Source organism: Streptosporangium sp. NPDC006930 (genome assembly GCF_040635605.1).
Classification (GTDB): Bacteria; Actinomycetota; Actinomycetes; order Streptosporangiales; family Streptosporangiaceae; genus Streptosporangium.
This window is the reverse complement of the sequence record NZ_JBEYID010000008.1, coordinates 57672-114852: the sequence shown is the minus strand read 5'-3', so window position 1 is coordinate 114852 and position 57181 is coordinate 57672. Positions and strand designations below refer to the sequence as shown.

53 protein-coding genes and 1 tRNA gene (2 of these 54 only partly in view) are annotated in these 57181 nt (G+C 69.4%); 19 read left to right on the top strand and 35 right to left on the bottom strand.

Annotated elements, in window-relative coordinates; genetic code table 11:
- Positions 1–51, top strand: partial view of a tannase/feruloyl esterase family alpha/beta hydrolase gene (locus ABZ664_RS16415; protein WP_362509533.1) — the end only. Its footprint begins 1341 nt before the window's first position; the window shows 51 of its 1392 coding nt (coding positions 1342–1392); the start codon falls outside the window, past its left edge; the stop codon is at positions 49–51.
- Between the two features lie 124 nt (positions 52–175).
- On the opposite strand, the gene ABZ664_RS16410 is transcribed toward ABZ664_RS16415, so the two are convergent.
- Positions 176–2152: a glycosyltransferase family 2 protein gene (locus ABZ664_RS16410; RefSeq protein ID WP_362509530.1), complete on the bottom strand. Its 1977-nt coding sequence runs from the start codon at positions 2150–2152 to the stop codon at positions 176–178.
- Positions 2153–2212: 60 nt separating this feature from the next.
- A complete protein-coding gene (locus tag ABZ664_RS16405) occupies positions 2213–2968 on the bottom strand; it encodes a lytic transglycosylase domain-containing protein (RefSeq protein WP_362509527.1) in 756 nt (251 codons plus the stop codon).
- A gap of 303 nt (positions 2969–3271) precedes the next feature.
- Between ABZ664_RS16405 and ABZ664_RS16400 the strand changes: the two genes are divergently transcribed.
- The 3 genes from ABZ664_RS16400 to ABZ664_RS16390 are packed head-to-tail and all read left to right on the top strand — an operon-like array spanning position 3272 to position 6104.
- Positions 3272–3946, top strand: a complete 675-nt coding sequence (locus ABZ664_RS16400; protein WP_350950292.1) for a response regulator transcription factor — start codon at positions 3272–3274, stop codon at positions 3944–3946.
- Between the two features lie 29 nt (positions 3947–3975).
- Entirely contained in the window at positions 3976–5373 is a 1398-nt protein-coding gene (locus tag ABZ664_RS16395; protein ID WP_362509523.1) for a HAMP domain-containing sensor histidine kinase, read from the top strand.
- Positions 5370–6104 carry a hypothetical protein gene (locus ABZ664_RS16390; protein WP_362509520.1) on the top strand — a complete coding sequence of 245 codons (735 nt, stop codon included), beginning with the start codon at positions 5370–5372 and terminating at the stop codon, positions 6102–6104. Before ABZ664_RS16395 ends, ABZ664_RS16390 begins: the two co-directional genes overlap by 4 nt.
- A 195-nt stretch (positions 6105–6299) precedes the next feature.
- On the opposite strand, the gene ABZ664_RS16385 is transcribed toward ABZ664_RS16390, so the two are convergent.
- From ABZ664_RS16385 to ABZ664_RS16330, 12 genes are all read right to left on the bottom strand, one after another.
- Complete coding sequence (locus ABZ664_RS16385; protein ID WP_362509517.1) at positions 6300–7643, bottom strand: PhoH family protein; 1344 nt, start codon at positions 7641–7643, stop codon at positions 6300–6302.
- A gap of 221 nt (positions 7644–7864) precedes the next feature.
- Positions 7865–8632 (bottom strand): isoprenyl transferase, encoded by a 768-nt coding sequence (locus tag ABZ664_RS16380; protein ID WP_362510049.1) that lies wholly within the window; start codon positions 8630–8632, stop codon positions 7865–7867.
- A gap of 78 nt (positions 8633–8710) precedes the next feature.
- Positions 8711–9187 (bottom strand): hypothetical protein, encoded by a 477-nt coding sequence (locus ABZ664_RS16375; RefSeq protein WP_362509515.1) that lies wholly within the window; start codon positions 9185–9187, stop codon positions 8711–8713.
- 254 nt (positions 9188–9441) lie between these two features.
- On the bottom strand, positions 9442–10230 hold the full coding sequence (locus ABZ664_RS16370; protein ID WP_362509512.1) for a TIGR04222 domain-containing membrane protein: 789 nt from the start codon (positions 10228–10230) through the stop codon (positions 9442–9444).
- A 265-nt stretch (positions 10231–10495) separates the two neighbouring features.
- Positions 10496–10870, bottom strand: coding sequence for a hypothetical protein (locus tag ABZ664_RS16365; protein ID WP_362509509.1), 375 nt, complete (start codon positions 10868–10870; stop codon positions 10496–10498).
- The gene (locus ABZ664_RS16360; RefSeq protein ID WP_362509506.1) at positions 10863–11675 is read right to left on the bottom strand and encodes a DUF692 domain-containing protein; all 813 of its coding nucleotides are present in this window, start codon (positions 11673–11675) and stop codon (positions 10863–10865) included. The genes ABZ664_RS16365 and ABZ664_RS16360 overlap by 8 nt, the downstream gene beginning before the upstream one ends.
- Positions 11668–12645, bottom strand: coding sequence for a TIGR04222 domain-containing membrane protein (locus ABZ664_RS16355; RefSeq protein WP_362509503.1), 978 nt, complete (start codon positions 12643–12645; stop codon positions 11668–11670). Before ABZ664_RS16355 ends, ABZ664_RS16360 begins: the two co-directional genes overlap by 8 nt.
- A 211-nt stretch (positions 12646–12856) precedes the next feature.
- Positions 12857–14656 (bottom strand): phosphoenolpyruvate carboxykinase (GTP), encoded by a 1800-nt coding sequence (locus ABZ664_RS16350; RefSeq protein WP_362509500.1) that lies wholly within the window; start codon positions 14654–14656, stop codon positions 12857–12859.
- Between the two features lie 289 nt (positions 14657–14945).
- Positions 14946–15473 carry a hypothetical protein gene (locus ABZ664_RS16345; protein ID WP_362509497.1) on the bottom strand — a complete coding sequence of 176 codons (528 nt, stop codon included), beginning with the start codon at positions 15471–15473 and terminating at the stop codon, positions 14946–14948.
- A 186-nt stretch (positions 15474–15659) separates the two neighbouring features.
- Positions 15660–16937, bottom strand: coding sequence for a C40 family peptidase (locus ABZ664_RS16340; RefSeq protein ID WP_362509494.1), 1278 nt, complete (start codon positions 16935–16937; stop codon positions 15660–15662).
- Between the two features lie 199 nt (positions 16938–17136).
- A complete protein-coding gene (greA, locus tag ABZ664_RS16335; RefSeq protein WP_350950305.1) occupies positions 17137–17637 on the bottom strand; it encodes a transcription elongation factor GreA in 501 nt (166 codons plus the stop codon).
- Positions 17638–17747: 110 nt separating this feature from the next.
- On the bottom strand, positions 17748–18176 hold the full coding sequence (locus tag ABZ664_RS16330) for a DUF4307 domain-containing protein (protein ID WP_362509492.1): 429 nt from the start codon (positions 18174–18176) through the stop codon (positions 17748–17750).
- 227 nt (positions 18177–18403) lie between these two features.
- Here ABZ664_RS16330 and mca point away from each other — a divergent pair, with 227 nt between their 5' ends.
- The 3 genes from mca to ABZ664_RS16315 all read left to right on the top strand — a co-directional run bounded on the left by mca (position 18404) and on the right by ABZ664_RS16315 (position 19989).
- On the top strand, positions 18404–19300 hold the full coding sequence (mca, locus tag ABZ664_RS16325) for a mycothiol conjugate amidase Mca (protein ID WP_362509489.1): 897 nt from the start codon (positions 18404–18406) through the stop codon (positions 19298–19300).
- Positions 19301–19334: 34 nt separating this feature from the next.
- Complete coding sequence (locus tag ABZ664_RS16320; RefSeq protein WP_350950386.1) at positions 19335–19535, top strand: hypothetical protein; 201 nt, start codon at positions 19335–19337, stop codon at positions 19533–19535.
- 136 nt (positions 19536–19671) lie between these two features.
- A complete protein-coding gene (locus tag ABZ664_RS16315; RefSeq protein WP_350950387.1) occupies positions 19672–19989 on the top strand; it encodes a GNAT family N-acetyltransferase in 318 nt (105 codons plus the stop codon).
- A 202-nt stretch (positions 19990–20191) separates the two neighbouring features.
- Here the strand turns inward: ABZ664_RS16315 and ABZ664_RS16310 are convergent, their stop codons facing one another.
- The 4 genes from ABZ664_RS16310 to ABZ664_RS16295 all read right to left on the bottom strand — a co-directional run bounded on the left by ABZ664_RS16310 (position 20192) and on the right by ABZ664_RS16295 (position 24576).
- Positions 20192–21352 carry a hypothetical protein gene (locus tag ABZ664_RS16310; RefSeq protein ID WP_362509485.1) on the bottom strand — a complete coding sequence of 387 codons (1161 nt, stop codon included), beginning with the start codon at positions 21350–21352 and terminating at the stop codon, positions 20192–20194.
- Between the two features lie 51 nt (positions 21353–21403).
- Positions 21404–22225 (bottom strand): cytochrome c oxidase assembly protein, encoded by an 822-nt coding sequence (locus ABZ664_RS16305; protein WP_362509482.1) that lies wholly within the window; start codon positions 22223–22225, stop codon positions 21404–21406.
- A gap of 56 nt (positions 22226–22281) precedes the next feature.
- Complete coding sequence (locus ABZ664_RS16300) at positions 22282–22863, bottom strand: DUF2243 domain-containing protein (protein WP_362509479.1); 582 nt, start codon at positions 22861–22863, stop codon at positions 22282–22284.
- Positions 22864–23469: 606 nt separating this feature from the next.
- Positions 23470–24576 carry an RNA-guided endonuclease TnpB family protein gene (locus ABZ664_RS16295; protein WP_362509476.1) on the bottom strand — a complete coding sequence of 369 codons (1107 nt, stop codon included), beginning with the start codon at positions 24574–24576 and terminating at the stop codon, positions 23470–23472.
- 146 nt (positions 24577–24722) lie between these two features.
- On the opposite strand from ABZ664_RS16295, the gene ABZ664_RS16290 reads away from it, so the two are divergent.
- Positions 24723–26840 carry a thioredoxin domain-containing protein gene (locus tag ABZ664_RS16290; protein WP_362509473.1) on the top strand — a complete coding sequence of 706 codons (2118 nt, stop codon included), beginning with the start codon at positions 24723–24725 and terminating at the stop codon, positions 26838–26840.
- Positions 26841–26966: 126 nt separating this feature from the next.
- On the opposite strand, the gene ABZ664_RS16285 is transcribed toward ABZ664_RS16290, so the two are convergent.
- The gene (locus ABZ664_RS16285; protein ID WP_362509470.1) at positions 26967–29147 is read right to left on the bottom strand and encodes a transglycosylase domain-containing protein; all 2181 of its coding nucleotides are present in this window, start codon (positions 29145–29147) and stop codon (positions 26967–26969) included.
- A 102-nt stretch (positions 29148–29249) separates the two neighbouring features.
- A complete protein-coding gene (locus tag ABZ664_RS16280; protein WP_362510046.1) occupies positions 29250–29729 on the bottom strand; it encodes an Lrp/AsnC family transcriptional regulator in 480 nt (159 codons plus the stop codon).
- 102 nt (positions 29730–29831) lie between these two features.
- Between ABZ664_RS16280 and hppD the strand changes: the two genes are divergently transcribed.
- The 3 genes from hppD to ABZ664_RS16265 all read left to right on the top strand — a co-directional run bounded on the left by hppD (position 29832) and on the right by ABZ664_RS16265 (position 33279).
- The gene (gene hppD, locus ABZ664_RS16275; protein ID WP_362509467.1) at positions 29832–30941 is read left to right on the top strand and encodes a 4-hydroxyphenylpyruvate dioxygenase; all 1110 of its coding nucleotides are present in this window, start codon (positions 29832–29834) and stop codon (positions 30939–30941) included.
- A gap of 357 nt (positions 30942–31298) precedes the next feature.
- Positions 31299–31724, top strand: a complete 426-nt coding sequence (locus ABZ664_RS16270) for an RDD family protein (RefSeq protein ID WP_362509464.1) — start codon at positions 31299–31301, stop codon at positions 31722–31724.
- Between the two features lie 73 nt (positions 31725–31797).
- Entirely contained in the window at positions 31798–33279 is a 1482-nt protein-coding gene (locus ABZ664_RS16265) for a M1 family metallopeptidase (protein WP_362509461.1), read from the top strand.
- Positions 33280–33361: 82 nt separating this feature from the next.
- On the opposite strand, the gene ilvA is transcribed toward ABZ664_RS16265, so the two are convergent.
- Together ilvA and ABZ664_RS16255 are read right to left on the bottom strand one after the other, a co-directional pair.
- Positions 33362–34570, bottom strand: coding sequence for a threonine ammonia-lyase (ilvA, locus tag ABZ664_RS16260; RefSeq protein ID WP_362509458.1), 1209 nt, complete (start codon positions 34568–34570; stop codon positions 33362–33364).
- Positions 34571–34626: 56 nt separating this feature from the next.
- Positions 34627–35808, bottom strand: a complete 1182-nt coding sequence (locus ABZ664_RS16255; protein ID WP_362510042.1) for an FIST N-terminal domain-containing protein — start codon at positions 35806–35808, stop codon at positions 34627–34629.
- 360 nt (positions 35809–36168) lie between these two features.
- Between ABZ664_RS16255 and ABZ664_RS16250 the strand changes: the two genes are divergently transcribed.
- Together ABZ664_RS16250 and ABZ664_RS16245 are read left to right on the top strand one after the other, a co-directional pair.
- On the top strand, positions 36169–37566 hold the full coding sequence (locus ABZ664_RS16250) for a sigma 54-interacting transcriptional regulator (RefSeq protein ID WP_362509455.1): 1398 nt from the start codon (positions 36169–36171) through the stop codon (positions 37564–37566).
- Positions 37567–37575: 9 nt separating this feature from the next.
- Entirely contained in the window at positions 37576–39519 is a 1944-nt protein-coding gene (locus ABZ664_RS16245; RefSeq protein ID WP_362509453.1) for a hypothetical protein, read from the top strand.
- Between the two features lie 115 nt (positions 39520–39634).
- Here the strand turns inward: ABZ664_RS16245 and ABZ664_RS16240 are convergent, their stop codons facing one another.
- Positions 39635–40057: a DUF6292 family protein gene (locus ABZ664_RS16240; RefSeq protein WP_362509450.1), complete on the bottom strand. Its 423-nt coding sequence runs from the start codon at positions 40055–40057 to the stop codon at positions 39635–39637.
- Between the two features lie 272 nt (positions 40058–40329).
- Between ABZ664_RS16240 and ABZ664_RS16235 the strand changes: the two genes are divergently transcribed.
- Both ABZ664_RS16235 and ABZ664_RS16230 read left to right on the top strand, forming a co-directional pair.
- Positions 40330–40518, top strand: a complete 189-nt coding sequence (locus tag ABZ664_RS16235; RefSeq protein WP_362509447.1) for a hypothetical protein — start codon at positions 40330–40332, stop codon at positions 40516–40518.
- 170 nt (positions 40519–40688) lie between these two features.
- Positions 40689–41117 carry a hypothetical protein gene (locus ABZ664_RS16230; protein ID WP_362509444.1) on the top strand — a complete coding sequence of 143 codons (429 nt, stop codon included), beginning with the start codon at positions 40689–40691 and terminating at the stop codon, positions 41115–41117.
- Positions 41118–41328: 211 nt separating this feature from the next.
- On the opposite strand, the gene ABZ664_RS16225 is transcribed toward ABZ664_RS16230, so the two are convergent.
- On the bottom strand, positions 41329–42468 hold the full coding sequence (locus ABZ664_RS16225) for a cystathionine gamma-synthase (RefSeq protein ID WP_362509440.1): 1140 nt from the start codon (positions 42466–42468) through the stop codon (positions 41329–41331).
- A gap of 319 nt (positions 42469–42787) precedes the next feature.
- On the opposite strand from ABZ664_RS16225, the gene ABZ664_RS16220 reads away from it, so the two are divergent.
- Positions 42788–44083 carry a histidine kinase gene (locus tag ABZ664_RS16220; protein WP_362509437.1) on the top strand — a complete coding sequence of 432 codons (1296 nt, stop codon included), beginning with the start codon at positions 42788–42790 and terminating at the stop codon, positions 44081–44083.
- A gap of 24 nt (positions 44084–44107) precedes the next feature.
- On the opposite strand, the gene ABZ664_RS16215 is transcribed toward ABZ664_RS16220, so the two are convergent.
- Positions 44108–45478 carry a cystathionine beta-synthase gene (locus ABZ664_RS16215; protein WP_362509434.1) on the bottom strand — a complete coding sequence of 457 codons (1371 nt, stop codon included), beginning with the start codon at positions 45476–45478 and terminating at the stop codon, positions 44108–44110.
- A 134-nt stretch (positions 45479–45612) separates the two neighbouring features.
- Between ABZ664_RS16215 and ABZ664_RS16210 the strand changes: the two genes are divergently transcribed.
- The 3 genes from ABZ664_RS16210 to ABZ664_RS16200 all read left to right on the top strand — a co-directional run bounded on the left by ABZ664_RS16210 (position 45613) and on the right by ABZ664_RS16200 (position 49425).
- Entirely contained in the window at positions 45613–46587 is a 975-nt protein-coding gene (locus tag ABZ664_RS16210; RefSeq protein WP_362509431.1) for an SGNH/GDSL hydrolase family protein, read from the top strand.
- Positions 46588–46646: 59 nt separating this feature from the next.
- Positions 46647–47990 carry a PQQ-binding-like beta-propeller repeat protein gene (locus tag ABZ664_RS16205; protein WP_362509428.1) on the top strand — a complete coding sequence of 448 codons (1344 nt, stop codon included), beginning with the start codon at positions 46647–46649 and terminating at the stop codon, positions 47988–47990.
- Between the two features lie 214 nt (positions 47991–48204).
- Positions 48205–49425, top strand: coding sequence for an acetyl-CoA C-acetyltransferase (locus ABZ664_RS16200; protein WP_362509425.1), 1221 nt, complete (start codon positions 48205–48207; stop codon positions 49423–49425).
- 105 nt (positions 49426–49530) lie between these two features.
- On the opposite strand, the gene ABZ664_RS16195 is transcribed toward ABZ664_RS16200, so the two are convergent.
- The 10 genes from ABZ664_RS16195 to ABZ664_RS16150 all read right to left on the bottom strand — a co-directional run.
- On the bottom strand, positions 49531–49941 hold the full coding sequence (locus tag ABZ664_RS16195) for a PPOX class F420-dependent oxidoreductase (protein ID WP_362509422.1): 411 nt from the start codon (positions 49939–49941) through the stop codon (positions 49531–49533).
- A gap of 68 nt (positions 49942–50009) precedes the next feature.
- Positions 50010–50237 carry a DUF4287 domain-containing protein gene (locus ABZ664_RS16190; protein WP_350950018.1) on the bottom strand — a complete coding sequence of 76 codons (228 nt, stop codon included), beginning with the start codon at positions 50235–50237 and terminating at the stop codon, positions 50010–50012.
- A 187-nt stretch (positions 50238–50424) separates the two neighbouring features.
- Entirely contained in the window at positions 50425–51210 is a 786-nt protein-coding gene (locus ABZ664_RS16185; RefSeq protein WP_362509419.1) for a Bax inhibitor-1/YccA family protein, read from the bottom strand.
- A gap of 147 nt (positions 51211–51357) precedes the next feature.
- Positions 51358–51741 (bottom strand): helix-turn-helix domain-containing protein, encoded by a 384-nt coding sequence (locus ABZ664_RS16180; RefSeq protein ID WP_362509416.1) that lies wholly within the window; start codon positions 51739–51741, stop codon positions 51358–51360.
- Positions 51742–51953: 212 nt separating this feature from the next.
- A tRNA-Leu gene (locus tag ABZ664_RS16175) sits at positions 51954–52026 on the bottom strand.
- A gap of 222 nt (positions 52027–52248) precedes the next feature.
- Positions 52249–53565 (bottom strand): FAD-dependent oxidoreductase, encoded by a 1317-nt coding sequence (locus ABZ664_RS16170; protein ID WP_362509413.1) that lies wholly within the window; start codon positions 53563–53565, stop codon positions 52249–52251.
- Positions 53566–53734: 169 nt separating this feature from the next.
- Positions 53735–54535 (bottom strand): uracil-DNA glycosylase, encoded by an 801-nt coding sequence (locus ABZ664_RS16165; protein WP_362509410.1) that lies wholly within the window; start codon positions 54533–54535, stop codon positions 53735–53737.
- A gap of 286 nt (positions 54536–54821) precedes the next feature.
- Positions 54822–55979 carry a hypothetical protein gene (locus ABZ664_RS16160; protein ID WP_362509409.1) on the bottom strand — a complete coding sequence of 386 codons (1158 nt, stop codon included), beginning with the start codon at positions 55977–55979 and terminating at the stop codon, positions 54822–54824.
- Between the two features lie 168 nt (positions 55980–56147).
- On the bottom strand, positions 56148–57107 hold the full coding sequence (locus tag ABZ664_RS16155; protein WP_362509407.1) for a Ppx/GppA phosphatase family protein: 960 nt from the start codon (positions 57105–57107) through the stop codon (positions 56148–56150).
- Positions 57104–57181, bottom strand: the final stretch of a protein-coding gene (locus ABZ664_RS16150; protein WP_362509405.1) for a DUF501 domain-containing protein. It continues 471 nt past the right edge of the window; only the last 78 of its 549 coding nucleotides appear in the window; its start codon lies off the right edge, out of view; it ends in the stop codon at positions 57104–57106. Before ABZ664_RS16150 ends, ABZ664_RS16155 begins: the two co-directional genes overlap by 4 nt.

The following is a 57181-nucleotide window of genomic DNA, read 5'->3' as shown; positions in this document are numbered from 1 at the left end:
CCGAGGCCCTCGACCGGCGACCTGCCCAACGAGTGCCGGCTGAGAGTGTGACCGGGCCCCCCTGACACCCCACCACCTCGACCGGCCGGTTCCGGAACCGTATGACACACACCGACCGGCCGTATGACGGCCCGGCGCCGCACAGCCCCAGCGGGCCGTGTGGCGCCGGGCCGGATCAGTTGAGCATGTAGCGCCGCTGGACGCTTTTGGTCACCCGGACCGCGTTCCTGACCAGCGGTATCCGCAGCGCGACCCGCTTCAGCAGCGGGTACCAGGGCTCGGAGGGCTTGGCGGCGGCGGATTTGTGGATCTCCACCCGGCCGCCGCGGTTCATCTCCACCTTGAAGCGGAGCCCGGTCTCCTCGCCGTCGACCCGCAGGAACGGTGCCCAGATCCCCGGCGCGAGGAACCCCTCCCGGTACGCGAGCCTGGTCGGGATCTTGGCGATCAGCCGCCCCGCCAGCTCCCCCGGGACACCGGGCTCGACCAGCGCGGGCGCGGTCACCTCGCGTTCCCTGCCCTCGGCCTGGCGGAACACCAGCTCCGCGGGCGGCCCCCCGCTCGGCGGTACGTAGGGTACGGGCACGACGACGAAGACGTGCTTGTGCTGCCTGATCACCGTCGTACCCGGTGAGACCAGGACGATCGACTCGGGGAACGAGCGCGGTTCCACGCAGATCCCCAGCTCCCCCCTGTCGGACCACCAGGGGACGACGAGCCGCCTGGAGCAGTCGGCGACCATTCCCGTGCAGTTCAGCGGCGACCCCGTCACCCGGGTGCTCGCCTGTTGCACCCCGCCGTACATGCGCACGTGTATCTCCCACAGTCCCGGCGGCAGCGGTCCGTCCATGGCCGCCGAGTCGATGTCCAGCCGGGCGGTGCCCGTGACCTGGAGCCTGACCCCGTTGCGGTGACGGCAGCGGGTCATCGAACAGTCCGAGGGCAGGAAGTGGATCGTCCCGGTGTCCTCGTGCCTGACGTAGACCTCGAACCGCGCCTTGGCCGCGGCCTGGCTGACGTCTGCCATCTCGGGCGGCAGGCGGAGCCCGTCGAGGGGAACGGGAGGCTCCCAGAGCAGGCCGCCCTCTCCGTAGGGGACGAAGCGCATCGGGGTGCCGTCGGCCTGTGTCATCTCCACGGTGAGCCGCAGGGTGAGCGCGCCGTCGTCCCAGGCGAGGTCGTCGAGGTCGGCCTGGAGGTGGACACCGCGCATGGCTCCGGCCAGCACGACGAGCTGGTCGAGCCTGCCGGCGCGGAGCAGTGCGGCGCGGACCCTCAGCGGTACGGGCAGCAGGAGGTCGAGGCGCGGAGGGAAGCGCTGGACGACCAGCTCGCGCAGGGTCGTGAAGGTGACCGCCCGATCCGCGGAGGAGGTGACGAATCTGCTTCCGCCGAGCCGTCGCAGCACCGCGCCGCGGAACCACTGGGCGTACATCCGGTCGCGCCGACGGCCTTCGGGGACCTCGTCGTCGATGACGTCGAGCAGTTCGCGCAGCTCCGCGGCCCAGACGTAGGGGTCCTGCGGCGGTTCCGGACGCTCGGTGACGTGGCAGCAGACCCCGTCGGCCATGACGACGATGTTCTCGGCCCGCAGGTAGGCGCGGAGCACGAAGGTCTGCTCGGCCAGGAGGCCGCCGGGGTCGGAGAAGTTCAGCGCCTCCGCGTCGAGGAAGGCCCTGCGGAAGAGCTTGTGCGGGGTGAGCAGCGTGAGCAGCCGGTCCTTCACGATGTCGGCGTTCTCGCGGTCGGCGTCGAAGACCGCGGAGGGTGGCCTCCGGTCGTTGACGAGCCGTCCGAGGAGGATGTCGGCCCCGGTCTCCACGGCCCGCGCGTACATCCGCTCCAGAGCGTCTCTCTCCAGGCGGTCGGCCTGGTCCAGCAGGTAGACGTACTCGCCCCTGGCGACCATGAGGGCAAGGTTGCGGCCGCGCATCGGCGAGCCGGTCCGCTCGATGTGGAGCACCCTGACGTTCGACCGCACCGCGGCCAGGGTGTCGAGGCGCTGCTGGATCCCGTCGTCGGAGCCGTCGTCGGCGAAGATGACCTCGTAGTCCTCGGAGGCCATCGACTGTTCCAGCACCGACCGGATACAGGCGTCGGCGCCATCACCGGGGTTGTGCACCGGCACCACCACGCTGACCTTCACGTCCATGCGGCCAAGGGTGCGGCGCGGGGCGCCGGGAGGCGATCAGACTTGCCGACTCCTGGTCTCTCAGTACCAGCCTTTGGCCTGGGAATGGGCCCAGGCGCCACAGGGCGAGCCGTAACGGCCCTTGATGTAGCCCAGCCCCCACTCGATCTGGGTGGCCGCGTTGGTCTGCCAGTCGCCTCCCGCGCTCGCCATCTTGTGGCCGGGGAGGGACTGGGGGATGCCGTACGCGCCGCTGGAGGTGTTCATGGCGCGCTCGTTCCAGCCGCTCTCCTTCATCCAGAGCTTCTCCAGGCAGCCCCACTCGCCGGACCAGCCCCTGGCGTCCAGCATCTGCTTGCCCAGTGCCCTGTTGCCGGTCGGGTTGGAGGTGCCCGGGGGGAGCTGCTGCGGGTTGAAGCCGCCACCGCCGGGCGCCTCGTCAACGATCTTGACCTGGTTGAGCGCCCTGCGGTTGTCGCGCTCGGCGGCGATCTTGTCGGCCTTGAGCGCCTGCGCGGCCTGGGCCTTCAGCATGTCGGACTCCAGGTCCGAGCCGAACGGGTCGGAGCCGAGCATCTGCGCCATCTCGTCCAGGGTGAGCGGCGTCGTCTTCGGTGCCGAGGCGTTCTGAACGGCGGTGTAGGCGGTGAAGGCGCCTCCACCCACCAGGACCACGAGCGCGGCGCCCAGGATGAGGGCGCGCTTGGAGGTCATGCCGCGCTTCGAACTGGGCGCGTCGGCCTTACCCGCGTCGGCCTTCCCTCTGCCGGCCCTGCGGCTCGCGCGGCGGGTACCGGGCGCCGAGCGCTCCTTAAGTTCCTGTGATCCTGGACTCACGACCTATGAGCTTGCCGTGGGGAGGGGGGTGGTCCGCAACCGGAACGGGAGAGTTGGTCGGCGCTCGCTCGTACCCGTAGGGGTTTCTCATGACATAACCGCCAGGCCACGGCTACTTTCCCGGCAATGAAAGCATGGGAGTGATTTTGCTCACATTTTGCCTTATGGGATCACTTCGACCATATCGATGATCATGAAAGTGCCCGAATCGTGGTCTGACCACCTAATTCAGGTACTGTTTGCGTTATGTCTGGGTTTTGTGACCCAGCGGAACCAACCAAGCCTTGGGAGAATGATTACCCGGTGGCAGGCATCCTTCTCGTCGAAGACGACCCCTCGGTCCGGATCGGGCTGGAGCTCGCGCTCACCCGGCAGGGACACTCCGTCACCGCGTACACCAGCGGTGAGGAGGCCCTTGAGCACATCAGAACGCGCCGACCCGAGATCGCCATCCTGGACGTCATGCTGCCCGGCATCGACGGCGTCGAGGTGTGCCGCCGTATCCGCAGGCTCGACCAGCTGCCGGTGATCCTCCTCACCGCCAGGGGCGACGACCTCGACGTCGTCGTGGGACTGGAGGCGGGGGCCGACGACTACGTGGTCAAGCCTGTCGAACCCCGCGTGCTGGACGCCCGCATCCGCGCCGTCCTGCGCCGGATGGAGTCGGTTGCCTCCGACCGCATCACCTTCGGCGACCTGGTCATCGACCGGGGGGCGCTCAAGGTGGCGCTGGGGGGCCGCGAGGTCCACCTCACCCCCACGGAACTGCGGCTCCTGCTCGAACTCGTCCGCCACCCCGGCCAGGTGCTCAACCGCAGATACCTGCTGCGGGCCGTCTGGGACCACACCCACGTCGCCGACTCCCGGCTCGTCGACGCCTGCGTCCAGCGGGTCCGCGCCAAGATCGAGGCGGTCCCCGCCGAGCCCGAGTTCATCCACACGGTACGGGGATTCGGCTACCGGTTCAGCCCGCCGTGAGACGGGCGCTCCCTCCCTCGCTCCGGTGGATGTACACCGGTCTGCGCGGGCGCCTGGTGATCACTTTTACCCTGATCGCCGTCACCGCCTCCGCGGTCGTCGCGGGAATCGGCTACGAGTTCGTCAAGAGCCGCATGATCGGACGTGCCGAGCATGTGGCCGTGAGCGACGTACGCGACACCCTGGAGGGCATCAGGGTGCCCGTCGGCGGACTCTGGCCGGGAGACGGCCCACCGACCGACGAGGAGATCAGCACGCTGCAGAGGAGCCTGCGTCCCCAGGGCGGCAGGGTGGTGGTCCGCTACGAGGAGTACGTCTACCCCGACGGCGACTTCGGCACCAAGGACGTCCCCGGTGACCTCTCCGCCAGGGCCACCCAGCGGATGGTCGCCAAGCGCATGACCATCCGCGGCGACATGTGGCTGCTCATCGGCACCCCCGTCTGGCGGATCGAACCCATACACACCGCGCAGCCCACCGGGATGATCGTCTACGTGTTCGCCCCTCTCATCGAGGAGGATCGGCTCCTGAGCGGCCTGCGGCAGCCGCTCGCCGTCGCCGGCGTCGCCATGCTGATCATCGCCCTCTCCCTGGGCCTGGTGTCGGCCAGGCAGCTCCTGCTGCCGGTGAGGCGGCTCGGCTCGGCGGCCCGAGCGCTCGGAGCGGGCCACCTGGACACCCGCCTGCCCGTACACGGCCAGGACGAGCTCGCCGAGCTCACCGCCACGTTCAACGACACCGCCGCCGCCCTGGAGCGGAGCGTCACCGAGCTGCGCTCGCTGGAGGCGATGTCCCGCCGTTTCGTCGCCGACGTCTCCCACGAGCTCAGGACCCCGCTCACCGCGATGACCGCGGTGACCGACATGCTCTCCGAGGAGGCGGAGCGCCTGCCACCCGAGCCCGCGACGGCCGTGCGGCTCGTGCTGCGCGAGATCGAGCGGCTGCGGACCCTGATCGAGCAGCTCATCGAGGCGAGCCGGTTCGACTCGGGCACGGCCACACTGAACGTGGACACCGTGAACATCGTGGATGTGGTCTGCGACTGCCTGGACATGCGCGGCTGGTCGGACCGGGTACGGGTGAACGTGCCGGAGGGACTCACTTTCTCCGTCGACCCCAGGCGTTTCGACGTCATCGTCGCCAACCTGGTGGGCAACGCCCTGCGCCACGGTGAGCCCCCGGTGATGGTGACCGCCCGCAGTACCCCGAACGGCCTGGAGGTGAAGGTGCGCGACCACGGCAAGGGCATCCCTGCGAAGGATCTGCCCTTCGTGTTCAACCGTTTCTACAAGGCCGGCGCCCGGGGTGACGGCAGCGGGCTCGGCCTGTCCATCGCGCGGGCCAACGCCCAGCTGCACGGCGGCACGATCTCGGTCCGCGCGCAGCGGCCGGGAACCCTCTTCACGGTCTGGCTTCCCCCGGCATGAGACGGCTCACCCGCCCGTACGCCCCGACGGCCCCGGACAGGAGGCGGCCGGCCCTCCCGACCGTCCCCCACGGGAGACGACGGCCCACCCTCCTGATCGCCCTCGGCGGAAGACGGCTCACCCCCATGACGTCCCTCGGCAGGAGGTGGCTCGCCCGGCCGGCCGTCCCCGGTGCGAGGTGGCTCGCCTGCCTGCTCTCCGCCTCCCTGCTGCTCGGCGGATGCGGCATCTCCCCCACCGAGGTCCAGGACTACGGCCGTCCGCCGGTGATCAGCTACAGCCCCACCTGGGTGACGGTCTATCTGCTCCGCGACGGCCGGCTGGAGCCCGTCAAGATCCCGGTGGTCTCCGACTCGGCCAAGAACATCATCGACACGCTCTTCCGGGCCGGCAAGCAGCCGCCGAAGGCGGGGCTGACCAGCGCGCTCAACGACTTCAGCCACTACGACACCAAGACGACCCGCTACTCCGACAACACCGACAACACCGATCAGCGCAACGAGCCGAACGACAACCTGGGTTACCGGCTGAACGTGATCATCACGGGCCAGGGCAAGGTCACCAAGGAGGCCCTCGCCCAGATCACCTGCACCATCCGGCAGAACAAGCAGGAGAGCATCTGGAGCGTCGAGGTCACCCGGCTCTTCCCCGGTACCCCGGAGACGATGGGCGACCGGGGCTGCTTCGAGTTCCGCAATCTCGCGGCCCCCGGCGTGCGGCTGCCGCCCTGACAGACCCCGTACCTCCACCCGGGCCAGGCGCGTACCGGGCACCGGAATCCCACGAACGCCAGGGGTACGGACACCGGAATCCGCGGGCGCCCCGACGCGCCGGCCGCCACCGGAGGCGCGGAGCCACAACGCGCGGAGCGCGGTCGCGGGCCCGTACGGCCCCGCGACCGCGCTCCGGCGGCGTCCGACGCCCCGTCACATCGTGATGTCCTCCAGCATCTCGGTGACCAGCGCCGCGATCGGCGAGCGCTCGGAGCGGGTCAGGGTGACGTGCGCGAACAGCGGGTGTCCCTTGAGCTTCTCCACCACCGCCACGACGCCGTCATGGCGCCCCACCCGCAGGTTGTCGCGCTGGGCGATGTCGTGGGTGAGGACGACCCGGGAGTTGGCGCCGATCCGGCTCAGCACGGTGAGCAGCACCCCGCGCTCCAGCGACTGCGCCTCGTCCACGATGACGAAGGCGTCGTGGAGCGACCGGCCACGGATGTGGGTGAGCGGAAGCACCTCCAGCATGCCCCGGTCCATGACCTCCTCGATCACCTCGGGCGTGGTGACCGCGCCCAGGGTGTCGTAGACCGCCTGCCCCCACGGGCCCATCTTCTCGTTCTCGGAACCGGGCAGGTAGCCCAGCTCCTGGCCGCCGACGGCGTACAGGGGGCGGAAGACGATGACCTTGCGGTGCTGACGGCGCTCCAGGACCGCCTCCAGGCCCGCGCAGAGGGCGAGCGCGGACTTGCCCGTACCCGCCCGGCCGCCCAGCGAGACGATGCCGACCTCGGGGTCCATGAGGAGGTCGAGCGCGATCCGCTGCTCGGCGGAGCGGCCGTGCAGGCCGAAGACCTCGCGGTCGCCGCGTACCAGCCGTACCGACTTGTCGGGCAGCACCCGGCCCAGCGCGGAACCCCTGCTGGACAGCAGGCGCAGGCCCGTGTGGGTGGGCAGGTCGCGGGCGTCGACCACGTCTGCCGTGCCGTGCTCGAAGAGGGTCTCGACGTCATCCTCGGTCACCTGGAGCTCGTCCATGCCGGTCCAGCCGGACTCCACCACGAGTTCGGCGCGGTATTCGTCCGCGGCGAGCCCGATGGAGGCGGCCTTCACCCGCATCGGCAGGTCCTTGGAGACCAGCACCACGTCGTTGCCCTCGGCGGCGAGGGTCTTCGCCACGGTCAGGATGCGGGTGTCGTTGTCGCCGAGCCGGAACCCGACGGGCAGGATGGACGGGTCACTGTGGTTGAGCTCCACCCGGATGGTGCCCTCGCCGATCGGCATGGGCTCGTCCAGACGTCCGTGTGTCACCCGGAGTTCGTCGAGGTATCTCAGCGCCTTGCGCGCGAAATATCCGAGCTCTGGATGATGGCGTTTGCCCTCCAACTCGGTGATGACGACGATCGGGAGGACGACCTCATGCTCGGCGAAACGGCTCATCGCCGTTGGATCCGCCAGGAGCACCGAGGTGTCCAGGACGTACGTGCGCCGCTGCACTGCCGGCGACGTGGGTGAGGACGAAGGGTTTGCCACGCGTTCTCCCCCGGGCACCATGCACGGCGCCCTGCCATGAGCTGGGATGCGGACCGGCCAGGGGCCCGCTCACGAGAACGTCGAGCAGGGACCGTTGACCGGCCCTCCTCAGCAGGTCGTGACGCAAAGGCGGGCCCTCTCCGGCGTAGGTGAGCTGTGCTCCCCTACTTCTTACGGTACGTCCTGAATGCCCGACTTCCAACTGCTTAAGACTGACCGAAAGGGGTCGTTCATGTGGAATTTCAGGAACCGTACCTGCGGTGTCGCGCGGCGTAGGAGCGGAGAGCCCGCAAGAAGTCGACCCTGCGGAAGTCAGGCCAGTAGGCCTCGCAGAAGTAGAATTCGGAGTGAGCGCTCTGCCAGAGCAGGAAGCCCGAGAGCCGCTGCTCCCCCGATGTCCGGATGACAAGATCCGGATCGGGCTGACCGCGCGTGTAGAGATGCTCCGCGATGTGCTCGACATCGAGGACCTCGACGAGGTCCTCGATACTTGCGCCCTTGCTCGCGTGCTCCTGGAGAAGGGAGCGCACCGCATCAGCGATCTCACGCCTTCCTCCATACCCAACAGCAACGTTCACAATCAAACCGGGACGATGTGATGTCGCTTCTTTTGCGTTTTTGAGCACCCGGGCCGTGTGATCAGGTAAAAGATCAAGCGCGCCCATGGGCTTGATGTGCCATCCGTCGGCCACGAGTTCCTGGACCACGTCCTCGATGATCTTCACCAGGAGGTCCAGCTCGTCCTTGGAGCGGTTGATGTTCTCGCTCGACAGCAGCCACACGGTGACGACCTCGACACCGGCCTCGCGGCACCAGCCGAGCAGCTCCGAGATCTTGTCCGCGCCCTTGCGATGCCCGCGGCTCACGTCGTCGATGCCCATCGAGCGCGCCCAGCGCCGGTTGCCGTCGACGATCACGCCGACGTGCCGGGGAACCATCTCCTTGTGACGGGACAGCTTCGACTCAAGCCGGCGTTCGTACAGCCGGTAGACGAGATCTCGCACGCCCATTGAAGCCCCTCCCTCAGCACTGCCACGAATGGGCACTGACAGGCAATTATCACCGCCCCGCGGACCTCTCGGCCCCCTCTACAGGGATCTGGCGGCCTTGCCCAGGTTGGGAGATCTCAGGCACTCCTCGGCCTCCGCGACGAGCGCCTCCACGAAAACGCCCAGTTCGGAGGAGGTCAGAACGGCGCGCATCCCCATCCCGTCGCTGCCCCACGCCTCCAGGAACGCCCTTCTGGTGACCCGCCACTCTCCACCGGGCCCCCGCCGCCCCGGCACCCAGATCGGGATGGTCCGCAGCTGGCAGCGGAGTTCGCCCCCGCCGACGACACCGTTCCTGGCCCGGTAACGAAAGGCGAACAGTTCCTCGTCGCCGGGAAAGCGGTCGTCGGGGTCGGGCCACCGGGCCTCGTGACCCGCACGCGCCTCGGCGACCCCTCGCGCCAGCCTGGTGAGGAACCAGCCGCACCGCTCGCCCACCGTGCCGTACAGCGCGCCGTCGCGGTGGAGCCGCAGGGTGATCTCGTACGGCGTACCGGCACTGTCACGGCACGCCACTGGCGTAACGGTCAGATAAGAACCATCAAGACAACGCAGTCCCCCCACCTCAGAGAGGGTATCCCGCCCCAGTCCGCCAAAACATGATCAACGCCATCCATGTCCCCGCCATCCGGGCGACGGCCCCGGCGCACATCCCCAAAACCGCGTCACCCGGGCGTCCCCACCCACGCACCTCCCCAAGACCACACCACCCCGGCGGCGCCGCCTCGCACACGTCCCCGAGGCGGCGTCACCCGGCCTGTCGGGGGTCCTCAGGAGCCGCCCCCGCCGCAACCTCCTCCGCCGCCGCAGCCGGAACCCGAACCGGAGTCGCCGTAGCCCCCGCCGCAGCCCCCGCCGCCACCGTCGTGGGAGGAACCCCCCGAGGCACCGGAGGCGTCGCCACGGCGGGAGGAGCCGCGCCGCGGCGCGCGAGGCGGCGGCGGGCCTTCCATGGACAGGATCCCCGCCAGCCGCCCGTCCTCCCACTGCTTCAGACCGTGCAGGGCGACGCCCAGGATGTTCAGCTCGTCATGGTCGACGTGGTCTCCGGCGCGGGGTGGCAGGGACCTGTCCTCGCGGTGGCGCAGGCGGTAGTGGGCCAGCGCGGTCTTCCCCGCACGGTTGGGGTGGGTGGGGTCGGCCCGTCCCGAACCGGGCGCGTCGATCAGCCCCAGGTCCCTCAGCCGCGCGACCAGCATGGTCACCGCGGCCCCCTGGGCGACCCCGTTCCTGATCGCCCAGACCGGCACGCCGCCCGCCTGCCCCCTGAGGTGGTCGAGGACCTCGGTCTGCACCGGCTGGGTGAGCACGCCGACCTGGCCTGACACCTGCGTCAGCCACCCGTCGCGCCGTACCCTCACCGCCCCTACGGCGGTCAGCGAGGCGAGCGCGGTGTCGGCCACCCTGGACCGGCCGCCCGCGAGCAGCGCCAGCTCGTACGGCGTCAGCTCGGGCCCCTCGTAGACGCGCGAGGGGCGCATGGCGAGGCGCAGCGCGATCAGCCCCGCCACTCCCAGAAGCGCGAGACCCACCACGACGACGATCTGTACGGTCTGCATGACGGCCTCCGGGATGGTCCCTGCCTGAGGTTCACTACCCGGTGGACGAACGGGGAGGACCAGAAGTTTCTGCCGCGCCCCGTCCGGCACGACCGATATCGGTCACCCGGCTCGGCACCTCCGGTTCGGCGACTCCCGGCTGAACACATCCGGCTCGAAGGCACCCGGTAAGGCGCCGTTAAGACACCCTGTTACGACAGGCGCCCGGCCCAGCGCAACCAGCTCGGCGCACCCGGCCCAACACACGCGGCCCGGCGCACCCGGCTCAGCGGCGTCCTCCGAAGAGCCACCATCGGCGGGGCGGGGGGCCGGGTTCCGGGGCCACGGGTTCCTCCGGCAGCCGCCCCGCCGCGCGGAGGTGGTCGGCGAAGTCACGGGCATCGGCGTGGGAACCGCCCTGCGGCTTGGGACGGCCCCTCGCGTAGGCGTCGAACTCGCCGGCGAGGCCGTCGCCGAGCAGCGCGGCCAGATCTGGCCGCAGTCTGGCCACGGTCCTGCGCCGCTTGGAGATCAGGCCGGCCTCCTGGATCCGCAGCCGCTCCCGGTCGAAACCCCGGGGCGCCTCCTCTCCGGCCACCAGGGCCGCCACCAGGGCCGCCTGCGCCTTGGCCAGCGCCTCCCTCGCCCCGTCCTCAGACACGGGCCATCGCGCCGCGGATCCGGTCGAGCTCCCCTGCCAGGGCGCCGTCGCTGGGATAGTCGTCGTCCCATTCGAGCAGCACACCGGGCGGCTCGACCCGCGCGCACAGCTCGGAGAGGATGTCCAGCACGTCCGCGGGGACGTGGGCGGTGTGGGTGTCGTGCCACAGCCCCCGGTGGGAGTGGCCCCCGGCGACGTGAACGTAGGCCAGCTCGGACAGCGGCAGGCCGTCCAGCGCGGCGACGGCCGACAGCCCCAGGTTGACCTGGTTCGTGTAGAGGTTCGCCACGTCGATCAGGAGCCCGACGCCCGTCATCTCCACCAGCTCGCCGAGGAAGGCGGCCTCGGTCATCTCGTCCTCCGGCCAGCCGAACAGGGCGGCGACGTTCTCCAGGGCCAGCGGCACGGGGAGGGCCTCCTGCGCCCGTCGCACGTTCTCGGCGACGACCGAGAGCGCGGCCCGGGTGCGCGGGACGGGAAGCAGGTGCCCGGCCTCCATCCCGCCCGCCCGTACGAAGGCGAGGTGTTCGCTGACCAGCGGCGCGTCCAGGGCTCGGGCGCAGTCCGCCAAATGCGCCAGCCGCCGCGGGTCGGGGGACTCGGCGCCACCGATGCCGAGCCCGACACCGTGCGGGATCACCGGTGTCCCGCGGGCACGCAGCACCCGCAGTGACTCGGGGAGCCGGGAGGGGTTCACGTTCTCCGCGATGACCTCGACGAAGTCGACACCGGGCAGCCGCTCCACGGTCAGGTCGATCTCCGGCCGCCAGCCGATGCCCACCCCCAGCGCCCGAGGCTCAGCCACCGCACCCGCCACCGCCGCACCCGCCACCACAACCGGAGCCGCCGCCGTCACTCGACCCGCCGCTGTCACCCGACCCACCGGAGTCGCCCCAGCCGCCGGAGCCGAAGTCGCCACCACCTCCGAAGGAGAAGCCGTCACCGGAGTTCGAGCCGCCGCCGCAGGCGCCCGTGGCGCAGCTGTTGGAGGCGCCCGCGGTCTGACGCTGCAGTTCCTCCTCCAGTCCGGGCTCGTTGAGTTCGCTCAGGCCGTACAGGGCGACGGGAATGCCGACGGCGAAGGCCAGATCGGGCACCAGCGGGCGGCTGCCTCGCGCGTGGGCTTTGCGGGCGGAGGCGAGCACCTGGTGGCCCGCGTTGCTCAGGGCGTCGCGCAGGGCCCGCTTCTGCCGCGAGTAGGCGGAGAAACCGCCGATCGCCGAGACCATGCCCACCAGGAGCGCGAAGGTGCCCAGTCCTCCGGTCGCCCCGGCGAGCAGGATGCCCGCCACGACGATCAGCTCGATGATCGAGGCGATCTGGAGCCGGCTGAGCAGCGCCTGCGCGTGGTCGAGCGCGCCCTCGGGCACGAGTAGGCCGAGCCCCAGCAACCGGTAGCGCAGACTCTCCACGCCTCGCCCCTCGGCCACCACGCGGCGGACCTCACTCACGGGGGCCGAGCCTCCGCGCAGGTGGAGCGCCTCCATGACGGCGTGCTCGACCGGGTCGGGAGAGGGTTTGGCGCCCGCGACCAGGCTGGTGTGTCCGCCTCGCGAGACCCGGATCACCCCGGCCCTGGCCAGCAGGCCGAGCGCGGTGTTGATCACGCGGCGCGGCCCTCCGGCGAGATAGGCGAGCTCGTACGGGTTCGGCGGTCCGCCGTAGTGGCCGACCATGGCCGAGCGAACCCGGCGGTGCTCGCGGCGCACCGTGAGGGCTGTGGAGAGGATGACCAGGCCGACGACACAGGCGATGACGAAGAGCGAGAACTCCATGTCCGCCTCCTCGGGGGGAAAGGTGGGCCACAGGAGCGGCGTCCCGTGCACTCAGATGGACGCGCACAGCCTGGCAGAAGTTTCGCCCGACTTCGACGGCGAGTCAGTGAGATGTCGGTCACCAGGCGAAATGCGGCCACCCGCCCCGAGTATGACGAAGACCGGAAGCCTCGGCTCCCGGTCTCCGTCACGCCCGGATGGCACGGCCCTTTCAGCCCAGGCGGGCGACGAGGGCCTCGTGCTCCTCCCAGAGCTCTCCCGGCAGGTGGTCGCCGAAGGTCTGGAAGAAGGCGGGCATGAGCGACGCCTCTTGCCTCCAGATCTCCTCGTCGACGCTCAGCAGCGTCCGCATGTCCTCGTCGGAGACGTCGAGGCCCTCGGTGTCGAGCCGGGCGGGGAGCAGGCCGATGGGGGTGCGTACCGCCTCCGCCTCGCCGTTGAGGCGGTCGACGATCCACTTGAGAACGCGGGTGTTCTCTCCGAAGCCGGGCCAGATGAACCTGCCCTCGTCGTTCTTGCGGAACCAGTTCACGTAGTAGACGCGCGGCAGCCGCGCGTTCTCACGTCGGCCGATCTTGAGCCAGTGGGCGAAGTAGTCGCCCATGTTGTAACCGCAGAAGGGCAGCATCGCGAACGGGTCGCGGCGCAACTCGCCGACCTTGCCCTCTGCGGCGGCGGTCTTCTCCGAGGCGATGTTCGCCCCCACGAAGACGCCGTGCCGCCAGCTGAAGGCCTCCGTCACCAGGGGGACCGCGCTGGCGCGGCGCCCGCCGAACAGGATCGCGGAGATCGGCACGCCCTCGGGGTCCTGCCACTCGGGGGCGATCGTCGGGCACTGCGCGGCCGGGACCGTGAAGCGGGCGTTGGGGTGCGCGGCGGGCTCGCCGGACTCCGGCGTCCAGTCGCGGCCCTTCCAGTCGGTCAGGTGCGCCGGGGGCTCGTCGGTGAGGCCCTCCCACCACACGTCGCCGTCGTCGGTGAGGGCGACGTTGGTGAAGATGCTGTTGCCCCACAGCGTCTTGACCGCGTTGGCGTTGGTGGACTCGCCGGTTCCGGGGGCGACGCCGAAGAATCCCGCCTCGGGATTGATCGCGCGCAGCTGCCCGTCGGCGCCGAAACGCATCCAGGCGATGTCGTCGCCGATCGTCTCGACCTTCCATCCGGGGAGGGTCGGCTGGAGCATGGCGAGGTTCGTCTTCCCGCAGGCGCTCGGGAAGGCCGCCGCGACGTAGCGCGTCTCTCCCGAGGGCGGGGTGATCTTGAGGATGAGCATGTGCTCGGCGAGCCAGCCCTCGTCGCGGGCCATCGTGCTGGCGATGCGCAGGGCGTAGCACTTCTTGCCGAGCAGGGCGTTGCCGCCGTACCCGGAACCGTAGGACCAGATCTCGCGGGTCTCGGGGAAGTGGCTGATGTACTTGGTGGGGTTGCACGGCCACGGCACGTCGTCCTGGCCGTGCTCCAGCGGGGCGCCGACCGAGTGGACGGCCTTGACGTAGCCGCCGCGCTCCTCGATGAGCCGCAGGGCGTCCTCGCCCATGCGGGTCATGACGCGCATGGACACGACCACGTACGGCGAGTCGGTGATCTCCACGCCGAGCTGGGAGATCTCACCGCCCAGAGGGCCCATGCAGAACGGCACCACGTACATCGTCCGGCCGCGCATGCTGCCCTTGAAGATCTCGCCGAAGGTACGGCGCATCTCGGCGGGAGCGATCCAGTTGTTGGTCGGCCCCGCGTCCTCCTCACGCTCGGAACAGATGTAGGTCCGGTCCTCGACCCTGGCGACGTCGCTGGGGTCGGAGGCGGCGTGGAAGCTGTTCTGCCGTTTGGAAAGGCGCGTGAGGGTGCCCTGCTCGACCAGCAGGTTCGTCAGGCGGGTCCATTCGGCCTCGGAGCCGTCGCACCATTCGATCCGGTCCGGCTGGGTCAGCTCGGCGATCTCCTTGACCCACCCCGCGAGTTCCTCGTGGCTGGTCGGGCTGACGGCGGTGGCATCTACGGTAACGGACACTACTTGGGCTCCTTTACACTTCCCGGGACCAAGGCATCATTGACGACCGGACCGCGTCCAATCCAATTGGCGTAGACCACTGAATTAACGCGATCATGCGTCGCGACACCCTAGACCCGACGCCCCTGTCGACGTATGCCCAGGCAGGAGACGCAGGGTTTTGAAACCCCTACCCAAAAGAAGTGACTCTAAAAAAGCCGTTCCGCCAGTGGTATAGGCCAATGAGAAAGGTCTAAACCAATCATCGGACAGGTTCAGACCAATTTTTTCGCCATTTTCCCCGCTGGGGTCAGGAATTCACGTCCGGTCCTGCGGCCCGTACACGGTCGACGTGTTGCAGCGCGTCCCGCAGATCCGCCAGCCAGGTGTCGGTGTGGTTGCCCACCAGACGCACGCACCAGGCGAGCGCGTCGCTGCGACTGCGGGCCACTCCGGCGGCGACGAGAGTGTCGAGCACCTGGCGCTCCGACTGCTTGAGCCGGGTCATGACGGGCACCGAGAGTGTGGTGAACATCACCGTCTCGTCACCGACCGCGACGCCCCAGGAGACCTTCCTGCGGAAACGATGCTCGGCCTCCAGCGCGATCTCGACGCGCCGCTCCCTCGTCTCCTCACGGAAACGCAGGATGCCGCCCTCCACCGCGGCGGAACGCTCCACCTCCGAGACGTCGTCACCGAGCTCGGGAGCCCGGAGCCTGCCGACCACCGCGATCTCCTCGCGGTCGAGCACGATCTCCACTCCACCCTCGAACCACTCCGCGGGCAGCCTCCCCAAGAACCAGCCGCGCAGCTTCTCCACTGCTTCATCATTTTCCATGTAATTTAGATTACATCGCTTCGTAGATCGAAGCCAGCATCGCGAGGGAAGACCGGAGAGGCGCCCGCAGGCGAGGAAACGGAGTGGGCCCAAGTCAGGCCCCCGGGTGAGCGAGGCGAGTGCCCTCGGGGGCGATCGAAGTCGCGCGCTCGGCACCGGGCCGGCGGCCCCGTCGGCACCACCGGGCTAGCGGACCCGGGCGGCGACCCCCGGGCTGATCCGGACGGCCCCGGCGAAGTTGCGGGTGGTGACGGGGACGAGCTTGACCACGTCGCCGGTCCTGGGGGCGTGCAGCATCTTGCCGTCTCCCCAGTAAATGGCCACGTGCGAGACGTAGCCGGGATTGGTGGGGTCGTGCCGCCAGAACAGCAGGTCACCGGGCTGCGCCTGGGCGAGCGGGATCTGGGGCCCGGAGACGAACTGCTGGTGCGTCACCCGGGGCACCTTGATCCCCGCCTGCGCGTACGCCCACTGGACCAGGCCCGAGCAGTCGAAGCTGTCGGGGCCCTCGGCCCCCCACACGTACGGGCGGCCGAGCTTGCCGATCGCGGCGGTGAGGGCGGTCGTGACCTGCGGGGCGGTCATGAAGGAGCTCGCGGACCAGGTCGTCGTGGTCTTGCTGGGAGCGGTGGTCCTGCCGGGAGCCCGCAGCACCGGGTTGATCACCGCGACCTGTGCCCCCTTGGGCAGGGCCCGCAGGAGGGTGAGGCGCAGCTTCGTGGAGTCGGCCTTCGGCGCGCTCACCACGAGCGCGTTGTTCTCCGGGATGCCCAGGGCGCGGGCGGTCGGCCGGGAGACCACGGCGTCGATGGCGCCCATGCCCATCGTGGCGTAGGCGCCGACGCGCAGCTCGCGCCCGGCGGTGGTGAAGGTCTTGCCCAGCGGCATGCCCCCGTCGTTGCCCAGGACGAAGGAGACGGCGACCTCCCCCGCCGAGACGTTCCGCCAGAGCCGGTCGGAGCGCGCGGTCGGTTTGGGGGTGTACGCGCGGAACGTCGAGGGGTTCACCCCGAGGGTCTGCACCCGCTTGCCGTCCAGGACCACCTCGGCGGCGTCGGCGCGCTCCACCGCCCGCACCCCGGAGACCTGGGCGACCTTGGCGACCACGGCCGCGCTGAGCGGCCTGTTCGCGACGACGAACAGGTGCGGCTGCCGCATCGAGGTGAGCGGCGCCACCGGTTCCGGTGAGCTACCGCCCTGCCCGCCCTGGACGGGTTTGGCCACCTGGGTCGGCAGGGTGGCGACGGACTTGCGCATCGTGATCGTCTCCGGCTTGGTCTCCGGCATCTGGGTGAAGACCATCAGACCGGTGGCCAGCAGGCCGACGAGCAGGACCGCCAGGATCGGAACGGCCCGCCTCATCAGGCGGGCGGTGCGGTGGCTGTAGCGGGGACGGGGGCTGTAGGCGAGGTCCTGCCGGGCTTCCCGGATCAGGTCGGAGACACGTGGTCGCCGCTTGAACACGACACATCCCCTTCCCCACGAACTCCAGCCCTACGAGCGTGCCGCAGGCGGTCCCACGATGCATGCAAACCTACTGAAAAGCACCCAATCTGCAATGCAGCCGCAAGTCTTGCGAAAGACTGTCAAATCTTCCGACACACGGCAATCCGCCGGGACGCCCGTCCCGGCGGATCAGCGAATCGATCAGGGTTCGCGGAGGTCAGTTGCCGATGTACGGCACGGCCTCAAGGATCTCGACCGTGTTGGAACGGCCGTTCGGCATCGTGTAGGTCGCCTTCTCGCCGATCTTCTTGCCGTTGATCGCCGAACCGAGCGGCGACTTGGGCGAGTAGACGTCGATCGGGGCGCCGCTCTCCTCGCGCGAGGCCAGCAGGAAGGCGACCTCCTCGTCGTCGCCCTCGAAGCGGACGGTGACCGTCATTCCAGGGCCGACCACGCCTTCGGTGCGGGGCGCCTCACCAACCTTGGCACTGTCCAGGATCTGGCGGAGATGGAAGATCCGGGCCTCCATCTTGCCCTGCTCGTCCTTGGCGGCGTGGTAGCCGCCGTTCTCCTTCAGGTCGCCCTCTTCGCGTGCCGCCTCGATCTTCTTGGCGATGTCAACGCGCCCGGGCCCCGAGAGGTGCTCAAACTCAGCCTTCAGGCGGTCGTACGCCTCCTGAGTGAGCCAGGTGACGCTCTCGTTGTGGGAGTCGGCCACGGGTTCTCCTTGCTTCCTCGGGGGCTTCGTGCTTGGTGCCTGGGGGTGCGGTCGGTCGAATCTCGAAAGGCTAACAAGTTAACCCTCCGATCGCCTCCCCAAATGTCTCACTATACGAGATAGCAGTACTGGACATGAACGGAAGTGGCCGGAGCACTGGTCTCTAGCCGTTCGGTAAGCCGAACATACCCCTCACCAGCCGGAATATTGACCTCCTTGCTGCCGACCTCGACGTGGCTGACATCGGTGGCCCGCAGGCGGCAGAGCGCCGCACGATCGGATGGTTTGACCGTTTCGAAGGTGATCTGCACAGAATCGCCGCGACTGGTGTCGAATGCGATGACCTGGTCGATCACCTCCGTGTCCCCCTTCGCCGCCCACATCACGTAGCCCCACCCTCCGGCGCACACGACGCAGAGGATCGCGATCACGGCGTGCACGACGAAACGCCCCCTGCGCTCCGGGCGGTCGGGAAAGTCGCCCGGGGTGCCGAGGACGGGACCGTCCCGACGGCCCTTCTCGGCTTCGCTGGTGGCCATGACGGAATCTCCCTGCACTACCTCGGTGTTATCCGAGACAATTGTCCCCTGCGAGGGCCTCGCCCTCGCGACCGCCCAAGAGAAACTAACCTCTCCCTAGAGTGACGTAAGCCGAGGGCGCGCGGGGGCACCACGTCGAGCGGAGCGGAAGACACGGCCAGGCGGGCCGTCCGCGAGGCGACCGGCGACGATCCGACGCGCGACCGACATAAGGAGACACCGAGCCCGTGAGTGCACCGCTCAGGCTGATGGCCGTTCACGCGCATCCCGACGACGAGTCGAGCAAAGGCGCCGCCACCATGGCACGCTACGTGGCGGAGGGCGTGGACGTGCTGGTCTGTACGCTCACCGGAGGCGAGCGCGGGTCGATCCTGAACCCGAAGATGGATCGCCCGGAGATTCTTGAGAACATCGGCGAGGTCCGGCGCCTGGAGATGGAGCGCGCCCGCGAGATCCTCGGCGTGCGGCAGCGCTTCATGGGTTTCATCGACTCCGGCCTGCCCGAGGACGAGAGCGAGCCGCTGCCCGAGGGCTGCTTCGCCCTGCAGCCGCTGGAGATCGCCTCGGCGCCGCTGGTGGCGGCCGTCCGCGAGTTCAGGCCGCACGTGATCCTGACCTACGACGACGACGGCGGCTACCCGCACCCCGACCACATCATGACCAACCGCGTCTCGGTCGAGGCGTTCGAGGCGGCCGGCGACCCCGACCGCTACCCGGGCACCGGCGAGCCCTGGCAGCCCATGAAGCTCTACTACCACATGGGCTTCACCAAGGACCGGTTCGAGGCGCTGCACGAGGCGATGAACGCCCGCGGCATCGGCTCCCCGTACGCCGACTGGATCTCCCGCTGGGAAGATCGCCCGCAGAAGTGGCCGGTGACCACCCGGATCCCCTGCGGCGACTACTTCGAGCTCCGCGACGAGGCGCTGCTCGCACACGCCACGCAGGTCGACCCGGACGGCTTCTGGTTCGTCTGCCCGCGCGACCTGCAGCGCGAGATCTGGCCGACCGAGGACTACCACCTGGCCCGATCGCTCGTGGACGTCGGGCTTCCCGAGGATGACCTGTTCACGGGCATCCACGCGGAGGTCCCCGCGGACACGGTCTCGCACGCCTGCCACTGACGCGACCGTGGGGTGGCGGTGGCAAACTTGACATGTGATTGCATTCGACATCGTCACCAAGGGTGACGTCAGTCCGGGCCTCCTGGGCTTCCTCGTCATCGCCGGTCTGGGGTTCGCCCTCTACATGCTGGTCAAGTCGATGAGGAAGCAGATCTCCAGGATCGAGGTCCCCTCCGAGGCCGAGCTGAGGGAGCAGAAGACCGACGTCACCACCACGACGCCGACCGCTCCCTAGCTCCGACGACCCCGCGCACCTCCGGCGTGCCCGGGGTGATCGCCCACGTCTCCGGCCCCACGGCCCCGACCGGCCACCGTGCGACACGCACGGCAGAGGGCCGAACCGAAACCCCCGAGAACGAGCGAGGACGAGCATGGCCGACGACATCGAGGTCTCCGACAACCCCGAGGCCCTCCGCTTCGAGATCCTGCTGAAGGGCGAGGTCGCCGGGTTCGCCGCGTACCGCCTGCGCGCCGGGAAGATCATTTTTACCCACACCGAGATCCTCCCCGAGCACGAGGGCAAGGGCCTGGGCAGCAGGCTCGCCTCCGCGGCCCTCGACGCGAGCCGCTCGTCGGGTCGGTCGGTCGTGCCGCTCTGCCCGTTCATCTCCCGCTACATCCGGCGCCACCCCGAATACAGGGATCTGGTGCCCGAGGGCTATCGCGACCTCCTCGACGAGGAGGCCTGACCTCGCGGTTCACCCCGGAACCCGAGGGCCGGGAATCGAGGGCGGAAAGTCACGCGAGGATCGCCGGTCATCGGACGGCGCCGCGGCCGGACCCCGGCGGGCTCACGAGGGTTTCCCTGAGCCGCACGGGAGCCGTGCGAGCACGTGTCGGAATCCTGAGGCTTCCCCCAGGTCGTACGGGGGTCGTACGCGAACGTCCCCGTCAGTCGCCGAGGGTGTCCGTCGAGGACCAGGCGCGCTCCAAGGCCTTGGGGAGCCCCCATCGGCCCAGCGAGGTGAGCACCTCGGTCCTGTCGACGATCCCGAGGCACGCCCAGAGCGGGGTGACCGAGCTGAAGAGCGTCTCGGCCGCCTCCAGGTCCTCCGGCTCGTCCAGATCGACGTCGATGTCCTCCGACTCGGCGATGAGCCTCGCGATCCGCTCAGGGGACGCCAGAACCCCGGGGCCACGCCTGGCCAGGGCGGCGACCACGGCCAGCCAGTCGGCGTGGTGGATCGCGCACAGGGCGGCCAGCACCGAGTCCTCGTGGCTGAGCTCCCCGTCCAGATCGGAGAAGATCTCCAGCCGGTCGCCCTCCTCCGACAGGTCGGAGATCGGCCCCGCGATGCCCGCCGTGACGGTCAGCCAGAGCTCCTCGTCATCGGCCGGCAGCGGCTCCCCCTCGTACCCGGCGCAGGCCCGCAGCACATTGCCCGGATAGCCGGGCCTGCCCAGCACCTCGCGCAGCCTGCTCGCCGCGGCCCGCAACTCCCTGACGGGCCGCTCAGGGGCGGGCAACTCGGCCAGGATGCGCCGCAACTCGCTCAGGGCGAACGCCTCCTCCTCGTCCCAGGCGGCGAACAGCTCCTCGTCCTGCTCGTCGGAGACCGCCGTCCCGGGGACCCGGCCGTCGGGCAGCGGGCTGGTGAGCCAGCGCTCCTGAAGGTCCGCGTAGGCCTCCCTCGCCCCCTCGTCGCCCCGGGCGAGCGCGTCCGGGTCGATCTCCCCCGCTGCGACCCGTTCCTCCAGGTGGGCGACGAGCCCGCGGAACATCTCCTCACCGACCGGCCCCCGCTCGTCCTCCTCGGGCCAGACGAAGAAGCTCGGAGTGAGCAGGAGCGGCTCGGTGCCCGTGGACTCCATCCAGCGCTGCACATCCCCCACGGTCGCGGCGCCGGACTCGATCGCGCCGAGCGTCGCCTTCGCGGAGTCCCAGAAGGGCACCGACAGCGGGTTTCCCGCCGCCAGCAGCGCCCGCCTCAGATCGGGCAGCGCCACCAGCGCCACCCCTGACGGCACGGCGAGCAGCGCGCGGGCAACATCACGCCGGGTCAGCTCGGAAGCCGCCCTTCCGGCGTGCACACAGACGAAGTCGAGATCCACGCCCAGTGAGCCTACGCCCGAAGCGCCGCGAACACACCTTCCCGCCCGGTGTCACCTCCCGTACCGGGACACCGCGTCTGTCCGGAAAGCCGCAGGGCCCGCTCCGGGGCCCGATCCGGGGCCCGCTCCGGGGCCGGAACGGGCGGCCGCCCGCGCGGGACGCCAGGTGCTCACCAGCGCGAACGCCAGCAGCAGTTCGGCGATGTCCCCGCCGTAGTACATGATCTCCGCGGCTCCGCGCAGCTGTTCGGCCGGCACCGGCACGTCGACGAGGAGCCCCGCGTACATCAGCTGCGACAACGCGGTGTGTACGGCGATCGCCACCCCCAGCACGACCAGCCGGAGGGGGACAGAAGGGCGCCGCGGCGCCGGATCGGGGCCGGCGATCACCCAGGCGAACAGGCAGCCGGACAGCAGGAAATGCAGGTGCGTCAGGTGGTGCGACAGCCCGCCGGTGGAGGTGATCCGATACAGCGGGGTGCAGTACAGCGCCACCATGGCTCCCACGCTGAGCAGCAGCGCGATCCACGGGTCGGTCAGCAGGTGCACCGCCCGGCAGCGCAGCACGGCGCCGACGCGCCGCCCGTGGACCGGCGGCAGCGAGCGCAGCAGCAACGTCACCGGGGCTGCGAGCACCAGGCCCAGCGGCGCGAGCATGCCGATCATCAGGTGCTGCAGCATGTGCCCGCGAAAGTCCGTCTCGGCGAACGCGGAGACGGGGCCGGTCACGGCGGCGGCGACCAGCGCGACGCCCGCGAGGAAACCCGCCGTCCGCCATCGGTTCCAGCCCTTGGGCTCACGGCCGCGCCGCACCGCCAGAAGCACGTATCCCACCGCCACCACGGCGAGGACCGTCGGCGGCAGTGCCGCCACCAGATCGCCGCCGCCGTGAACCCCGTGAACCCCGTGAGTCCCATGGGCCAGGGCGGTCACGACGTCGGCGCGGCGGGGGCCCGCCCGCCCTCCTCGCACAGCTCGACCGGGCCGCCGCCGCGTCGCAGCATCCACCCGCCGAGCACCAGCGCCACGCCCAGGAGCAGGAACCCCAGGTCCCACCAGGTCTGGTACGGCCCGGTCCGCACGTGGTGGATGCCCAGCAGATGGTGATTGACGACGCCCTCCACCAGGTTGAACACCCCCCATCCGACGAGGATCCAGCCCCACAGCTCCCGCGACCTCCACACCCGGCCACGGGAGTGCAGGACCCGCGAATACAGCAGGCCGAGACCGATCAGCACCGCCAGCCAGGTGAACGCGTGGAACAGCCCGTCCCACAGCGTGTTCATCCGCAGCCCTGGAACGGTGTCCACCGGGTAGTACCTCACCCCGATGTTGTCGGTGTTCGTGCTGGACAGCATGTGGTGCCACTGCAGGATCTGGTGCAGCAGGATGCCGTCGACGAACCCTCCCAGCCCGACGCCCAACACCGCGCCCGGCAGGGCGATCCGCCCGACACCGGCCTTGCCTTCCGACCTGTCCGGCCTGTTTGGCCTGTTTGGCCTGTTCGTCATCACGGCCCCCTCGTTCCCGGCTCGCCCCCGGTCAGTCCTGTCCGTCCCACGTACGGGTCAGGCGGTCCGTGATCACATCCCGCCCACCGGCCCGCCGACCTGCCGCTTCACCGAGAAGAGAAGAAGGGTCGCTCCACCCGTGGATGTGGCAGGGTTCCCCGGCAAACCTCACCAGAGCCACCGGCGTGCGTACGTGAGCGACGCACCCGGGTGCGTCGCTCACGGCCTAAAATTTCGACCACGGCCGCACGGAAATCGATCATGGCGATGGCGGCCGCGCGACGGGCGTCCCGCCCGTGCTCGCGGCGTCGTCCCCCTCCGGGGAAGGTGTGAGGGGGATCGTGCGGGAAGAACCACGACGCGCGACCTCCGCGCACCTCGCGAGAGGAATCACGCACCGCGCACGCGGGAAAGGGCTGCGACCGGCACTACCGACAGGAGGACCCACCGTTCACGCACCGCGCACGCGGGAAAGGGCTCCCTGACCTCCTCCCCTCCCTGAAGGGAGGGGAGTCCCCACGGTCGCCCGTGAGGGTTCCTGCTTCACCGCCAGTTGCCCGCCCGAGAGGACTCTCGTTGAGGTCTTACACCGGCTCCACAGGCGTTTCACCTCTCCGCCAGCCCGGCGGCGAGGATGTTCTTCGCGGCGTTGACGTCGCGGTCATGGACCGCGCCACAGGCGCAGGTCCATTCCCGCACATTCAGCGGCATGGATCGCTGGAGGACGCCGCAGGCCGAACACAGCTTGGACGAGGGAAAGAAGCGGTCCACGACCAGCAGCTGCCGCCCGTACCACTGCGCTTTGTACTCCAGCATGGTGCGCGTCTGACGCCAGGAGGCACCCGAGATCGCGCGGGCCAGGCTGTGGTTCTTCACCAGGTTGCGCACGGTGAGGTCTTCGATCACGACCGTTTGGTTCTCACGGACGAGACGCGTGGTGAGCTTGTGCAGGTGGTCGCGGCGCCGGTCGGCGATGCGGGCATACACCGCGGCGACCTTGAGTTTCGCCTTGGCCCGGTTGTTCGACCCCTTCTCCGTGCGGGCGAGGCCCCGCTGAGCCTTGGCGAGCCTGCGCCGGTCGGCCCGCTCGTGCTTCGGATTGGTGATCTTCTCTCCGGTGGAGAGAGTGACCAGGGCGGTGATCCCCGCGTCCACGCCGACCGCGTTCACGCTCGGAGCAAGCGGGGTGATTTTCTCCTCGACCAGCAGGGAGACGAACCAGCGGCCCGCCGCATCCTTGCTCACCGTCACCGTGGACGGCTGCGCCCCCCTGGGAAGGGGACGCGACCACACGATGTTCAACGGCGCGTCCATCTTCGCGAGCGTCAACTCCCCCTCGCGCCAGCGGAACGCGCTGCGGGTGTATTCGGCCGACGCCCACGACTTCTTGCGGGATTTGAACGTCGGGTACCTGGCGCGTTTGGCGAAGAAGTTGGTGAACGCCGCCTGAAGGTGGCGCAGCGCCTGTTGCAGGGGGACCAACAACACCTTGGACAGGAAATCGTAGGCACCGCTGCGTTTCCACTCGGTCAGCGCCGCCGACGACTCCACGTAGGAGACACGGCGCCCTTCGAGCCTGTAAGCGCGGCTACGCTCCTCCAAGGCCTTGTTGTAGACCAGGCGCACGCAGCCGAACGTCCGGGCGAGCTCTTCAGCCTGCTCGGGGGTCGGGTGGAAGCGGTACTTGTAGGCCCGCTTCACGATCTGCGCCACGGCTCAGATGTTAGCCACGACCAATTAGAGATCGTGCGCGTTCGGTACGACGATTCGCCTGACGACGAATCGCCTGTCCCTGCCCTGCTCCGCAGGGGTCCGATTCCTTCCTCGCCTCAAGGCGGGGATTTCCTTGGAGGTTTCTGATGAACCGTTTGAAGGACGCGACGAGCCCCTATCTGTTGCAGCACGCGGACAATCCCGTCGACTGGTTCGAATGGGGCGAGGAGGCGTTCGCCGAGGCCACCCGGCGGAACGTGCCGTTGCTGATCAGCGTCGGTTACTCGGCCTGCCACTGGTGTCACGTGATGGCCCACGAGTCCTTCGAGGACCGGGCCACGGCCGCTCTGATGAACGAGCTTTTCGTCAACGTGAAGGTCGACCGCGAGGAGCGGCCGGATGTCGACGCGGTGTACATGGCGGCCACCCAGGCCATGACCGGTCACGGTGGATGGCCGATGACGGTCTTCGCCACCCCCGGGGGCCACCCCTTCTACACCGGCACCTACTTTCCCAGGCAGCAGTTCCAGCGACTGCTGACCGGGGTGTCGAACGCCTGGACCGGCGAGCGGGAGGCCGTGCTGGAACAGGGCTCGAAGATCGTGGAGGCGTTGAACGAGCGGTCGGCGCTGCCGTCCGGGCCGCTTCCCACGCCGGACACGCTCACCCGGGCCGTGCACAACCTGGCCGAGTCCTTCGATCCGGTCCGCGCCGGTTTCGGTGGGGCACCCAAGTTCCCGCCGTCGATGGCGCTGGAGTTCCTGCTGCGGTACGGCGCGGCCACCGGGGGCGCGGCGGCCGGGGAAGCCGGAGGGCGGGCGACCGCCGACGCGGCGATTTCCATGGCCGGGCGGACGTTGGAGGCCATGGCGCGGGGCGGCATCTACGACCAGCTCGCCGGAGGCTTCGCCCGCTACAGCGTGGACGCCGACTGGGTGGTTCCTCACTTCGAGAAGATGCTCTACGACAACGCCCTGCTCCTGCGGGTCTACGCGCACTGGTGGCGTTCCACCGGCTCCGCTCTGGGCAGGCGGGTGGCGCTGGAGACGGCCGACTGGCTGCTGGCCGAGATGCGCACCCCCGAGGGGGGCTTCGCCTCCGCCCTGGACGCCGACAGCGAGGGCGTGGAGGGCAAGTTCTACGCCTGGACCCGCGAGGAGCTCCGTGAGGTCCTCGGCGAGGAGGACGGGCTCTGGGCGATCGAGCTGTTCGAGGTGACCGGGACCTTCGAGCACGGCACCTCGGTGCTACAACTCCTCGCCGACCCCGATCCCGGCGAGGAGGAGCGGTTCGCCCGGGTACGCTCCGCGCTGCTCGCCGCGAGGTCCCGCCGGGTGCGGCCGGGACGGGACGACAAGGTGGTGGCCGCCTGGAACGGTCTGGCCGTCGCCGCCCTCGCGGAGACCGGCGCCCTGTTCGAGCGGCCGGACCTCGTCGAGGCGGCGCGCGAGGCGGCCGTGCTGGTCGACGAGCTTCACATGGACGGCGACCGGCTGCTGCGCACCTCCCGCGACGGCAGGGCCGGCACCAACGCGGGAGTCCTGGAAGACTACGGCGACCTCGCGGAGGGCCTGCTCACCCTGTACGGGGTGACCGGCGAGGTCCGCTGGTTCCGGCGGGCCGAGGTGCTGCTCGATACCGTCCTGGAGCGGTTCTCCGACGGCTCCGGAGGGTTCTACGACACCGCCGACGACGCCGAGCCGCTCTTCCAGCGCCCACGGGACGCGACCGACAACGCCACGCCGTCCGGCCAGTTCGCCACCGCGGGCGCGCTGCTCTCGTACGCCGCGCTGACCGGCTCGGCCAGGCACCGCGAGGCTGCCGAGGCGGCCCTGGGCACGGTCACCGTGCTGGCCGACAAACACGCGAGGTTCGCCGGGTGGGGGCTGGCCGCGGCCCAGGCCGCGGTGTCCGGTCCGATCGAGGTCGCGATCGTGGGCCCGGCGGGCGATCCGGCGACGGCCGCCCTGCACAGGACCGCCCTGCTGTCTCCCCTGCCGGGTCTGGTGCTGGCGCTCGGCGAACCGGGTCCCGCCACCGGCTCCGATACCGCTGTCAATGCCGCCTCCGCTCCCGATGCCGGCTTCGGCTCAGGTCCCGATACCGATAGCGGTACCGCCGCCGGCTCCGGGGAGGTGCCGCTGCTGGCCGGACGGGGCCTGGTGGGCGGCGAGCCCGCGGCGTACGTGTGCCGCGGCTTCACCTGCAGAATGCCCGTCACCACCCCCGAGGCCCTTCGAGCCGAGCTGGTGGGTGAGGCGTAGCCGGGGTTCGGTCGTCCAGACCGGGTGCGGTCGCCCTGGCCGTTTCACCTGCTCTGGCCGAGTCCAGGGCGCCCAAGCCATGACCAGGCGCCCTGGCCCGGATTCAGCCGCCCCGGCCTGGCCGGTTCAGTTGTCCAGGCCGGGGTCGCCGAGCCTGCGGCCCAGGTCGTCGACACCGAAGTCACCGCCCCTGTCTCCTCGGTCTCCCCTGCCGCCTCCGCCGCCATCGCCGCCGAGGTCCTCACCCCTGCCTGGCCCGGGACCGTCCGTTCCTCCGCCGGTGTCCTCGGGGGCCGAGGTCTGGCCGGGCCCCGGGGTCTCCTGTTCAGGGGTGGCGCTCTGGTCGGGGCCGGGGGTGGCCGCCTCGTCGGGGCCGGGCGTGGTCGTGTCCTGGCCGCCGGTCTGGTCGTCGCCGTGCTGGTCGCCCGAGCTGTAGTCGTACGGGGCGTAGCCGTAGTTGGACGGCTCCTTGAACTCCTTGACCGGCTTGCCCTCCATCGCCTCGGTCATGAAGGCCCGCCAGATCTGCGCGGGGTAGGAACCGCCGTACAGGGCGCTGCCGTTCACCGTCACCGGCTTGTTGTCGTCACGGAACATGTCGACCGCTACGGCCAGTTGCGGGGTGAACCCGGCGAACCACACGGCCGCCGATTCGTCGGTGGTGCCCGTCTTGCCCGCCACGGGACGGTCGTAGAGGCGGGCGGCGGAGCCGGTGCCCCCCTCCACGACCTGGGTGAGCGCGTAGGTGGCGTCGATGGCGGCCTGCTCGCCGAAGGCGCGCTTGCCCTTGGTCGAGCTCTTGACGACGTTGCCCTCGGCGTCGGTGACCGAACGGATCACGTGAGCTTCGCGGTGGACGCCCTCGGCGGCGAAGGAGGCGAAACCCGAGGCGTTCTGGACTGCGCTCACCGAGGCCACGCCGAGCGGGAGCGTGGCGGCGCCCCGGTGCGGGTCGAGCTGTTTGCGGGGGATTCCGACGCTCTCCGCGACCTTGATGACCTTGCTCAGGCCGACCTTCTGGCCGAGGTCGACGAACGCGGTGTTCACCGAGCTCTGGGTCGCCTTGACGAGGTTGACCTCGCCGTAGGAGTAGCCGCCCGAGTTGGGGATGTCGGCGGAGGCGATCCTGAGCGGGGAGTTGCCGTCGACCCTGGTGTCGAGGCCGAAGCCGTTGTCCAGGGCCGCGGCCAGCGTGTACGCCTTGAACGTCGATCCGGCCTGCACCTTGGCCGAGAAGGAGTTGTCGAACTTGTTGGCGGCGTAACTGCGTCCGCCGTAGAAGGCCACGACCTCACCGGTGGCGGGGTCGACGGCGGCGAGCCCGGTGCGGACCTTCTTGGGGGTGTCGTCCGGCAGGACCGAGGTGACGGCACGCTCGGCGGCGGCCATCAGGTTCTTGTCGAAGGTCGATACGATCTTCAGCCCACCCTGGTTGATGACCTCGTCGGTGTAGCCCCTGCTTTTCAGCTCGGCCGTCACCTGGTCGAGCATGTAGCCCTCCTGCCCCTTGGGCGCGAAGATCGCCTTGGGCTTGCGGAGGGTGGGGAAGGTCAGCGCGGCGGCCTCCTCCGAGGTGACGGCCCCGGTGGCCACCATCCCGTCGACCACCGACCTCCAGCGGTCCCTCGCCGCGTGCAGGTCGGGGCCCTGCGGGTCGGCGAACCTGGAGGGCTGCTGGATCACCGCGGCGAGGTAGGCGCTCTCGGCGACGCTCAGCCTGCTCACGTCCTTGCCGAAGTAGGCTCCGGCCGCCGCCTGGACCCCGTCGGCGCCCCGGCCGAAGTAGATCGTGTTGAGATACTGCTCCAGCACCCAGTCCTTCGACTTCGACTGGTCCACCTTCAAGGAGATCATGACCTCCTTGAGTTTCCTGATTATGGAACGTTCCTGACTGAGACCGCTGTAGTAGTTGCGGACCATCTGCTGGGTGATCGTGGAGCCGCCCTGGAGCTGCCGGCCGCTGATCGTGGACCACATGGCGCGGAAGGTGCCGGAGAGGGAGACGCCCTGGTCTTCGTAGAAGGAGCGGTTCTCCGCGGCGATGACCGCGTTCCGCAGGCTCTGCGGCACCTTGTCGAGGGTCACGCTCTTGCGGTTGACACCCTGTCTGGCCAGCACGGTCTTGCCGTCGCGGTAGTAGATCACCGACCCCTGCGCGGTGGCCCTTGGCTGCGTGCTGTCGGGGATGGGAGTGATCGCCCACACCACCCCGAGCAGGCCGATCGCCGAGATGATCCCGACGCCGAAGACGATGAGTGTGATTCTCAGGAGTTTCCTCCTGGGACTGCTCGTCCCGCCCTTTGACACGCGTGACCCCCCGATAGGACCCGCCGCTGACCCCCGACGGTTGCGGACCGTTAAGGGTAAACGATGGATAACGGTGTCTGGCCCCTGCTTGGCATGGTACGGCTAGCCCTTCCCCTTGCGCGGGACATCGGCCACCAAAGGCAGAACACGGTATGGCACAGGGGTGTCCAAGGCGATCACCGACGAGGTTCTGACCACGCCCCGGACATCAACGATCAGGTCAATTACCCGCTGCAGATCGGCATTGCTGCGTGCCACCACCCGGCAGTGCATGTCGTCACCGCCGGTGATCGTGTGCACCTCCAGCACCTCGGGAATGGCGGCGAGCTGATCGGCGACCGGATCGTACCCGCTGACCTGGCGGATCTGCAGGGTCACGAACGCCATCACGTCGTAGCCGAGCGCGGCGGGGTCGACGTCGGGGCCGAACCCGGTGACCACCCCCCGGGAGGCGAGCCGGTCGAGGCGTGCCTGCACGGTCCCCCTCGCCACACCGAGCCGCCGTGAGCACTCCAGCACCCCCAGCCGGGGCTCCGCCGCCAGCAGGGCGATGAGCCGGGCGTCGAGCTGGTCGATCGTCATGATGTACAGATGCTCCGCGATGGACGGCGAGTAGGTGTGCATATTGTCTGGTCTTCGAAGACAGTGTTGCACAAACAGCTCAACAAAACAGACAGTATTCGCATGAGCGACAACTTTCCTGTGAACGGTATGGACTGCGTGGTCTTCGCGGTAGGCAACGCCAAGCAGGCCGCCCACTACTACTCCACCGCGTTCGGCATGCGGCTCGTGGCCTACCGCGGCCCGGAGAACGGCAGCCGCGACGAGGTGGCGTACGTTCTCACCTCGGGCTCCGCCAGGTTCGAGTTCCGGGGGGCGGTGCGGCCCGGCACCGGGGTCGCCCGCCACGTCGCCGAGCACGGCGACGGCGTGATCGACCTCGCCATCGAGGTCCCCGACGTGGAGGCCGCCTATGCTCACGCCCTCGCCCAGGGCGCGCGAGGGCTCGCGGAGCCGCACGTCATGGAGGACGACCAGGGCAAGGTGGTGACGGCCGCGATCGCGACGTACGGCGAGACCCGGCACACCCTGGTCGACAGGTCCAACTACAGCGGCCCGTACCTGCCCGGCTACGTCGCGGCGAAGCCCCTGGTGGCGGCCCCCGACGTGCGCAACGGCCGCCTGTTCCAGGCCGTCGACCACTGCGTCGGCAACGTGGAACTCGGCAAGATGGACGAGTGGGTGGAGTTCTACCGGCGGGTCATGGGCTTCACCAACATGGCGGAGTTCATCGGCGACGACATCGCCACCGAGTACTCGGCGCTGATGTCCAAGGTGGTCGCGGACGGCACCCGCAAGGTGAAGTTCCCGCTCAACGAGCCGGCGATCTCCAGGAAGAAGTCACAGATCGACGAGTACCTGGAGTTCTACGGCGGCCCCGGCGTGCAGCACATCGCGCTCGCCACCAACGACATCCTGAGCACGGTCGACCACATGCGCGAGGCCGGCGTGAGCTTCCTGGACACCCCCGCCTCCTACTACGACGACCCGGAGCTGCGGAAGCGCATCGGTGAGGTCCGCGCGCCGATCGAGGAGTTGAAGAAGCGCGGCATCCTGGTCGACAGGGACGAGGACGGCTACCTGCTGCAGATCTTCACCAAGCCGGTGCAGGACCGCCCGACGGTGTTCTTCGAGCTGATCGAGCGGCACGGCTCGCTCGGCTTCGGCAAGGGCAACTTCAAGGCGCTCTTCGAGGCGATCGAGCGCGAGCAGGACCTGCGGGGCAACCTGTAACCGTCCTTGGCTTTGCGATGGCGACCTTGAGGTGATCATCTTTGGATGGGATCAGTACCGCCACCGCCGGATGACCGGGGATCGGACCCGTGGTCCGATCCCGAGCCGCTCAGGCCGGGCCACGAGGGCTCGAACCCCGCTCCGGGCCGCGACCCCGCCCATGGCACTTCTCCGGGCCCCGGTCACGATCCCCACCCAGGCCAGGGGCCCGGCTTCGGCTCCGACCTAGGTCCCGGCCATGAGCGGGGTCCCGGCCATGGCCGGGAACACGGACGGGAGCATGCACGGGGGTTCGATCCCGTCTTCGGCTACACGTCCGCGGGGGATCCGCCCGGCGATTTTTCCCCGCCGGGCACCATGAGGCTGGGAGGGCGTTGGCGCCGCCTCTTCGCGGGAATCCTCGACCTTCTCATCGTCGGGCTCATCTCCTCGCCCTTCACCTACCGGACCGTCAACACCGTCACGGGCGCCGCGAGCGGGCTGTCGGTGCAGGTACCCTACGCGGAGACCTTCCTGGTCACGGTGATCGGCTTCCTGTACTACTGGCTGCTGACCGCCTACTGGAACGGGCAGACGCTCGGCAAGAAGATCTTTCGGCTGCGCGTGACGGACACCGACGGGCGGAGGGCCGGTGTCGGACAGGTCGCGCTGCGCGAACTGGTCTCCTGGCTGATGTACTCCACCTGCTGCCTGGGCTGGATAGATGTGGCTTTCATCCTTTTCCACCCACGCAAGCAGGCCGTGCACGACCTCGCCGCCAGGACGCTTGTCATAGACGCCTGATCGACGCAGGTCAGTCGCGTAGTGTGCCATTCCACGGGGCTCGGCCGTCCGGCCGGGAAAGGGGCTTTAACGAATGGCGTCCAAACGGCTGGCCGCGGCGACCGCCGCTCTTCTCAGCACGCTCGGGACCGTTGGCACGGTCGCCTGCTCGGCGTCGAACGGGGAGAGCGTCCTCCCGACGGGTTCCGTGAAGCCGGTCGCCTCCGACGTCGTCGCCGGTGGCGGCGGTGGCGGCGGTGGCGGTGAGGCCGCGCCCGGCGCCTCGGGGATCGGCGACCCCGACTTCCCCACCGACGGCAACGGCGGCTACGACGTCGGCCACTACGGGCTCAAGCTGAGCTACGACCCACCCTCCAAGCACCTGTCGGGAGTGACCAGGATCGAGGCGCGGGCAACCCAGAACCTGGCGAGCTTCAACCTCGACCTCTCCGGCTTCACCGTGAGCCGGGTCACCGTGGACGGCAAGCCCGCGAGTTTCGACAGGGCGGGGACCGAGCTCAGCGTCACCCCGGCCGCGTTCATCCCGAACGCCGCCGCGTTCACCGTCGAGGTCGCGTACGCCGGTGAGCCCAAACCGGTCAGGGGTTCCTCCAACCTGGGCACGTACGGCTTCATCCCGACCAAGGACGGCGCGTTCGTCACCTGCCAGCCCAACGGCGCCAAGACCTGGTTCCCCGGCAACGACCACCCCGTGGACAAGGCGAGCTACGACTTCGAGATCACCGTTCCCGCCGGGCTGACCGCGCTGGCCAACGGCGAGCTCGTCGGCACGCCGAAGAGCGCCGGGGGCAAGACGACCTTCCAGTGGCGGGAGAGCCACCCGATGGCGAGCTACCTCGCCACCGTGACGCTGGGCAGGTTCGAGATGCTCCAGGGCACGACCCCCGGAGGTGTGAAGAACCTGGCGGCCGTCGACCCGAGGTTCCGCGGTTCGCTGAAGAAGCTGTACGACGTGTCGGGAAGGGTCACCGACTACTGGAGCACGGTCTTCGGCCCCTACCCCTTCTCCTCCACCGGAGGCGTGGTCGACGACTTCCCCGCCGGCTACGCGCTGGAGAACCAGACCAAGCCCATGTACGGCGGGTTCGACCCCGACGCCGCCATCATCGCCCACGAGCTCGCCCACCAGTGGTTCGGCGACAGCCTCAGCATCACGCGCTGGAAGGACCTGTGGCTCAACGAGGGCTTCGCGACCTACGCCGAGTGGCTCTGGTCGGAGCACGAGGGCGAGGCCACCGCCGAGCAGCTCTTCCGCAGGCACTACGGCGCCGGGGCCGACGCCGCCATCTGGAGCTACACCCCGGGCCAGGCCAAGCCTGACGACCTGTTCAACGACTCCGTCTACACCCGGGGCGGCATGACGCTCCACGCTCTCAGGCAGCGGATCGGCGACTCGGCGTTCTTCAGGCTTCTCAAGGAGTGGAACGCCACCCACAGGTACGGGAACGTCACGACCCCGGAGTTCGTCGCGATGGCCGAGAAGATCTCCGGCAAGAAGCTCGATGCTCTCTTCGACGCCTGGCTGTTCACCGCGAAAAAGCCCACCACCTGGTAGGAGGACCGTCCTGGCCAGGGCGGTCGTCCTGGCCAGGAAGATCGTCCGTCCACCGCCGCGACCGGCCCACTCTCCCCCGCCCTCACGTGACGATGACCTTGTATCCCTCGACGCGCAGGGAGCCCAGCACCTCCTCGGAGTGCACCGGCCCCTTGGTCTCCATCTGGAGCTGAACCTCGACCTCCCCCAGGTGCATGCCGAGCCGCCCGTGCACGATGTCGAGCACGTTCGCGCCGAGTTCCGCCAGCCGCGACAGCAGCGCCGCCAGCGCGCCCGGCCGGTCGGAGAGCCGGACACGCAGGGTGAGATAGCGCCCGGCGGCGGCCAGGCCGTGCCTGAGGACCTTCGCCATCAGCAGCGGGTCGATGTTGCCCCCGGAGAGCACGGCCACCACCGGCGGCTCGAAGACGTGCGGGTGGGCCAGGATCGCGGCCACCCCGGCCACGCCCGCGGGCTCGACGACCTGCTTGGCGCGTTCGAGGCAGAGCACCAGCGCCTGGGAGATCTGGCTCTCGGTGACGGTGACGACACTGTCGACCAGATAGTGGATCAGTTCGAAGGGCAGCTCGCCCGGACGGCCCACCGCGATGCCGTCGGCCATCGTCGAGGCGGGCCTGACCTCCACCGGATGCCCGGCGGCCAGCGACGCCGGGTAGGCGGCGGCCCTCTCCGCCTGGACCCCGACGATCCGCACCCCCGGCCGCAGCGACTTGACCGCGAGCGCCACCCCGGCCGCCAGCCCGCCCCCGCCCAGCGACATCACGATCGTGCCGACCTCGGGCAGCTGCTCCACGATCTCCAGCCCGATCGTGCCCTGCCCGGCGACCACGTCGGGATGGTCGAACGGGTGGATGAACACGGCCCCGGTCCGTGTCGCGTGCTCCCGCGCCCGTTCCAGCGCGACGTCCACGGTCTCGCCCGCGAAGAGCACCTCGGCGCCGTACGACCGGGTCGCGGCCACCTTGGGCAGCGGCGCCCCCAGGGGCATGTAGACCGTTGCCCCGGCGCCGACCAGCCCCGCCCCGAGTGCGACCCCCTGCGCGTGGTTGCCCGCGCTGGCCGCGACCACCCCCCGACGCCGCTCCTCCTCGGTCAGCCCGGCGATCCTGACGTACGCCCCCCGGATCTTGAACGACCCGGAGCGCTGCAGGTGCTCGCACTTGAGGTGGACGGGCCCGCCGATGATCTCGGAGAGCACGTGCGAGTGGAGCAGGGGGGTACGCAGAGCGACGTCGGCCAGCAGCTCACGCGCGGCGACCACGTCGTCGTAGGTCACCTGGGTGCCTGACATGCGGATCATCGTACGACGAGCGCACCCGCAGCCCGGACGGCGCGGTCCGGCTCACGTCACGAACCGCCGGCCGGTTGGTGGGAGGAGAAGACCAGGACCGAGGCGGTGAAGCCGTGGACGTGGTTGTGGCCACCCACCGGGCCCACCTCCCCCGCGGCGAAGAACCCGGCCACCCCGATGGGACCCAGGGTGTCGCGGACGGCGACGGCGTCGTGGTCGGCGCTGCCGAACATGGCCGAGCCCCGGCCGTTGCAGGAGAACAGCAGTGCGCCGTCCACCCGGCCGAACTCCGTGCGGTGCGCGTCCAGCAGCTCGTACAGGTCCTCGTCGGCGGTGGCGGCGTCGCGGACCTGGAAGCGGACGGTACGGCCGATCTCGACGACGTCGCCGATCGCCACGGCCTCCCGCTCGGGGTCGATGCCGAGCACGCCCCGGATCAGGAAGTCGCCGCGCTCGTGCTTCTCGGCGTACTCGTCCATCGCGATGCCGATCTGCAGGCCCGAGGCGACCAGGTCGCGGTCGTCCTCGTCCAGGGCACTGACGATCTCCTCCAGCCGCGCCAGGGCGGGCTGCCCTGCGAGTTCGAGCAGGAGGTTGTCCTCGACGGAGGTGACCGTCATCGTCGGGCCGATCGGGCGGCAGCCCTGGCTGACCACGGTGCTGACGTTGAGGGCACCGCTGAGCAGCACCCCGACGGCTCCCTCGGTGTGGATCTCCCCGTTGGCGAACAGCCGGACCGCGCCGCGGCCCTGGATCGCGTTGGCCAGGCCGCCGATCAGGGGAAGATTTCCCATGACCTCCTCGGAGCGCTCGACGAAGCCGTCGGTGGGGAAGCTGTAGGGATCTGCGAGCAGGATGGCCGCGTGATCGTCGGGGGCGCGGTCGGGCAGACCCACCACCACGAAGCGGTCGTCGGCCCTCAACGTGTCGAGCGCGAAGGTCGTCAGCCGGGCCCCGCCCAGGGAGGCGGCCCAGGCGCTCACCGCGGGGGTGACCTCGACCCCCTGCCCGTCGCCGATGACCCCGGTGGCGCTGCATCCGAGGACGGCGGCGCCGGGGGCCATGCTCATCGCGCGCAGTCCCGCGCGGGAGACGTCGTCGGGATCGTCGCCGCAGATGAAGAAACAGAGCAGATCGGCCGGTCCGGACAAGCCGGACAGGGCTTGGCGTACCGCCGCCTCGGCCGCGGAGACCAGATCGGCCCCCACCGCGAGGCCGTCGGCGAAGCGGCTCGTCATCAACGCCACTTGTCTCGCCTCTCCCTCTTGTCCCTCGTCGTGTGGCTCGCCGGAGAGCGTCGGATCTCATCCGAAGCCCGCCCTGAAGCCCTGAAGCCTGCCATGAACCGTTGTGAACCGACGTTAGCCGAGAGCGTGAGGCCCGTCAGTGCCGTGCGACCGCGAATGCCGAAGATCCCACGTGGCGGCCCCTTCCGGGGGTGCCCCGGCTCCCGGGCGGGGGAACCGGCCGATACCTTGTCTTGGAGCGATTCTCCCCACTGGGGAGACAAGCACTCACGTTGTCCCTCACGCAATACTCAAGATCCGAAAGAGGGATGAGAGTGCCGGATCGGGCGTTGTGGACGTAGGCTCGATCCCGTGCCTCAAATCCCAGAGCCACGTACTCTGCGCGAGCTGCGCGCGAGCGGCCATATTCACCGTACGGTAAAGGCCGAGATCCGTGAGAATCTCCTGACCCGCCTGCGGGCAGGAGAGCCGCGGTTCCCCGGCATCGTGGGCTTCGACGACACCGTCCTGCCATACCTGGAGCGAGCGCTGCTCGCCGGACACGACCTGGTCCTGCTCGGTGAGCGGGGTCAGGGCAAGACCCGGCTGATCCGCACCGTGACCGGGCTCCTCGACGAATGGACCCCCGCCGTCGAGGGCTGCGAGATCAACGACCATCCCTACGAACCCTCGTGCGTCCGTTGCCGCCGCCTGGCCGACGAGATGGGCGAGGAGCTGCCGATCTCCTGGAAGCACCGGGACGAGCGGTACGGCGAGAAGCTCGCCACCCCCGACACCTCCGTCGGCGACCTGATCGGCGACATCGACCCGATCAAGATCGCCGAAGGGCGTACGCTCGGCGACCCGGAGACCGTCCACTACGGCCTGGTCCCCAGGAGCAACCGCGGGGTGTTCTCCGTCAACGAGCTGCCCGACCTGGCGGAGCGCATCCAGGTCTCGCTGCTCAACGTGCTGGAGGAGCGCGACATCCAGGTGAGGGGCTACAACCTGCGCCTGCCCCTGGACATCCTGCTGATCGCGAGTGCCAACCCCGAGGACTACACCAACCGCGGCCGGATCATCACCCCGCTGAAGGACCGCTTCGGTGCCGAGATCCGCACCCACTACCCGCTGTCGATCGAGACCGAGCTGGTCCTGATCCGCCAGGAGGCCGCGCTCGACCAGGTGGGCGCCGATCTGCCCGACCACCTGATCGAGGTGATCGCCCGCTTCACCCGGCTGGTCCGCGAGTCCACCGCGGTGGACGCCCGTTCGGGGGTCTCGGCCCGCTTCTCCATCGCCGCCGCCGAGACCGCGGCCGCCTCCGCCGTACGGCGTGCGGCGCTGACCGGTGAGGATCACGCGGTGGCGAGGGTCGCCGACCTGCCGGGGATCGTGCACACGCTGCGCGGCAAGGTGGAGTTCGAGGTCAGCGAGGAGGGCCGGGAGACCGAGGTGCTCGCGCACCTGCTGCGCAGGGCGGTGGCCGAGACGTTCCGCGGCACGCTCGGCGGCAGCGACCTGAACCCGCTGCTGGAGAAGTTCTCCGAGGGCGTCCAGGTCGAGTCGGGCGTGGCGATCCCCGCAGGGGAGCTGCTGCGCAGGATCGGCCCCGTTCCGGGCCTGGCAAAGATCATGTCCCAGCTCGGTATCGGCGACGAGTCCCCCGGGCACGCCGCCGCCGCGCTGGAATTCGCCATGGAGGGCCTCTACCTCCTGCGTCGGCTGTCCAAGGACGAGGTGGACGGCACGACGGTTTACCGCACCTGAGGTGTCCGCATGAGCTATCGCTATGGCGAATACCGGGACGGGCCCGACCCGCTCGCCCCGCCGTACGACGTCCGTTCCGCGCTGGACCGGATGGGTGACGCGATCCTGTCCGGCTCCAACCCCGCCCACGCCCTGCGCGACCTGCTCAAGGAGGGCCTGCCGGGCGCGCAGGATCGTCGTGGCCTTGAGGAGCTTCTCCGCGAGGTGCGGAGACGGCGCCGTGAGCTGCGCGAGCGCGGCCGTATCGACGGCACGCTGGAGCGGGCCAGGGCGCTGCTGGACAAGGCGATCGGCCAGGAGCGGGCCGAGCTGTTCCCCGACCCTTCCGACGAGGCCCGGCTGCGCGAGGCGGAGCTGGCCGCTCTTCCCGACGACACGGCGAGCGCGATCCGGGAGCTGGGCGCCTACCGGTGGCGCTCGGCCGCCGCCAGGCAGACCTTCGAGGAGCTGCGCGACCTGCTGCGCAGGGAGGTGCTCGACAGCCAGTTCCGCGGCATGCGGCAGTCTCTGGCCAACCCCGACCCGGCCGCGATGGAGCGGGTCAGGGAGATGATGTCCGATCTGAACGACATGCTCGACCGGGATGCCCGGGGTGAGCACACCCAGGCCGACTTCGAGCAATTCATGTCGAAATACGGGGACATGTTCCCGGAGTCGCCACGGAACCTGGAGGAGTTGGTCGACACCCTGGCCCGGCGGGCGGCGGCCACCCAGCGCCTGCTCGCCTCCCTCACCCCGGCCCAGCGCGAGGAGCTCGACCACCTGATCGAGCAGACCCTCCAGCAGGCCGGGCTGGACGAGCAGATGCGCCGCCTGGGCGAGTCCCTCTACGCCCGCCGCCCCGACCTGGCCTGGAACACCCCGGAGCGGCTGGGCGGCGACGAGCCGATGGGGATGTCCGACGCCGTGAGCGCGCTGGACGAGCTCGCCGACCTGACCCAGCTGGAGGCCGCACTCCGCCAGGACTACCCCGGCGCCCGCCTGGACGACATCGACGAGGCGGCGATCCGGCGCGCCCTGGGCCGCTCCGCCGTCGACGACCTGGAGGCGCTCAGGCAGGTCGAGCGCGAGCTGGAGCAGCAGGGCTACCTCCTGCGCCGGCGCGGCAAGCTGGAGCTCACCCCCAAGGCCGTACGGCGCCTGGGAGAGACCGCGCTGCGCCGCGTCTTCTCCTCCCTGGAGAGCGGGCGCCGCGGCGACCACGACCAGGTGGACGCGGGCTCGGCCGGTGAGCTCACCGGGTCCTCACGGCCCTGGCGGTTCGGCGACGAGCAGCCGATCGACGTGGTCCGTACCGTGATCAACGGGGTCCGGCGCGGCGGGGGCGGCGCGGTGACCCTGTCGGTCGACGACTTCGAGGTCGCCGAGACCGAGCGGCGCACGGCGGCCGCGGTGTGCCTGCTGGTCGACCTGTCCTACTCGATGGCGCTGCGCGGCACCTGGGCCGCCGCCAAGCAGACGGCGATGGCGCTGCAGGCGCTGGTGGCCTCGAAGTTCCCCCAGGACTCGGTGCAGATCATCGGCTTCTCCAACTACGCCAGGGTGCTGCAGCCCGACGAGCTGGCGGGGCTGGAGTGGGACATGGTCCAGGGAACGAACCTGCACCACGCCCTGCTGATCGCCGGACGCCACCTGGACCGCCACCCCGACTTCGAGCCGGTCGTGCTCGTGGTCACCGACGGCGAACCCACCGCCCACCTGCGGCGCAACGGCTCGGCGGCCTTCGAGTGGCCACCGACCCAGGAGACGCTGGAGCTGACCCTCGCGGAGGTCGACAAGATGACCCGGCGCAGGGCGACGCTCAACGTCTTCATGCTCGCCGACGACGAGCGGCTGAAGGAGTTCGTGAACGAGGTCGGACGGCGCAACGGCGGCCGGGTCTTCTCCCCCGGCGCCGACCGCCTGGGCGAGTACGTCGTCAGCGACTTCCTGCGGGCCCGCCGCACCCGCTGAGGCGCCCGGGGTGATGTTGGACTCACGCCCGAGGCGGGCTTGCCGTATTCCTGCGGGCCCGCCGCACCCGCCGAGGCGGACCCGGGGTGACGTGGGCTCACAGCCCGAGGCGGGCTCAGGCGTTGGCGTAGGCGGCGTATCCGTCGAGCGCCAGATCGAGGCCGTCGCGATAGTGGCGGTAGGAGCGGTAGCAGGGCCGCCATGCCGTGCTGTTTCCGACGCCCGCGCGGGCGTCGGCGATCGCGGAGGGGACCCGCTCAGGGGAGAGCAGGAGACCTCCGCCGAGATAGCGGTCGTCGGTGAGGACCGTGGGGGTGGCGGGGTCGCCGCTCGCGTAGCGGCCACGGCGCCAGCCGCTCTCCTCGTCCCAGACCAGCGCGTCGCCGCCGGTCAGGCGGATGGTGACGGTGCGCGGGTCGCAGGGACCCTGCCACCAGCTCTCGACCGCCTCGCCCAGCGCCTCGACGACGAGGCCGGCGTAGCGGGACGGCTGGTCGCGCCACTCCTCGGTATACGGCTCAACATGTTTGACACCCACGGCGGGCACTCCCTTGTGCCGTCTTGCTCTGTCTGGTTGAACGCCCGCCCGGCACGACCACGGTTTCACCACCGCCGGTCTCATCACACGGTAACGAGCTCGCCCACGATCCTACTAACGCCGCGGACGTGCTCCGCGCGGAACGCGGAGATCGACAATCGCGTACCACCGATTCCACCCCCCACCCCAAGCGTGACCTTTTCGTGACAACCGCATCGATGTCTGCGCTGTCTACCCGGTAAAGGAAGAACACGGTTGTGGAGGAGGAAGAAGTGAGCCCGATGCTCGCGGGAATTCTCGTGGTGCTGATGCTCATCGTCTGCGTCTGTTTCGAGGTGTGCATGGTGCCACACGCGCGTGAGGAGAACGCGATCTCGGATCGCGGCGCCCCGGACCATGAGCGCGACGACGGCCGTCCGGGCAGGTACGACACCGTCGAAGGTGAATCGTCCCTGTCGTGAACGGTGGCGACATCTCGACCACGGGGCCCGCGAAAAAGCGAAGGATGAGGAGCACGTCCGCCCGCCCTGCGGGAAAACCCTTCAAACGATCATTAAGGAAGACCAACGCCGTCGGGTGACACCGTGCGAGCCGTACCCAGACGAGATCACCGGATACTAATGTCTGGCGCATGACAGACCACCTGCTGCTCTGGTTGCACATCGGTTTCGCGATCTTCGCCCTGGGGCCGATCACCGCCGCCACGATGTCCACTCCCAGATTCATCCGCACCAAGAACGTCGATGTCCTGCGTTATCTCCACAAGACCACGCGCATCTACGGTTTCGCGTCCATCGGTGTTTTCCTGTTCGGGGCACTGCTGGGCCGCGAATTCCTTGGAAGGCCGTATCTGTCGGTATCCATGACGCTTTTCATCGTCGCCGCTCTACTGCTGATCATGGTGGAGCGGGACCAGCGCACCGCCATCCGGGTCCTCACCAATGAGAGCCCGGACGACGACGCCAAGGTGCAGGTCGGCCGGATCGCCGCCCTCTCCGGCGTGATCGTGCTGATCTGGGTGGTCATCCTGGTGCTGATGGTCTGGGGAAGCCCGGCCTGAGCCCGCGTTTTCCGGCCGCGCCCCTTTCTGAGCCGCAGCCGCAGCCGTTTCCGAGCCACGGCCGCTTCCCGGCCGCGCCCGTTTCCGCCCCGGGGGCCGCCGCCTGCCCGGCACCGGTTCCCGGCCGGGCGCCCGTACCCGTTCCAGCACCCGATCCCGGCCGGGCGCCCGTTCCCGGGCCAGGATCCGGCTCCTGGAACGGCGCCTGCTCCTAGCCCAGCGCCTGGCTGAGGTCGGCCAGCAGGTCGTCGATCGACTCGATGCCGACCGACAGGCGCACCAGGTCGCCGGGCACCTCCAGCGGCGAGCCCGCCACCGAGGCGTGGGTCATCAGGCCGGGGTGCTCGATCAGTGACTCCACGCCGCCGAGCGACTCGCCCAGGGTGAACAGCTTGGTCCTGTTGCACAGCTCGACGGCCTCGGCCTCGCCTCCGGCCATCCGGAAGGAGACCATGCCGCCGAAACGCCTCATCTGCTTGGCCGCCACCTCGTGCCCCGGGTGGTCGGCCAGGCCCGGGTAGAGCACCGAGGTCACCCGAGGATGGGCGAGCAGCAGGTCCACCACCCGTTCGGCGTTCTCGCAGTGGCGGTCCATCCTCACCCCGAGCGTCTTGAGACCGCGCAGCGTCAGCCAGGCGTCGAACGGCCCGGCCACCGCGCCCATCGCGTTCTGGTGGTAGGCGAGTTCCTCGCCCACTCCGGCGTCCCGCGCGACGAGCGCGCCGCCGACCACGTCGGAGTGGCCGCCCACGTACTTGGTGGTGGAGTGCACGACGATGTCCGCGCCCAGTGCGATCGGCTGCTGCAGGTACGGGGAGGCGAAGGTGTTGTCCACCACCAGCAGCGCGCCGCACTCGGTCGCGAGCTGGGCGAGTGCCGCGATGTCGGCGATGCCGAGCAGCGGGTTGGTGGGCGTCTCCACCCAAATAATCTTGGTCTTCTGGGTCACGGCGGCCGCCACCGCCGTCAGGTCACCCAGCGGCGCCGGGTCGTAGTGCAGCCCCCAGCGCTCGTGGACCTTCGCGAACAGACGGTAGGTGCCGCCGTAGGCGTCGTTCGGGATGATCACGTGGTCACCCGGCCTGCAGATCGCCCGAAGCACCGCGTCCTCGGCGGCCAGGCCCGAGGCGAAGGCCAGACCACGGCTGCCGCCCTCGACGGCGGCCATGGCCTCCTCCAGCGCGGTCCTGGTCGGGTTGGCGGACCGGCTGTACTCATATCCGGCGCGCAACCCGCCCACGCCGTCCTGCTTATAGGTGGACACCGCGTAGATCGGCGGTACCACGGCCCCGGTGTGGGGGTCGGGTTCCTGACCTGCGTGGATGGCCAGCGTCTCGAATCCTTGGTTCATGAGGTCAACGTTACTCGCGGCGGCGGGTGCCCCAGGGCAGCGGAAACCGCCGCCCAAGGACTCCTGGCCGCCTACTCCGCGCGCTCCCCGCCGATCCGCGAGAGCAGGACCGGGTCGGCGAGCGTCAAGGCCGCACCGACCGCGAGCCCGGCGAGCAGGAGCACTATCCCGATGATGGTCATCTCTTTCCCCCTTCGACCTCTCAAGCATCGGCGAGGGGCTCCCCGCGCCGCTTCCGCTGAAGGACCGGTTCCCCGGGGAACGATTCGGCCGAACGGCCGATATGACCACTCCTCCGCGAGGCTTAGGCTCGGGGACCGTGGGAGAGACGAACCGGCTGATCTACTGGGTCAAAAGACTCAGCGAGATCGCTTTGATCGGCTGGCTCGTCCTGCTCCTGCTGATCGACGTGATGGTGGTCTCGGCCATCATGTCATCGAGGGGCGGCCTCAACCCGGCGATGCTGCTGAGCCCCGTGTGCGGCCTGGTGGGCGTCGTGGCGGTGGCGCGACGCCGCCGCTGGCGGGTCGGCGGACTCGTCACCCTGCTGACGGTGTCGTTCCTGTCGTCCCTGATCATCGGGATCACCAACGGCGACGGCAGTCCCGGCGTGGCCGAGATCGGGTCGCTGCTGGTCCTCACCGTCGGCGGGCTGCGCGCGATCGAGCCGGTGCGGCGGGCCGCACTGTTCTCCCTGGCGACGATGATCGTGCTCGAAACCTCCTCCGTCCGCCTGAACTTCATGAGCGAGGAACCGGCGACGGCCTCGGGCTTCCTGCTCTTCGTCTGCTGGTCCTTCGCCGCCGGTATCGGCGCCTACCTCCGCTTCCAGCTGGAGCGCCGCAGGGAGGCCGTCGACACGGTACGGCGGTCCGAACGCCTGGAGTTGGCCAGGGAGCTGCACGACCTGGTCGCCCACCACATCACCGGGATCGTGGTGCAGGCCCAGGCCGCCAAGGTCGTCGCCGAGCAGAAACCCGAGGCGGTGGTCCCCTCCCTGGAGGCGATCGCGAACGCGGGGGCCGACGCGCTGACCTCGATGCGCCGCCTGGTCAGCGTGCTGCGCGCGGAGGACGGGGCCGCCCGCTCACCGGGCAGCACCCTCATGGACATGCGCACGATGGTCGAGCGTTTCTCCGCCGCGGGCCCCCAGGTCACCTTCGACATCGGCCAGGGCATCGCCGAGGGCACCGTCGCCCCGGAGGTGATGACCACCCTCCACCGGGTCCTTCAGGAGTCGTTGACCAACGTCCGCAGGCACGCCCCGGGCACCGACTGGGTCGAGGCGGACCTGAAGCTCACCGACGGCTCCGACCTGCGTGCCTGGGCCGAGAGCGTACGCGTGAATACGGGGAACGACCAGGATCCGCGGGCCCGGCGCACCACCTCCGCCCCAACGGGCGCCCCGCCTCGTGAAGGTACCTCGCCCATCGGGGGCGCCGTGCGGCTGCGGGTGCGCAACTACGGCTCGATGGCCGACGTCAGGGTCGCCCGTCTCGGCGGCGGGTTCGGGCTGGTGGGCATGGCCGAGCGCGTCGAGGCTCTCGGCGGACGCCTCCTGGCCGGCCCCACCCCCTCCGGGGCCTGGGAGGTGGCGGCGGAGTTTCCCCTCTGACCCCGCCCCCTCCTGAAGAACGGGCTAGTGGCTGGCGAGGAAGGCGAGCAGGTCCTGACGGGTGATCAGGCCGACGGGCTTGCCGTCGTCGAGGACGACCGCGGCGTCGGCCTTCTCCAGTGCCTCGACGGCGATGGAGACCGGCTCCCCCGCGCCGATCGTCGGCAGCGGCTGCGACATGTGGGCGGCCAGCGGGTCGGTCGGCCGCACCCGCCCCCGGTACAGGGCGTCGAGCAGATCGCGCTCCAGGATCGAGCCGACCACTTCGGCGGCCATGACCGGCGGCTCCTCCTTCATCACCGGAAGCTGCGACACCCCGTACTCGCGCATGATCGAGATGGCCGTGTCGACCGACTCGTGCGGGTGGGTGTGCACGAACTCCGGCATGCCGGAGCTCTTCTGGGTCAGCACGTCCTTGACCAGGCCCTCCTCGCTGGAGGTGGTGAGGAAGCCGTAGTCTGCCATCCACTCGTCGTTGAAGATCTTCGACAGGTAACCACGGCCGCCGTCGGGCAGCAGCACCACGATCACGTCGTCCGGCCCGGCCCGCTCGGCCACGCGCAGCGCCGCGACCGTCGCCATGCCGCAGGAGCCGCCCACCAGCAGCGCCTCCTCACGGGCCAGGCGGCGGGTCATGTTGAAGGAGTCCTTGTCGGAGATCGCGATGACCTCGTCGCAGATCGTGGTGTCGTAGTTGGCCGGCCAGATGTCCTCGCCGACGCCCTCCACCAGGTACGGCCGCCCGGTGCCGCCGGAGTAGACGGAACCCTCGGGGTCGGCCCCGATGATCTTGACCCGGCCGCCGGAGACCTCCTTGAGGTAGCGGCCGGTGCCGCTGATCGTGCCTCCGGTGCCGACGCCCGCCACGAAGTGGGTGATCCTGCCCTCCGTCTGGTCCCAGATCTCCGGGCCGGTGGAGTGGTAGTGACTTTCGGTGTTGCGCGGGTTGGAGTACTGGTCGGGCTTCCAGGCGTTCGGCGTCTCCCTGGCCAGCCGGTCGGAGACCGAGTAGTAGGAGTCGGGGTGGTCGGGGGAGACCGCCGTCGGGCAGACCACGACCTCGGCACCGTAGGCGCGCAGAACGGAGATCTTGTCCTGGGCCACCTTGTCGGGCACCACGAACAGGCAGCGATATCCCCGCTGCTGGGCCACGATGGCGAGGCCGATCCCGGTGTTACCCGAGGTGGGCTCCACGATCGTGCCCCCGGGCCGCAACTCTCCCGACTGCTCGGCGGCGTCGATCATCCGGACCGCGATGCGGTCCTTCACCGACCCTCCAGGGTTGAAATACTCCACCTTTGCCAGCACTTGAGCGGAAATGCCCTCTGTCACCTTGTTCAGTCGGACGAGAGGGGTGTTGCCCATCAGTTCGACAAGCGAGTCATGTACGCGCACCGGGATATCACCTCGAAATACCAAAGCTCGGTCGGCTTGTTGTCGTAATCGCCGCGATCCCCGTAGGGGTGGCAGGGACTCGGCTGTGTCACCAAAGGCAACGCTACCGCCCCGTACGGAGGGAGCAACGCCACGTGAGCTGGACACCGGGTACGGCGCGAGTCGCCCGCCGCGTCGCCGCGGCGGCCGCTCTGGGTGGAGGGGGCCTCACCGCGCTCGGCGTGGCGACCTACGGCCTGCTGCTGGCCGAGGCACTGGTGGCCCGCCGCACCGTCGGCCGCCCGCACGGCATGGAGGGACCGCCGTCGGACGGGGTGTACGGGGCCTTCCACGGCGAGCCCGTCAGGATGGTCATGCTCGGCGACTCCACCTCCGTCGGGCTGGGCACCTCCGAACCCGCGGAGACACCCGCCGTGCTGATCGCGAACGGGCTGGCCGTGATCGCCGAGCGGCCGGTGCGGCTCACCGTGACGGGCAGGTCGGGAGCGACCTCCGCGGAGCTGGGCGAGCAGGTGGACAAGGCGTTGAAGGCCAGGCCCGAGATCGCGGTGATCTTCATCGGGGCGAACGACGTCACCTCGCAGAGCAGGCCCGCCCAGGCCGTACGGCACCTGCGCAAGGCGGTCGAACGGCTGCGGGAGGCGGGGGCGGAGGTGGTCGTGGGCACCTGCCCCGACCTGGGCACGGTCCGGCCGATCGCGCAGCCTCTGCGCTGGGTGACGCGGCGATGGAGCCGCCAGCTCGCCGCCGCGCAGACCGTCGCCGTGGTCGAGGCGGGCGGGCGGACGGTGGCCTTCGCCGACCTGCTGGGGCCGGAGTTCGACACGAACCCCACGGAGATGTTCGGCCTTGATCGTTTTCACCCATCTACCCAAGGCTATCTCCAGATCGCCTACGCGGTGCTACCTTCCGTATGCAGTGCGTTGGAACTCTGGCCCGAGCCCCGGGTCCGGCGCACTGAGTCGATCTACCTCGCGGCGGCCAAGGCCGCGGAGGAGCCCGGCGCCGAGGTCTCCGCGACCCGTGTCGCCGGGCGAGCGACCGGACCTCACGGACGGTGGGTGACCATACTCGGCCGAAGGCCGTGGATGCGGCCCAACGACGCCTGAACACGGTCACCCTCCGCTGCGAAGCCGTAACGCCTCGCCCGCATTGGAGTGGAATACCCGTGATCCGGCCCCTCGCGAAACCGGCCCTGGTGCTCGCCGGAGCTTTGACCCTGGGCGGCTGCTCCGGCACTGAAGCGGCCACCCCCGACCATCCCACCTGGCACAACACCGAGGTGAACGCGGTCAGCCGCACCACCGCCGCCGGCGGCGTCGCCACGACGACCTCGATGAAGCCCGACGGCACGCTGGAGACGGTCGCCCTCGACCTCGCCACGGGCAGGAAGCTGTGGGCCCACCCCTCGACCATGGCGGGCCGCCTGCCGGGCATGGGGGTGCCCGCCCCCGCGATCGTCGAGACCTCCACCGGACAGACCGTCGCGGTGACCATCGACCCCGCCAGACGGGGCCGGTGGAAGGCCACGCTCGTCGGCCTGGACGCCAGGACCGGGGCCCGCAGGTGGCGTCGCCCGGTGCACTCCACCTTCGGCCCGCAGCGGTGCGGGGCGTTCGTGTGCGTGTCCGAGAACACCGCGCTCGCGAGCGCCCGCGTCGTCGTCCTCGATCCGGCCACCGGCAAGGCCATATGGAAGATCCCCGGCATCGCCGAGGCCGAGTGGTCCGACGCCTCGCGCGTGGTGTTCCTCCGCCTCGCCCGCCACCCCGTGCTGGAGTCGCACGACCTCAAGAGCGGCAAGGTCATCTGGCGACTCCCCGTCGAGCAGCCCCTCGGCGCCGGAGTCGACCTGTCGGGGGGGTGGTCCTTCGGCGCGACGGCGGGAAACCTCGTCGGATACGTCGCCCCCTACACCAATCCGAAGACGAGCAAGGTCTCCGCCTTCGGCCTGTTCTCCGTCAAGCTCTCCGACGGCACGGTCAACTGGATGCGCCCGTCGGTGGTCCGCGTCTATCCCAGCGGCAGTCCCGGCTTCGCCCCGGTGGTCCGCCCGGTCGACCAGGAGGGCCGGTACGGCGGTTTCGCCAGACTGGAGGCCGAGAGCGGCCGGGTGCTCGGCCAGATCTCCGCCGAGCAGGTGCCCGAGGCGGGCTGGTGGCTCGCCTTCCCGCCTCGCATGGAGAAGGTCGGCTTCCTGCGGCACGGCAAGCCGGGTAACGCCTTCGACCTTCCCACCGCCCGCGCCGCCGACGTCAAGGACGAGCGCGCCTGGTCCTTCTGCGTGACCGATCCCAAGCCGCTCGCGATCAAGGGCCAGAACCCCGGCTTCTACTCGGTGGCCTCGCTGTGCGAGTACAGGCTGGCCGACGGCAAGCGGGTGTCCGGCTCGGGTGCCCCGCCCCTCTGGTTCACCGGCAGTCAGAACGGCTGGCGGATGTGGCGTGACGAGAAGGGCGGTCTCCACGGGATCAGGGACGGCGACGGCACCTCCCCCGGCATGTACGGCTGACATCCCCGGCCACCTTCCGGCGTCTTCGGCGGTATCGCGGTCACCCGTCACCGACGGGGCGGCCGGTTCCCGACCGGGCCCCTTCCCGCCTCCGGATGGGAAGGGGCCTCGCGCATCCCGTACAAAGTTCTGTTTCAACGCCCCTGGGCGCGGTTTTGGACATACCGCGCGGTACGCTCCGCAGGAGGAGCAGACACCAACCCAGGAGAGCCACATGCCCGAGGCAGTCATCGTCGCGACCGCGCGCTCGCCCATCGGACGCGCCTTCAAGGGGTCCCTCAAGGACATCCGCCCCGACGACCTGACCGTACAGATCATCCAGGCCGCGCTCGCCAAGGTCCCCCAGCTCGACCCGACCACGATCGACGACCTCATGCTGGGCTGCGGCCTGCCGGGCGGCGAGCAGGGCTTCAACATGGGTCGCGTGGTCGCCACCCTGCTCGGCCTGGACGGCGTGCCGGGCACCACCGTGACCCGCTACTGCTCGTCCTCGCTGCAGACCACCCGGATGGCCCTGCACGCGATCAGGGCGGGCGAGGGGGACGTGTTCGTCTCCGCGGGCGTGGAGTGCGTCTCCCGCTTCGCCAAGGGCAGCTCGGACTCGCTGCCCGACACGACGAACCCGCTCTTCGTCGACGCCCAGGCCCGCTCGGCGAGTGCCGCCGAGGGTGGCAAGGGAGTCTGGCACGACCCGCGCGAGGACGGCCGGATGCCCGACGTCTACGTGGCGATGGGCCAGACGGCGGAGAACCTCGCCGGGCTGAAGGGCGTCTCCCGGCAGGAGCAGGACGAGTTCGGTGTCCGCTCCCAGAACCTGGCGGAGAAGGCCATCGCCAACGGCTTCTGGGAGAAGGACATCACCCCGGTCACCCTGCCCGACGGGACCGTGGCGAGCAAGGACGACGGCCCTCGGGCGGGGACCACCTACGAGGCGGTCTCCCAGCTCAAGCCGGTCTTCCGGCCCGACGGCACGGTCACCGCGGGTAACTGCTGCCCGCTGAACGACGGCGCCGCCGCCGTGATCGTGATGAGCGACACCCGGGCCGCCGAACTCGGCATCACCCCGCTCGCCCGGATCGTCTCCACCGGGGTGACCGGTCTGTCCCCCGAGATCATGGGCCTGGGCCCGGTCGAGGCCTCGAAGCAGGCCCTGGCCAGGGCGGGCATGGCCATCGGCGACGTGGACCTCGTCGAGATCAACGAGGCGTTCGCCGCCCAGGTCATCCCGTCCTACCAGGACCTCGGGATCGACATCGACCGGCTCAACGTCAACGGCGGCGCCATCGCGATCGGGCACCCCTTCGGGATGACCGGCGCCCGCATCACCTCCACTCTGATCAACAGCCTCGCCTTCCACGACAGGTCGATCGGCCTGGAGACCATGTGCGTCGGCGGCGGCCAGGGCATGGCGATGGTCCTGGAACGCCTCAGCTGAACCCTGCCGTACGCGGTGTCGTCGGACACCGCGTACCGGGGGATCTCCCGACGCGGACCACGTCGGCGAGGCGAGCGTGCGACCGAGGTGTGTCCCGGGACGCGGTCAGCCGTGCACGTCGGGGCCGGCTCGGGTGATCGCGATCCTCAGGATCACCCGCCGTTCCCGCTCCATCGCGGCCCGGTAGTCGTCCCAGTCTGGGTGCTCGCCGGAGATGTCACGGTAATAGCTGACAAGGAGATCCATCGCCTCGGGTAGGGAGACGATCTCCGCGACGCCGTCGATCTGGATCCACTCACCAAAGAAGGCGTCGGTCGTCACGCAGAGCGAGACCTGCGGGTTCCTGCGGAGGTTGCGTACCTTCGCCGCCGTCTCCCTGGTGCTGACGATCGCGTTCCCCTGCGCGTCGAGCCCCACGGTGACCGGGGAGAGTTGCGGACGGCCGTCGGCGTGCGAGGTCAGCATGACCGCTCGGTGGTTGGCGCGGATGAACCCGCGCGCCTTGTCATGATCCATGACTCCATCATGACCCACGCCGAAGCCCGCACCACCGAGGTGGCACGGGCTTCACGGAGATAGACGGCTTACAGGTGGCGGGTACGGCGGTGCCGCTCGTGCTCGTGCACGATGGCCGCGGCGTAGCCGTGGGTCAGCCCGTGCTCGTTGGCGAGCCAGGTGGCCCGCTCGTCACAGCGAAGGAACGACGGGCCGTTGTCGATGGCTTGAAACCACTCTGGGAGTGCACGTCCGGTGATGTCCGGAACCCTGGCGATCAGCTTGCTCTGCGTCTCCATCGAGTGGTTCAACGACATGGGCACCTCCACGGATAGGCTCCTTTGCTCGACAGTGCATCACGAAAGCCCAGATAGCAAGCCCCGAGATGCTCTCTTCCTTCGTGGTTCGCCCATCCCCCTTTGCCTTCCGTTCACTCATCCGTCGCAGGAAAAAGCGAGAGGGCCCCGCCGGAACACGTCCGGCGGGGCCCTCTCGGCGCTGTCGTCAGTCGCTACTTGAGAAGTAGCTCAGCAGGCGCAGGATCTCCAGGTAGATCCAGACCAGGGTGACGGTGAGGCCGAAGGCCATCAGCCACGAGTACTTCTCCGGAGCCCCGTTCCTCACGCCCTGCTCGACCTGGTCGAAGTCGAGGAGGAGGAAGAAGCAGCCGATGAGGATCGCGGCGATGCTGAACACGTAGGCCAGCGGGCCGCCCGCGCGGATGCCGATGCCGTCCTCGATGAAGAACCCGGCGACCAGGTTGATGAGCATGAGGCCCATCAGGCCCAGCCCAGCGGCCACGACGAACTTGGTGAACTTCGGCGTCACGCGGATGATGCGCAGCGAGTAAACGGTCAGCATGGCGGCGAAGGCCAGAGCCGTACCGACCACCGCCTGGAAGACGATGCCGCTGTACAGATCGTTGTAGACGTGGCTGATCACACCGACGGCGACGCCGTAGGCGACCGAGTAGCCGAGGATCAGAACGGGGTTGGTGCTGGACTTGAACGAGATGACCAGAGCGAGGATCAGGCCGACGATGACACCGGCGATCGCCGCAACCATGCCGAGGTTGAGCACCCAGGCGACCGCCGCCGAGACGACAAGCGTGCCAAGCGTGATGAAACCACGCACGACCACGTCGTCAATCGTCATCGTCCGCTGGGCAGGCGGCGCGTATGACGGCGTGTTGTACATGCCCTGAAGCTGGTCAGGGGTGGGGGTCGGCATGCCCCAGCCTTGCTGCTGGCCCTTGGCCTGCCGACTGAATACGGGGTTCTTGCTCTCCATCGCTGCCTCCACGCTGCGACCTACGCGATCAGCGTATTAGATCGGTTGTCACACGGCCGTATCGTGCTGATGTCCATGTTGTCCAGGCGACCGTACGGCTACCGCCGATGGTGCCAACGAACAGGTGGCGCCTTCGGTTCCCGGGCCTCACATCTGTCTCGCCGCTCGCTCGTCGAAGAGCCGCTGCGACGCCTCGACCTCTTCGAGATTGCGGCGCGCCCACTCGCAGATGCCGGTCACGGCCACCGACAGGTCGCGCCCCATCCTGGTGAGCACGTACTCCACCGTGGGCGGCGAGGTCGGGTAGACGTTGCGCTCGACAATGCCGTCACGCTCCAGGGCCCGTAGCGTCCGGGTCAGCATGCGCTGGTTGATCCCCTCGATCCGCGCCTTGAGCCGGGAGAAGCGCTGGGCCTCGTGCCCCAGCGCCGCGATCACCAGCAGGGACCACTTGTCCCCTATATGACCGATCAACTGCCGGGCGACCCCGTTCGCCCCCAGTACGGACTCCAGGTTCGCCTCGCTACTCATGGTTACTATTTTATACCAGGGATCTATCGAATCCCGACCCTCTCCACTCGACCGAGAATGATCACAGTTATGTAACTCCAAAAGTTTTGCGAGCACATTTGGGAGAGGCCCTCCCGACCGTTCGGCACGGGCCACGCGGAGCCGGATAACACGAAAAGACCCGCGACCACGTTTTCACTGGTCGCGGGCCTTGTTCCGCAGATCACCATGAGTGCCCCCGGAGGGACTCGAACCCTCACTCGAACCCTTTTAAGGGGTTTGCCTCTGCCATTGGGCTACGGGGGCGCCGTAATCATACGTAACGGACCACTCATGCGTAACTGCTCAAGGCAACCGTCGCATCACTTCCGCCGAGAATCTGTGGATCGTCCCGCCTTCGGGGGACCCGGTCAAGGAATAGCACATCGCCGGGAACGGCGAACCCGGAGGTGGGCCTCGTCGGCCACCTCCGGGTTCGGGAGTTCGGTTCACCACGAAGTCCGGGGAGTCTGTTCGCCCTTCGGACGTTCAGTTGCTCGCCGCGGCGCGGAACTCCGTGCGCGGTTCCTCGATCTCTCCGAGAGAAACGGTCTCCCGCTTGAAGAAGAGCGCCAGGGTCCAGTCGGCCGTCACCCGGACCTTGCGGTTGAAGGTGGGAACCCGCGACAGGTGGTAGGTGCGGTGCATGAACCACGCGGCGAGCCCGCGCAGCTTGATCCCGTAGACGTTGGCGACCCCCTTGTGAAGGCCGAGCCCGGCGACGGAGCCGACGTACCTGTGCCGGTAGTCGACCAGCTCCTGCCCGTGCAGGCTCCGGGTGATGTTGTCCGCGAGGACCTTGGCCTGTCGTACGGCGTGCTGCGCGTTGGGCGCGCAGTACTGGCCGGGGTTGGTCAGGTCGGGCACCCCGGCCACGTCTCCCGCCGAGTAGGCGTCCTCGACGCCGACCACGGTGAGACGGGCGGTCGTCTTGATCCTGCCTCGCTCGTCGAGGGGCAGGTCTCCGGCGTTGACGACCGGACTCGGCTTCACGCCGGCGGTCCACACGATGGTGGCCGACTCGAACTCGTCGCCGTCGGAGAGCTTGACCAGGCCGCCCTCGCAGGAATCGAGGCGGGTGTTCATCTTGACCTCGATGCCGCGCTCGCGCAGCTGCTCGGCGGTCCACGCGCCCATCTCGGGGCCCACCTCGGGAAGGATGCGATCGGTGGCCTCGACGAGGATCCAGCGCATGTCCTCGCGGGAGATGTTGCGGTAGTAGCGGGTGGCGTCGACCGCCATGTCCTCCAGTTCGGCGAGCGCCTCGACGCCGGCGAAGCCCCCGCCGACCACGACGAACGTCAGGGCGCGCCTGCGCAGGGCCTCATCGTCGTCGCTCTCGGCCCGGTCGAGGAGTTCGAGCACCCGGTTGCGCAGCGCGATCGCCTCGCCGACCGTCTTGAAACCGATCGCGGCGTCGGCCAGGCCGGGGATGGGGAGCGTACGGGAGATCGATCCGGCGGCCATCACCACGATGTCGTAGTCGATCTCGTGCGGGGTGCCGACGTTGGGGGCGAAGGTGATGGTCTTGGCCGCGTGGTTGACCTTGGAGACCTTGCCGTTGAGGATCGTCGCCTTCGAGAGCACGCGGCGGAGCGGGACGACCACGTGCCGGGGCGAGAGGTTTCCCGCGGCGGCCTCGGGGAGGAAGGGCTGGTAGGTCATGTGGGATTCGGGGGTCAGGACGGTGATGCGCACGCTTCCATCGCGGAGTTCCCTGCGGAGGGTGTGCTGCAGGCGCAGCACGGTGTAGAGGCCGACATAGCCTCCACCCACGACCACGATGTGCTTGGAGTTGCGGTTCACTTCGACACTGTCCTTAGCTTCGAGGCTTGTGAAACCTTTCACAAGGATACGCTCACGCTTCCCATCGCACCAGCCGCCTACCTGGCAAGCTGGTGGTAATTTCCGTCATCAGCTAAAAACATCACTCTTCTCAGGAGAATTCCGATCAATCTTCTCTTTGTGATCGACTTCACAAGCCCCGAAGCACGTTCGCCCTGCTGAAGAGATCGTCGAGCATCTGTGCGGTCACCCGGCCGGTGAAGGTGTTCTGCTGGCTGGGGTGATAGCAGCCGAGAAGGCGCGCGGGATTTCCCTGTGGAGAGGTGATCTCCACCTCGGCACCGTGCCCGAAGGGCGGTCTCGGCCGCGGCAGGGCGTACCCGGCGTCCCTCAGCGCGGGCCAGATCGCCTGCCAGGCGAAACCTCCCAGCGCGACGACCACCCGTACCTCCGCCGAGACCAGGTCGACCTCGCGGGAGAGCCAGGGGAGGCAGGCTGCGCGCTCAGCGGGCTCGGGCTTGTTGGCGGGCGGTGCGCACCGGACCGCGGCCACCATCCGCGCACCGATGAGCCGTTGGCCGTCGTCCGCGCGAAGGCTCGTCTCCTGTACGGCCAGACCCGTCCGGTACAGCGAGGCGAACAGCCAGTCGCCGCTGCGGTCTCCGGTGAAGATCCTCCCGGTCCTGTTGCCGCCGTGCGCCGCCGGGGCGAGCCCGACGATGAGGACCTCGGGCCTCTCGTCGCCCCACCCCGCGATGGGCCGGCCCCAGTAGGTCTCCTCCGCGAACGCCCGCCTTCTCACCGTCGCCACCTCCTCGCGCCACTCCACCAGGCGCGGGCAGGCCCGGCAGACCGACTGCGCGGCCGTGAGCTCCGCGAGGGTACGGCTCTCCCCCGCGAGTTTTCGCACCTCGGCGGGGTCGTGGGCGACGGGGGTGCCGGGCTGGGCGGGGTCACCGGGCCAGCCGGATCCAGGAGGAACGTAGCTCATGTCCTCGATGGTGCCCGACACGGGAGAGCGCCGGGTCCACGCTCGCGATGCCCGGCACGCGAGAGCACCCGGTTCACGCCCTCACGACGTCCGGCACGGGAGCACTCGATTCACGCCCTCGTGTGCCCCGCTCGAGAGCGCCCGGCCCACCTCCAGCCTCAGGGAAGCCCGGAAGGTCGCGTGGGAAAACGAGAAGCGGCGCCCGCTGGGTGCGGGCGCCGCCTGTTTCACTCGGGACGCGACCCGGCGTCAGCCGCCGGGCGCGCTACCTCGACCTACCGTGTCCTCAGGAAGAGGTCTCGGTGACGGCCGGAGTGGGGGTGGGGGTGACGCTGGGGGTGGGGGTCGGCGTCGGGGTCGGCTTCGGGGGGTGCTTGCAGAAGACCTTGCCGACCGCGGTGCCGGTGGTCGGGCCACCGGAGATCTCGATCGCGCGCTTGGACTCGCCGGAGGCAGAGGCGCTCCAGCTGTCGGACACGCTCTGGCTCTGCGAGCCGTAGCCACTGAAGTGGGCGTACTTCCAGTCGCCCGCCACACCGTCGCTGATCCAGCGGTACCTCACGGTGGTGCGGCCGCTCGCGCCGATCGTGCCGGTGAAGGTGCGGGTCGTCGGGCAGGTGCCCGCGTAGAAGGACGGACCGTCCACGGACGCCCAGACCTTCGGCGACGTGTCCTTGCACCAGATCTTGAAGTGGACGCGGTTGGAGGACGCCTTCACCGGGCCGACGACCTGCAGCACGGCCCAGCCCCTGAAGTCCTCACCGGGCTTGATCACGTGGACGACCTTGCGCGAGCCGTTGACGCGGACGGCGTCACGCTCGACGACCTCGCCGTTGACGACCCAGCGGTAGTGCACCCAGCGGGTACCGGTGGCGGTGATGCGACCGATCAGGGCAGCCTGGCAGTTGCCCTCGTCGACCCACGCGTCGGCGTCGACGCGGCGGGGAACGACGACCTCTTCCTTGTCGCCGTTGGAGCCACAGGTGACCGAGAAGTGGCCCTTCGAGGAGGTGGCGCCACGCGGGGACAGGACCTGGATGGCCTGCCAGCCCTTGACGTTGCCCTTGAAGGTGGACTTCTCCTTGACCGTGAAGCTCTTGACGCCCTTGCCGCGGAAGGTGAAGGACTTCACCTTGCTCTTCGAGCCGTCACCGTGCAGCCACCGGTAGGCGACCGTGGTCTTGCTCTTGACGGCCTTCACCTTGATCTTCGAGGAGAAGGTCACGCCGACGGGGCACTCACCCTTGTACTTCGAGGGCGATGCCTTGGGGGTTCCGACAGAGACGGCCGGCTTCGGCTTGCCGGCGGCCGAGGCCACCGTACCCGCCTGGCTCGAACCACTGGCCGCCGCTGCGGGCGTGGCCAGCATGCCTACTGCCATCGTCGCCAGCATGGCCGCGCTGGCTCCTGCTGCGGCTAGCTTGGTGGCTAGTCCGGACTTCATGAGGGGATGCTCCGTTCGTTGGGAAGCAAGATTGCTCGGGAGACGGTTGCCGCCCCGACAACAGCTGTGCCGGGCCCTACGGCAAAGCCTCACTAAAGCTTCTTTACCTAACCATAAACGGGAAGCTTTCCTCAATACTCCCTAAACGGGTTAATTGTCTAGATCTCGCTACGAGTCAGCAATCGACCACGCGATGCCATCGAGGATGTCGTGCTCGCTGGCGACCACATCTCCGAAGCCGTAGCGGGTCACTATTCGGTCCAGGATGAGCGCCCCCGCCCCGATCACGTCGACCCTTCCCGGGTGCATGAGGGGAATCGCAGCCCGCCGTTCAACGGTCATTCCAAGCAAGCGCTTGGCGACGTCATGCACCTGACCTGCAGAAATTCGCGAGTGGTGAATTTTCTTCGGATCGTATTCCGGCAGCTCAAGCGCTATTCCGGCAACGGTGGTCACGGATCCCGCGAGCCCGACCATCGTCAGCGCCCGCTCCACGGGCACCTCGGCCGCGACCCGGTCGAGCGCGTCGTCGATGTCGGCGGTCATCGCCTCGACCGCCTCCGCCGACGGAGGGTCGCCCGCGTCGCGCAGGTGGCGCTCGGTCAGCCGGACGCACCCGATATCGACCGAGAGCGCGGCCTCCACGTGCGTCGAGCCGAGCACGAACTCGGTCGAGCCGCCACCGATGTCGACCACGAGGTACGGAGGGCGGGTGCCCTCGGGGGCGGGCAGGCCCGTCTCCTCGGAGAAGCGCACCAGATCGCGGGTGGCCCCGACGAACGACAGCTCCGCCTCCTCCGCACCGGTGATCACCTCGGGCTCCACGCCGAAGATGTCGCGTACGCCGTCCACGAAGTCCTGCCGGTTGGCGGCGTCTCTCGTCGCGCTGGTGGCGACCACGCGGACCGAGGAGGCTCCGAGCCCGCCGATGAGGCCCGCGTAGCCGCGCATGGCGGCGAACGTACGCTCCAGGGCCTCCGACGCCAGCCTGCCGGTCCTGTCGACCCCCTGGCCCAACCGGACGATCTCCATCCGGCGCTCCAGGTCGATCAGCCTGTCCCTGCCGACGTCGGCGACGAGCAGGCGGACGGAGTTGGTGCCACAGTCGATCGCGGCGACGCGGATCACTCTGTCTCCTTCGAGGTCGGTGCCGCGGCCTCGGCACACGGGGCTACGGGTGGGTCGACGCACGGCCCGGCGGA

Coding starts and splice junctions, on each gene's coding strand:
- ABZ664_RS16290 (WP_362509473.1), top strand. CDS start 24,723: ATGAACCGTTTGAAGGACGCGACGAGCCCCTATCTGTTGCAGCACGCG.
- ABZ664_RS16410 (WP_362509530.1), bottom strand. CDS start 2,152: ATGGACGTGAAGGTCAGCGTGGTGGTGCCGGTGCACAACCCCGGTGAT.
- ABZ664_RS16190 (WP_350950018.1), bottom strand. CDS start 50,237: ATGTCGTTGAACCACTCGATGGAGACGCAGAGCAAGCTGATCGCCAGG.
- ABZ664_RS16380 (WP_362510049.1), bottom strand. CDS start 8,632: ATGGGCGTGCGAGATCTCGTCTACCGGCTGTACGAACGCCGGCTTGAG.
- ABZ664_RS16385 (WP_362509517.1), bottom strand. CDS start 7,643: ATGGTGCCCGGGGGAGAACGCGTGGCAAACCCTTCGTCCTCACCCACG.
- ABZ664_RS16225 (WP_362509440.1), bottom strand. CDS start 42,468: ATGAACCAAGGATTCGAGACGCTGGCCATCCACGCAGGTCAGGAACCC.
- ABZ664_RS16165 (WP_362509410.1), bottom strand. CDS start 54,535: ATGAGCTACGTTCCTCCTGGATCCGGCTGGCCCGGTGACCCCGCCCAG.
- ABZ664_RS16355 (WP_362509503.1), bottom strand. CDS start 12,645: ATGGAGTTCTCGCTCTTCGTCATCGCCTGTGTCGTCGGCCTGGTCATC.
- ABZ664_RS16255 (WP_362510042.1), bottom strand. CDS start 35,808: ATGACGAGCCGCTTCGCCGACGGCCTCGCGGTGGGGGCCGATCTGGTC.
- ABZ664_RS16195 (WP_362509422.1), bottom strand. CDS start 49,941: ATGGATCATGACAAGGCGCGCGGGTTCATCCGCGCCAACCACCGAGCG.
- ABZ664_RS16160 (WP_362509409.1), bottom strand. CDS start 55,979: ATGAAGTCCGGACTAGCCACCAAGCTAGCCGCAGCAGGAGCCAGCGCG.
- ABZ664_RS16395 (WP_362509523.1), top strand. CDS start 3,976: ATGTACACCGGTCTGCGCGGGCGCCTGGTGATCACTTTTACCCTGATC.
- ABZ664_RS16345 (WP_362509497.1), bottom strand. CDS start 15,473: ATGGAAAATGATGAAGCAGTGGAGAAGCTGCGCGGCTGGTTCTTGGGG.
- ABZ664_RS16270 (WP_362509464.1), top strand. CDS start 31,299: ATGAGGCTGGGAGGGCGTTGGCGCCGCCTCTTCGCGGGAATCCTCGAC.
- ABZ664_RS16230 (WP_362509444.1), top strand. CDS start 40,689: ATGACAGACCACCTGCTGCTCTGGTTGCACATCGGTTTCGCGATCTTC.
- ilvA (WP_362509458.1), bottom strand. CDS start 34,570: ATGTCAGGCACCCAGGTGACCTACGACGACGTGGTCGCCGCGCGTGAG.
- ABZ664_RS16300 (WP_362509479.1), bottom strand. CDS start 22,863: ATGACGAACAGGCCAAACAGGCCAAACAGGCCGGACAGGTCGGAAGGC.
- ABZ664_RS16370 (WP_362509512.1), bottom strand. CDS start 10,230: ATGCAGACCGTACAGATCGTCGTCGTGGTGGGTCTCGCGCTTCTGGGA.
- ABZ664_RS16330 (WP_362509492.1), bottom strand. CDS start 18,176: ATGGCCACCAGCGAAGCCGAGAAGGGCCGTCGGGACGGTCCCGTCCTC.
- ABZ664_RS16265 (WP_362509461.1), top strand. CDS start 31,798: ATGGCGTCCAAACGGCTGGCCGCGGCGACCGCCGCTCTTCTCAGCACG.
- ABZ664_RS16280 (WP_362510046.1), bottom strand. CDS start 29,729: ATGACGATCGACCAGCTCGACGCCCGGCTCATCGCCCTGCTGGCGGCG.
- ABZ664_RS16185 (WP_362509419.1), bottom strand. CDS start 51,210: ATGGAGAGCAAGAACCCCGTATTCAGTCGGCAGGCCAAGGGCCAGCAG.
- hppD (WP_362509467.1), top strand. CDS start 29,832: ATGAGCGACAACTTTCCTGTGAACGGTATGGACTGCGTGGTCTTCGCG.
- ABZ664_RS16390 (WP_362509520.1), top strand. CDS start 5,370: ATGAGACGGCTCACCCGCCCGTACGCCCCGACGGCCCCGGACAGGAGG.
- ABZ664_RS16315 (WP_350950387.1), top strand. CDS start 19,672: ATGGCCGACGACATCGAGGTCTCCGACAACCCCGAGGCCCTCCGCTTC.
- ABZ664_RS16200 (WP_362509425.1), top strand. CDS start 48,205: ATGCCCGAGGCAGTCATCGTCGCGACCGCGCGCTCGCCCATCGGACGC.
- ABZ664_RS16180 (WP_362509416.1), bottom strand. CDS start 51,741: ATGAGTAGCGAGGCGAACCTGGAGTCCGTACTGGGGGCGAACGGGGTC.
- ABZ664_RS16245 (WP_362509453.1), top strand. CDS start 37,576: ATGAGCTATCGCTATGGCGAATACCGGGACGGGCCCGACCCGCTCGCC.